The following is a 56,963-nucleotide window of genomic DNA, read 5'->3' on the forward strand; positions in this document are numbered from 1 at the left end:
ACTGCTTGGTGAATGTTGTTTGTGGACTGATTGCCTATGCTCACCAACCGAAGAAGCCATCCATTGCGATTGATTACAATTTACTCCCGCCCACTTAACCCGAACTCACGTTAATTAACTTTGCCTTGTGTAGCGTCCCATCAGTTCTACAGCCTCGAAAATATGACCTTGCTACGGATAAAGCTGTAGGGGCACAAAAGTTTGCGCCCCTACAATCGTTACGTTTTATTTGAGTTCCGCAGGAGGCAGAGCCTCAGGGATGACAAGGTGTTTTAAGTCGAGGGAACCAACCGTTTCCGCAAGGATTCGGCGCGGCGCTTGGCGGTGCCATTGTCAGGCTCGTGCTTCAGCGCTTCCTCATAGCTTTCCAACGCCTGAGCGGTTAACTTCTTCTTCTCGTAAACATGACCCAGATTATTGAGCGCCGTGACATAATTTGGAGCTATTTTCAAAGCTTCTTTGTAGTTGCGAATCGCTACGTCGTACTGCTCTTGGGAGAAGTAAGCAAAGCCTAAGGCATTGTAGATAGGCGCGAGGTTTTCCTCTTCGGCATCCTCAGCTTTGAGTGCTTTTTGAAGCAGCGAGATTGCCTGGGTGTAAAGTTTTTTATCTAAATAGATGCTGCCGAGTTCGTAAAACTCTTGGGTTGTGCATTTGTCGTTTTGCACCTTATTTTGCAGCCGAGAGAGGACACTTTCAACTTTGCGGGTTTTGAAAACCTGGCGCACAACTGCCCAACCGGCAACGGCAAGCAGTACCAGCAACAAGGAGAGATAAAAAATTGCCAGAGAGTTATCCATTGCCCTTCAAATACAGAGATTAATTTGCTTTCTCTATTCATTATGGGACGTGATTGCGGCGGAGGTGGATCGCCACAGGTGCCCTATCGGAAGTTTTCTAAAATCGGTTGGTATCGCTCTGGGGGAGTCCCCAATACTTCACCCGTTCTTGTAGCCAGCCTTCTCGTTTCCAACGCGCGATCGCATCATTTACCCGTTGCCGCAATTGATTGTACTGCAAGCCTTTGGGCATCACTACTGCTAGCGGCTCCCCTGACAAGCGTACCGGCAGCAGTCGGTACTGGGGGTATTCCTGCACCCAGCCGCTGAGAATGCTGGCATCGGCGGCGAAGGCATCGGCGTTACCCGATTCCAGGAGCGATCGCGCCTGTTCGTAGGAATCGACGCCAATTAGCTGAACTTGGGGGATAAGATAGCGCACCGTAGAAATCGTATCCGATCCTTTCAGAACGGCGACTTTTCTCTGTTGCAGATCGTTAAGCCTTTGCAAGGATGCGTCCTGAGTGACTAAAGCGGTGCCGTCTAGGTAGTAAGGAATGCTGAAGTTGACCAAGCGATCGCGCGAAGCATTTTGTGTCACCCTCGCGATCGTCAGATCGACCGTTCCATCCACCACCACCGAGAGCCGCTCTCGATTCGCCACCGGTTGCAACTTTACCGCATCGGGTTTATCTAGGAGTTCTGCTGCTAAACGCTGGGCAATGTCAATTTCCAGCCCTTGCAGTTTGCCTTCCCCATCCCGAAAAGCCAGGGGACGGACATTGTCTTTCACTGCAACCGTTAGGTAGCCGCGCTCCACAATCTCTTGTAGCTCGGCAGCAACCGCTAAGTTTGGCGTTTTTATACTGGCAAAGAGCCAAAGAAAAAACATTCCCAGGCACCGCCTGGGAACGAGGCTGGCAACAAACGAGTGGCGAGCTTCATTCATCCCACCCTCTGGGAAGGACAAAGCCCTACATCCTTCATCCTTTACCCTTGAGCCTGTGTAGCGAGTTGCAGCACTTTGTCAAAGCCAGCGGGATCGAGAACAGCCATCTGTGCCAGCATCTTGCGATTAATCTGGACATTTGCCTTTTTCAATTTGCCCATCAGCTGGCTATAGCTAATGCCGTGCTGACGTGCTGCGGCGTTGATACGGGTGATCCAGAGGCTGCGGAAATCGCGCTTGCGCTTCTTGCGATCGCGGTAGGCGTTACGCAGCGCCTTCATGACCTGTTGATTGGCTGTCCGGAACAAAGTTGAATGAGAACCTCGGAAGCCTTTGGCTAGTTTGAGAATTTTTTTGCGGCGTTTGCGAGCAACGTTACCGCGTTTTACCCGTGTCATGGCTAATTATTAGTTGTTATTGATCGGTGGTCAGCAGTCATTCGTCATTAGTCATTAGCAATTGACTAGAGACTCATCATAGAAAGCAAATTGCTTCCTTACAAATAGGGCAGCATCAAGCGTACATTTTCTTCATCGCGTTCATGCACCAGAGCCATTTTAGAAATCCGCCGTTTCCGGTCAGAACTCTTGTGCTGTAGCAAGTGACTTTTGAAGGCTTTGCGGTGGACGATTTTGCCGCTGCCGGTGGCTCTAAAACGCTTTGCCGCTGCTTTACGGGTTTTCAGTTTAGGCATGGATGGTCTTTAATTCGACACAATCTATAAAGTTAGCACTATTTAGGCTAATTAGACAAGTTATAAATTTCAAATCTAAGGCAGAATCATAGGATTGCCGTTTGAAATGCGATCGTCAGGGAGAGATGCGATGAGTTTGGAAAAGCTCACGATAGGAACAATTGTTGAACAAGCTTTGCAGGACGGATATATGATGCCATCTCTAGCACAAGAGATTGGCAGCATCTGCGAAATTTCGGAAATTTCTGTTGACGACTACATCGCTTTAGATCGCTTATTCGGGCAACTTTTAACCGATGAAGCGATCGCGATTCCCGGAAAACAGTTTATCAATGTGATGGAAGCATTGGTGCTAATAGAAGCGAGCGTGCAGGTGCTAAAAATGGAAGTAACCAACCCTTGCCTTCTGGATCTGGGAGAGATTGCTGCTTATGCGCTCAATCGACTGCCACCCCTCTATGCCACCACTGAGGAAGGCGCTAGCTTTCAGCGTCAGCGTGGCAAGGAGGAACTTCGAGAGTTAATTACCCAGAAAGTTAAAGAAGCGATCGCGCGATCGCCGATGCCAGGATGATTCGGCTGCTCGCCCTTCCCCTGAGTGTATAAAGTGTATACCGCTAGCTTCGCCTTACTGAACCAGAATCCGTCCGGTGTAACCCGATCCGTTGTAGCGTTGAAGTACGTTTTGGGCGATCGCTTCCGCCTTCCCAACCTCTACCAAAGCAACGCAAGCGCCCCCAAACCCAGCACCCGTCAATCGTGCGCCGAATACGCCACGGGTTTCTTGCAACATTCTCACCAGCGTATCCAACGCCGGTACGGAAACTTCGTAATCGTCCCGCAAACTGGCATGAGAAGCATTCATCAACTCGCCAAAGCGCTCCGGAGAGACGCCCTGTATCGCCTCCAGCACCCGGTTATCCTCTGTAACCACATGAAGAGCGCGACGCCGCAGCGGTTCGGGTAAAGATTCTACAGCTTGCGGATCGGTGATATCTCTGAGCGCCTTCACTCCCAACAACCGTGCTGCTTCCTCACAATCAGCGCGTCGTTGGTTGTAGCCACTTGCCGCCAGGGTACGAGGTACGCCGCTATCGATTACCACAACTTCTGCTCCCTTTGGGAAAGGAAGAACTTGACGTTCCAGCGTGCGCGTGTCCAGAAACAGCATCGAATCAGTGTCAGCAAGGCTGGACGCCATCTGATCCATAATTCCGCATTGCACGCCAGCATAGTGAATTTCTGCCTGTTGTGCGAGTTGGGCGATTTGCACATCATCGAGAGTAAGTGAAAGAAGCGATCTCAATCCTCTGAGAGTCGCCACTTCCAACGCCGCACTGCTAGACAAACCCGAACCAATAGGAACGGAGGATGTAACATACACGTTAACCGGCAAGATAGTGTTACCTTCCTGCTCTAAAAGTCGGATACACCCAAATACATAACTTGCGAAACTAGACGGCGTATGAGTGCTTTCTAAAACGTCTACTTTTTCGTCAAGTTCCGCAGAGTAAAAGTGGTGCTGTTCATCTTTGCTAAATCCCAATTGTACCGTCGTTTTTTGGGGGATAGCTGTTGGGAGGACAAATCCATCGTTATAGTCCGTGTGTTCGCCTAGTAGATTTACTCGTCCTGGTGCGCTGGCTTCGACTTCTGGTTCTGTACCGAATACTTGTTGAAAATTCATCATGGTTTGTTGAGAGAAAGTACCTAGCGATGTTTATAATCGCAACTTCTGCCCCCCTTCAGAAGAAGGAGGGCAGAAATTGCGAGAGCTTTTATCAAACGAAGTCTGTCTTCGCTGACTGTCGAGAGGCAAAGTTTCGAGTCTTTACAAATAGATTTCAAACCGGCTGAGAAGCCTTTCCTAACTATATAGACTCAGGATTCAGTTGAATCATCTCCCAAGTCGTATAGGTTCCAACCGGACTCCAAAGCACATAGGGGAGTAATAAAAGAGCCGATAATCCAGAAATCGGTAATACAAACAATGCTAAAAGAACCCCTAAAATAACGCCCGATCCCCCTAATAGCGTACCGACTGTAAGGCTGCGGAGTCTGAGCGTGGTAGGAATGTAAGCGACTGTGACAATTTCCAAGAGTAGGTAAAGTGCCATCAACAACCAAGTTTTGAGGCTACCTGGATCTTGTTCCCAAATTATGGTTGCTGATAAAGCTCCGCCTGCAAAAACAATCGTCCAGATAAACGGAATCAGAGGCTCAAAGACAAGCCAACTAGGTCGGGTCAAGTTTTTGACCCATTGAGTATCGCGCGGTCTAAACAAGAGACTTCCTAGCGCAACGAATAAGGTCACGCCCCCAATAATCATCATTGAATTAATCATTTTTTTACCCTCTGCGATCGCCTAGCGTGCCAAATGGTTTATCGCTATACTTGCGCTCCCGATTGAGCTGAAGCAACCTGTACAAATCGATCGTGTCAATTTCAAGAATGACTTTAATCAGTCTTTGGTGTGAGAGTGTGGGTAATTTTGACTGTTATTAGCTTCACAGCACCCTTTATCTATCAAAAGATAGATTCAAAATTTCAATCCATTCTAGATATAGAACTTACAGTTTTTTCTACTATTTCTGTGGTGGTAGATGAATCTCATAAATGAAGGGAGTTTAAATAAAGTATTGATTATGCATCTCCCTTAAGTCTGGCTTGTTTTATCTAAACCAAAACTTCATAAATTCTCAGTAGAACTACTTAAAGCCAGACCGACCGAATCATGAGGTCTTTAGGGGTTTTTTCGTTTTCTTGGCTCTTCAAAGTTTATTGTTTTGATAAAGATTCAGTATAACTACTAGCATTTTTCCTAAAAAATATGTGAAACTTTCATGACAAGCGAAAACACTCTAAAAAACCTGGCGATCGCCAGATTACCAGCCTAAGTAATTTCCGCAAATATTTATCGCTTCTGTTGAGCGCCAAAGATACACAGTTGCCCTTGGTAAGACAATTGTGGCGATCGCACTTTGGATCATTTCCAATATCAAAATTAAGCTTTACGGAGGGAGGGTTATTTTATGTCTATTTCAACTACTTGGAATAAGTTATCAATGGCTGTTGCCGGTGCAACATTGATTGTAGGAACATTTCATTCGGCTCCTGCGAACGCCATAACATTTAAATTTCAAGGGGATGCTGAAGACGCAGGCTCAGTTGAAGGCAGCTATACCGTCGCCGATGATATCCTCAAAACCTTAGTTAGCGATGTACGGATACAAGCTCCTTTCCTACAGGTAGAGAATCCTTTGGATTTTTTTTCCTTTACCGTGAATGGCAATAACATCTTTAGTGGCAAGCCATCATACTCATCTTTAACATCTTTAATTCCGGTAAATGGAGTCTTTGCTTTCAGGGAGGTTTTGAGACTAGACGTTATAGATGATCGGGGCCTATTTTTCGCCTTTAAGCTAGATGTCGCAACCGCTGATGAAGGACTGATAGAACCGGTTGACCAGTGTTTAGTTAAAGAATGTCAAGGATTTCTGGGTTTTGCCCTTGGAGGTGGAATCAACTCTCCACCAGGCGTTATCGGAGGTGGCTTTGTTCCGCATAAACCTGTGAATGATGTCGAATCCGTACCAGAACCAACGGCAGCGATCCCGCTAGGTATCATCGGCGCTTCTATGCTAATCCGCAAAAGAAAATTATCGTCCTCGCTACACGCCTAAACTAGATTTCAATTAGCAATATTTGCCAGAATTAACTGCTTTGCTACAGCTGGCAATCCCTAAGAATTTGGCAGATTCATGACGATTGCATAGGCAGTTAAAAGCACCGAGTTTATCAACATTCAACTTTACTGAGGCTCGTTTTATGTCTACTTCAACAATGTGGAAGAAATTGTCAATAGCTGTTAGTGCAGCATTTTTGGCTTTGGGAACAGTTAATTTGGCTCCTGCGAACGCCATAACATTTAACTTTCAAGGGAATCTTGATGGAGACTCAGTTGAAGGCACTTACACCGTCGCCGATGAAATTCTAGACTTATTAGTCAGCGATGTACGGATAGGAAATTATCTAGATGTCAAAAATCCTTTTGATTTTTTCTCCTTGAGCGTGAATGGCAATAATATCTTTAGTGGCAAGCCATCAGACTCATCCTTAACATCTTTAATTCCAGTAAATCAAGTCTTTGCTTTCAGAGAGGTTTTGAGGCTAAATGTTAAGGAGACAAATTTGGACTTTCAGCTAAGTGTAGCAACGGCTGATCAGGGACCAGACGAACCTGTTTCCCAGTGTTTAGTTAAAGAATGTCAAGGATTTACGGTTTTTACGGCTCCAGGCGTTAACGGATATGGATTTGTTTCCCATAAACCCGTGAATGTTGTCGAGTCCGTACCAGAACCAACGGCAGCGATCGCGCTAGGTGTCATCGGCGCTTCTATGCTAATCCGCAAAAGAAAATTATCGTCCTCGCCACAGGCCTAAACTAGCTTCCAATTAGCAATATTTGCCAGAATAAACTGTTTTACTACAGTCTGCACATTCTGGCAAATTTTTGGTAATTGCAAAACAAGTAACTCCTCTTGTCGCTAGTCACTCCATTTCAAAAGAGAAATACTATGAAATTACACTTGAGCATTCCCACAGCATTGATGGGCTTATGCCTCAGCTTTTTGGCAGCGGGAGAAGTGCAAGCTGCCAGCTTCACCTTTACGAAAATTGCGGATACAAGCGATCGCTTCAGTTCCTTTCTGTCATCTCCCGCCTTAAATAATGCTGGAACCGCCGCCTTTTTGGCTGGACTAGATACAGGGAGCATAGGTATTTTCACGGCCAATGGCTCCACAATTACCACGATTGCCAACACCAATAATTTCTTTAGTAGCTTTCGTACTCCTCTCTCCATTAATGATGGAGGAACCGTCGCCTTCAGCGCTGTCCTAGCTCAGGTAGCCACAGGTATTTTCAAGGGGAACGGAACAACAACGCCCACTCCTATCGCCCTTGCTTTCCCTCAATCCGACTCGAATGGTGTTGAGTCACCCTGGATTGATGATGACGTTATTGTAGCGAAGGACTACTTTAGCGATTTTTATTCGCCCTCAATTAATAATGCTGGAGTTGTAGCTTTCGTAGAGAGACTTTACCGGGGCGAACGTATTCTCACCAGCGAAGGAAAAGTTATCGATACTATCTTTTATGGCAGCGTCAATTCTCCCTTCATCAATGATGAAAGAACTGTAGCCTATAGAATTGAAAGTGGGAATCCTAGCACGGTAATTGTTACGAGTAACGGCACTACAAGGACTATCGTTGCCAGCATTGGAAATAATTATCCTGAGGATTCTGGCTTTGGTTCCCCTGCCCTCAATAATGTAGGAAACGTTGCCTTTTATGCTCCCCCGGCTATTGATCCAAGCAATGATTGGTATACTCCGCCAGAGCCATTTGTGGGAGGAAAAAATGCAGCTTTGTTCGCTAGCAATAGCAAAACAACAACCTTAATTGCAGACACGAGCGGCTCCTTGAACGGCTTTCTTGGCGTTCCCTCAATTAATGATGTGGGAACCATTGCCTTTTTTACTAAACTGGATGCAGGCGGGACAGGGATCTTCACTGGAGCCGATCCCCTAAAAGATAAGGTAATTAGTACTGGTGATACCCTATTTGGTTCCACCGTAACGTCCCTTAGTTTTTCGCGGGAAGGATTAAATAATGCTGGTCAGGTGGCATTTCTTGCCAGTCTTGCGGATGGCACTACGGGCATTTTCCGCGCCGATCCGGGAGTGTCTGGCAAACCGCCAAAGGATGTTCCCGAACCCACTTCAGGCTTGGGTTTACTCGCATTGGGTGCTTTGGGTGCTGGTTCAGTGATGCAGCGTCAACAGAAACAGCAGATCGACGACTAATTATAGATAGCGATCGCATTCCACTTTTACCCATTCCCACTTGCAACTTCTACAATTTTTGAGAAATAGCTTGTATGGCTACCTTCAGAAAAACACTTTCAGCCTTAGTCTTCAGCACAGCCTGCTTTTCCTTATCTGCACTGATGGCACCTAAAAGCGTGCAGGCTGCTACATTGACTACATTAACTTTTGATGAGCTGCCGACTCAACCAGCGGATGATTTGAGTTTTAAGGGTGTTACATTTGACTTTAAAGTAAATGGAGAAAACTCAACTGCTGCCACCTACAATGTTGAAAGAAAATTGAATCTCGGAGGTTTATTCGGCGTTGAAGAAGCATTTTATTTCCTTGATTTATCACCCCCCGTCTTAGAGATCGGTGCGCCGGGAATCTTAACACTTGACTTTGCCATGTCTACTTCTAATATTATGTTCGACGTGGCGAAGCTAGGGGATTTTCGCTTTCAGCCTCTACCCAAATTAACTGTCCAACTCTTTGACGAAGACTTCACTTCTCTTGGCATCACAGAGGTAATTCTGGATAAAACATTCGTAGACGACTTTCCTTCCCCACTCAGAATTAGTGTTTCCGGCACTACTTTTACTTACAGCGGCACCCCTGTAAAACGGGCAGTTGTAGATTTCACTAACAATTCAGGTTCATGGGGATTTGACAACCTTAGCTATCTAACCGCCGCTCAAACAGCTTCGGTTCCTGAACCTGGTTCTGTGTTGGGTTTACTGGCATTCGGTGCTTTGGGTGCAACTTCACGACTTAAGCGCAAACAGAAAAAGTAAACTAACTCGGCATCCTAGACAAAGCAACCACCGATTTAGGAAAGCGACTCTTTAAGGCGGGTATCACCGGACACGGTTTTTTCTCCTGTAAATTGTCTTGATTATTCCAGTTGAAGGTGTTCCAGCGGAAAGGTCCTTTTTGAGCAGCTGCCATCCAGAGTAGGCGCTTCGCTCGTGTCATCGCCACGTAGAGGAGGCGGAATTCCTCTGCGTTTTTGAGCTGTCCCGCTTGTTCCCAGGCGGCGGGTGCCGGGGGTAAGGGATATTGACCGTGGAGACTGGCGCGAATCTGTGCCCTAGCGACCTCTGCTAGGGTAAAATCGCCCAGGAATTGGGCAGCAGTAGGCACCCAAGGACTGCCGGGAATACTATCTTCGTGCAGAAACGGCATAAAGACATAATCCCAGTCCAATCCCTTGGCTTTGTGCATCGTAATGATGGTGAGTTGACCGGCGCGGACATAGCGGGCGTCTGTGTCTTCAGTTTCTACGGGTTCAAAGCGTTCCGAATTCACAATTTCGCTTAAGACTTCCAGAGTAGAACTCATGGAACTGTTGCCGTAGGTTTGCTGGGCGATGCGTTCGGTTAATTTATCCGCTGTGGCGAGTTCGGACGGGTCGTATTTTAAGGTGAGAGCGAGAAAGGTGGGCAATTGGTAATGGGGCAGTTCCAAGCGGGCGCGAAGCAAACTGCGACAGTACCGCGCCGCCTGATGCACGGGTGGCGTTTGGGGAGGATCGAGCGGGCCAGGATAGAGAAATTGCTCTGGAAAGGTGGCGAGGGCGTTGAGGTCTTGGGTGGGAATCAGCTGGCGCTGTACGAGTACCTCTAGTGCAGCTTTTATGTAGTCGGGGGAGTGGGGGCGATCGAGAAATTGCAGGAGAGCAAGGATTTCGGTGGGGACGTTAGAGTGGCGATCGCTCTGGGAAACATCGTACACCTCAATCTTGTGCTGAGCTTGCAGATAACTGAGTCTTTCAGCCACAAACCGAGCTTGTCTGTTTTCCCGCACCAAAACTGCTGCCCGACCTTTAGGATTTTTCTCAAATAATTCGATCGTCCGCTCTCCAATCAGCTGGACGGTATGGTAAATGTCGCGGGGGGTGTAGATTTCCAGCCCTCGACCCGTTGGTTCCGGGTTGGCGTCAGATTGGGGATCTCCTGCGTCAACGGGATGAATGGTTTGGGGACGAAAGGGCAGTTCAGTTGGGTTTTGGGAGGATTTTGACGAAGTTGTTCCTCTACGGTCGGGTTTGCCCCCATAGGTGTGATTCACCCACTCCAGGACGAAGTTCGCGGCGTCAACAATCGTTTGACTGCTCCGACCCGCTCGATCCATCGTTGCCAAGCGTTCCTGGGCTTGGCAGGCTTCGCAGAAGCGACGGAAGTAAATCGGATCGGCAGGGGTGAAAGTGGAGTTAATTGCCTGGTTGGGGTCCCCCACGCGCACCAAGTTGAGGGCTGGGGAATTGCTGGCGGGTTGAGCGGCGAGAATTTCTAAAAGTCGGCTTTGGAGGGGGCTAGAGTCTTGGGCTTCATCTTCAAAGACGGCAAAGACTTGGTTTTGCCAAAGTTGGCGGGCGCTTTCGTTTTGCAGCACCCGCAGGGCACCGAGAATCATTTCGTCGTAGTCAATCAAGTCGCGCGATCGCAGTAAAGCTTGATATTGCTCGTACAACCCGGCAGCGACGCTCAAAATTCCATAATCATCCGGCGTCTGTCTTGCCAGTTCCCACAAATTTTCCGGCAACAATCCAGAGCTTTTTGCTTCGTGAATTACCGTGTTTGCAAGACTGGGCAACACTTCGGTGCGTAAAACTGCCTGACGGCGCAACCGCTCGGTTTCTTCCCCATCAAATTGCAATCCCTCCAGCAGCGTGGAGTAGCGCTGAGGATTGTGAGAAATCCATCGCTCTACGCAGTCCCGAATTAAGCGGTGACTTTGGTTCGGAGAAACCAAAGTTACCGTTTCCAAATTCAAACCCGATAGCTCTGGATGACGGGTAGCAATATTCAGTGCCAAACCGTGTAACGTATGGACAACAAAGCCAGTTTGCGGTAGTCGCAAATCCTCCCGCAGGCACTGCCGAATCTTGGCTTTAATATTTGCCGCAGCCGAGCGAGTAAAGGTGACAACGACTAAATAGCGTCGAGTATGCAATTGGTAACGAGCGATCGCTAAAGCCGCCGCCACTGCCATCCCGGTAGACTTACCCGCACCGGGTACGGCAGAAACTGCTAAAGGGCCACCTCGCCAGTCAGCCATGCTTTGCTGCCCCGCTCGCAACCCATTGCGGAGTCGCTGCATTGCCTGTTCGCGCACTGCTGCTAGCGACACCTGAGCCAAATCCGGCACCATTTGGGCTGCTGTACCATCTGGGTGAATAAGATTATCGTCATTCATGGCTAATGGCTTGTGAGAGTTTTGAGTTGTAGAGTCGCGGTTTGTCGCGTCTAAGGTTTAAGTTTTGAGGTTTGAGTTGTAGAGTCGCGGTTTATCGCGTTTGAGGTTTGAGTTCCAAGAGAATTTTTTAGTTCAAAATTTAACACTTAAAACTTTTTACTAATTAGCAGCTAACAACAGAAAAACATGAATCGCCTAAAGTTCTTTCTACATTATTTAGCGCTAGCTGGGGTAATTGTCTTGGGCGCTGCTTTGCGGTTTTGGCATCTTGACCTGAAACCGCTGTGGCTAGATGAGGTGATTACAGGGTTATTTAGTTTGGGACGGACTTACAATGATGTCCCGCTCGACGTGGTTTTTCCCCTATCAACCTTAAAGCAAATTTTTACCCTGAAGCCAGATGTTAGCTGTGCTGAAATTGCTCATACACTTGCAACTCAGTCTACCCATCCTCCCCTATTTTTTTGCCTGATGCACGGCTGGCTAAAATTACTCAGCCATGAGTACGGACACGGCGCTACCGTCCCCCTACTTCTGAGCACTGACTTGCGATCGCTTCCTGCAATTTTCGGAGTCGGCGCGATCGCGGCAATTTACTGGCTGGGACGCATCGCCTTCTTCCCCGCTGTCGGTTTGATGACCGCCGCAATCATGGCGGTTTCCCCTTTTGGCGTCTACCTCTCCCAAGAAGCACGGCACTACACCCTTCCGGTGCTGTTGATTACCTTGGCACTGGTAGGATTCATTCAAATTCAGCAAGACCTGGAAAAAAATCGGCAGACGGGATGGCGCGTTTGGCTTGGCTGGGGAGTTGTCAACAGTATTGCCTTCTACGTCCACTACTTTTTTGTCTTGGCTTTCGTGGCGCAGCTGGTGACGCTCCTGACGATATTTTACTGGCGGCGGCGATCGCTTAAAATTCACACCTGGGTTGGGCTTAGTCTGACAATTTTGGGGATTGTACTCAGTTTTCTGCCTTGGTTGCCGGTGCTACTGGGACATTCTGGACGTTCGGAAACCAGTTGGCTTCCGTCTCCCCATAACGTTGCGCCCTTATACCAAACTTTGGTCGGTTGGCTGCTGATGGCGATCGCCCTACCCGTAGAAAGTCAGCCTTTATGGATTGCGATTCCATCGGGGCTGCTGATGCTTCTGTTTGGCTGTTGGCTGGGAAGGCAAATTTATAATTTTTTTAAGGGAAAGAGGCAATTAACCGCCTCTGGAGGGCACACGCAGGTAAATCCAAGTCGCTTTAAAACCCTCTATTCCTCAGCAATTTTCGCCTTGGGTAGTTTCACTTTTTGCGTGCTGCTGCAATTCTTAGCCATTGTCTACCTGCTGGACAAAGACATCACCATTGCCCCTCGCTATCACTTTGTCTATTACCCAGCTTTGTGCGCCCTTTTGGGAGCTATCCTCACCATCGGGACTGCGGCAAAAGAATTGCCCACTGAAGATGCCCAAGAAAATTTTGATGGAAATGCACGAACTCAGCACCAAAGCCAAGATCCATACTTACTCCTGAGTCCTCAGTCCTCAGATGTACTGCTAGTTTGCCTTCTCAGCAGCGTTTTTGTCGTTTTTAACCTGGCATTCTTAAAGCCCTTTAACCCCCTGCAAGTCTCCCACCACATGAACTTAGAACCGACCGTTCCTCTAATGGTTGTGGTGGGATACAACGATTCCCAGGATGTCGCTTTGGGGTTAAGCTTTGCCCTGGCAGTCGATAAAATCCGGGCACCCCGCGTCGGTGATTTTGAGTCGGAGGACGAGAAAGCCTACTTTGCTTTCTTAAACGCGAAACCTAGTTATGATGCCCTTTGGCAAAATCTCTCTGCCATCCAAACTCCTTTGAAATCGCCCCTGAACTTGTGGGTAGTTGCCCCTGGACTCAAGCGGGTTGATTATCCCCAATCGTTGGCACTTGCCGAGTCAACGGGTTGTACGATTGACTCTACTCAGCACTACCGAATCGGGGTTCCTTATCAGCTATATCGGTGTCGTTAGCCAGTTTTGAGTTTTGAGTTTAGGACTTACGCACTAGGAACGGCAAAATGAACCGCGTAAGTCTTGCGAAGCGCGATCGCAATCCTAAATGATTATGAAGTCTTGGCTCTCTCTTCTTACTCTTCCTAAGCGCTAACGCGAACGCGAGGCTAACGCCAACGCTGTTCCTAAAAAAATTTACAACTCAAATAGGACTGCTATATCTTCGCTTTAGACAAGAATAAGAGTTTGAGAGAGTTTTTGCCTGAGTCCTGGAATTAAAGAATTCTCCTGTAACTCAAAACTCAAAACTCTGATTAGCCATTGGCAACTATTCTTCAATCTGCCATAAATCCTTAGTCATGTCTTCATCGACAATTTTCTTCGGACGCAACACTAGGATAATTTGTCCCAAGATGGGCACAGTAGGAGCATCGGGGAACCAGTGAAGTTGCAGCTCTCCTGACTGGTCAACGATAAAATAGCTGCTGTCATTCCATTCTTGTCGAGATCGATCGATGAGAACTAGAATTCCTTCCGGTTTGTTGGTATGTTGGCTGGGCAGCTGGCTGCTGTTGCAGAGAATGACGACCGGGTCTTGTGCGTTCAAGACGACTTGCCAACCGGGTAGAGACACCCAAGATCCACTCCAAGAAGTTTGCACTAACCGGAACGGCTCAATCTGTTCTACTGGGGGAACCAATTGCAAGTCTGCGGGTGTCAAGGGCAAGGCACCGGCGACGGGTATCGTCCGAGGGAGTTGTTCGTCCTCATCCAGTCGGTACAGGGGCAAAGAGGGGGCACGACGAGGGGCAGCACCGGCAATTCCTTCGGTTAGCAGCTGTTCGATTTGATTTCGGGCAGTTTGGCTGTGGGCAAACATTAAGCCGCGTGCAATAAAACGCGATCGCTCTTGCAAATTACTTAATTGTTTTGCCCGTCTCCAATACTGATAAGCAACTGCGTCTCCAGGATGGTCGGTAAATCCCTGCGGTAGAGTCCGCATCCGGGACAATTCTTTCACGTCTTTGGCGACTTCACGGGCAACATCGGCGTCGAGGTTTCTGGATCGGATAAAGTCTGCTGCGGCGACCCGTTCCGGCTCAGTCAGAATCCGCAATTCGTATAAAATATCACTGCCAGTGCGAGAATAGTGCGATCGCACTTCTTCTACTGCCCCACCATTCACTAACGACGTATAGACCTGTGAGCCTACAATTACTTGATTCTGATGTATCGGCTCAAAGCCAGTTGCCTCAAAAATCGCTTGGGTACTGTAACCGGCTTTTTGCAATTTGGCACAGGCGTGTCCCCAGTCAACCCAGGTTCCTTCTTTACGTCGGAGCGAGAACAGCAAATCTTCAACATTCACGTTCGCTGACTCTGGTTGAAGGCTACGATCGGGAGTGTCTGCGGAAGGTGTTTCAGTCATAATGACCTCAAAAAGCTTTTCATCGCTATCAAGCGACCAGGAACGTTTTTAAATGTATCGCGTTCGGGTCACGAATAAATTTACATGGCAAGTTTAGTTTGATGTCCGGTCTGTTTGACGCAAACCAGGAATTCCTAGTTATGTCATTTGTCCCGAAAGCGCTACTAAACAATCGGTCTTAAGATAGATGTTTTGTGTATCTGAATTTGCCTTAACAAGTTGACCAAGAGTTTGTTGTATCGTTATGGACAATGCTATTCCAGAGCTTGATAGTATCAGCCGTCAGTTAATGAGCCTAGAACGCCCCAAGAAGCCCAAAATGTTGGTGGTAGACGATGAGCCAGATAATTTAGACTTGCTCTACCGCACTTTTCGACGAGATTTCAATGTGCTGAGAGCCGAAAGCGGTATTCACGCCCTGGAAGTGCTGGCGACAGAAGGGGAAGTAGCCGTGATTATCTCCGATCAGCGGATGCCAGAAATGAAGGGAACGGAATTTTTGAGCAGAACCGTGCCCAAGTTCCCGGATACGGTACGAATCATCCTCACGGGTTTTACCGATGTGGAAGATTTGGTAGAAGCGATTAATTCTGGACAAGTCTACAAGTACATTACCAAGCCTTGGGACCCCAACGAATTAAAGGCGGTAGTCCAGCGGGCAGCAGATACCTATGAATTGCTAAAGCAACGCACGGAGGAACTGCATCGCGCTCAAGCACAAACGGCACTGCTGGCAACGATTGTGCAAGTGGCTCAGGAGTCTCCCAATGTAGAGGCAACACTAGAACCCATCGCCAGTGCCTTTGGCAGAAATTTCGCAGCAGATGGCTGTATTTTACAGCAGGTAGATGGCAATCAGCTGGTAGCGGCAAAAGGAACTTATAGTGCTGTAGGCGACACGGAAAACTGGCTGGAAAAAGACCCTCTGGTACAGGATGCGATCGCCTCTCGAAAACTTCAGGTTTGGGTAAATACTCCGGGAACGACTCCTCCAGCAAGTATCGAACAATACCAAGCTTCCGGTCTCCAGGCGCATCTAGCGATCCCGATCATCTATCGGAGCGACGTGCTAGCGTTGCTATCCCTCCAGTGGAAACGACCCTGTAAACTACGCGAAGATGAGTTGAAATTCATTCACTTATCCGCCCAGCAGATTGCTCTGGTTCTAACCACGACCCGCACTCATCAGTAATCGTTAAGGGCTAATGGTAATTTCCTAATTAGCCATTAGCCCTTACCTGTTAGCAACTGAAACATCATGACCTCTGAGCATATTCAAGCCATCTTTGACCGCATTGCACCCGTTTACGACGAGCTTAACGATCGCTTAAGTCTGGGACAGCACCGCGTATGGAAGCTGATGACGGTGAAGTGGAGTCATGCAAGTCGGGGAGATATTTGCTTAGATGTCTGCTGTGGGAGTGGTGACATCGCCCAGCTACTGGCGCGACAGGTGGGAGAGAAGGGTCAAGTATTTGGGGTAGATTTTTCACCGGCGCAATTAGCGATCGCGAGAGAGCGATGGGAAAATAGGGGCACCCAAAAGGAGTGCCCCATCACCTGGATAGAAGGCGATGCCCTCAATCTCCCCTTCCCCGACAACCATTTCGACTGCGCCACAATGGGTTACGGACTTCGCAACGTCACCAATATTCCTCGATGTCTGGAAGAATTGCACCGCGTCCTCAAGCCGGGTGCTAAAGCCGCTATCCTAGACTTCCATCGTCCCAGCAATCGTTTAATGCGAAGCTTTCAGCAGTGGTATCTCGATACCATCGTCGTCCCAACCGCCAAAGACATGGGATTGACTGAAGAATATGCCTACATTAGCCCTAGCTTAGATAAATTTCCCACGGGCAGCGAACAAGTGGATTTAGCCGGAAAAGCGGGATTTACCGCCGCGACCCACTATCAGATTGCGGGTGGGGTCATGGGCGTATTGGTAGTAACCAAAGCCTAAGATGGTAGTAGGGGGTAGCAGATGAGTTTTGAGTAATCAGTGTTGAATTATCAGTTATGAATTGACCCTAACTCAACACTCAACATTCAACATTCATAACTTCCCTTAAAACGTAACCCCTGCCTAATTGGATCGCCGCCTTGAATTGGTCTAACCTCTGGCTTTACGTCAGCCCCCCGATTGTTGGTGCAATTATTGGCTATTTCACCAACGATATCGCCATTAAAATGTTATTCCGCCCCTATCGGACTCTTTACATCGGTGGGCGGCGCGTCCCTTTCACGCCTGGATTAATTCCCCGAAATCAGGAACGCCTAGCCAACCGGGTTTCTGACACCATCATGGGTTCTCTGCTGACGCCAGAAGAATTGCAAAATCTGGCACGACGGCTGCTGCATACAGAACGGGTGCAGGGAGCAATTCTTTGGTTACTCCGGCTAGCGCTAGAGCAGGTCAAACCCGATGCCGAGCAGAAAACCGCTAAGATTATGGCGGGAATTCTGCGGGATTTGCTGGGTGAATCGTTTCCTCGCCTGCTGAAAGTTTTAGCTCGCCGCGAGGATTTTCTGGAAGTCCAACTCAACCAAATTTTTGATAAGGTTTTGCTGGAATTTCAGCTGAGTGACGATCAGGCAAAGAAGCTTTCTGACTGGATATTGCAAGTGGTGCTACCGCCAGATATTGTGCGGCAAGCTTTGATAGATTTTTTGACTGACCGCAATATTCAAGTCATTGATGAAGGCTTTCGGGCAAAGACGAGTGGCACTTACTGGGTAGTGGCGAATTTGTTTGGTCTTCGCAACACTCTGACGCGCCTGCGGACGTTTTGCCTGGATGAAAAAGAGGAAACAAATCAGCGGATAACAGAGTTGATTCTCTCTTTGGGAATTCGAGAACGTTTGCAGGAATGGCTGCAAAATCTCTCTTTACAAAATTTGCCGGTTTCGACGGTGCGCCAGTTGCGGAAAACGATGCGCGACAGCGTCCGCAGTTATATTCAAGAGCGGGGCGCTGATTTGTTGCAGGGATTGAGTGACTCTGTGGACTGGGAAAATATTGCTAAGTTAATCCTGGGTCGGCTGCGAACATCGCCTGCTGTCAACGCTTCCTTAGAAGTGGTTAGCAAAGAATTGGCTTTAATTTTAGAGCGCTATTTGGAGCGGGATCTGGAAAAAATTGTCGCTCAAGTAATTCCGATTTTGTCGATCGATCAGGTGATTATTGACCGAGTCAAAGGAACATCGGCGGCGGAATTAGAAATGGCAATTCAAGGCATCGTCAAAAGTGAGTTGCAAGCAATTGTTAATTTAGGAGGCATCTTAGGGTTTGTCGTGGGTTTGTTACAGGGGGTTTTGCTGTTGCTGCGTTAAACTGTGCAAAAATTAACACGGTTCGTCTTGGAGTCTTTCGTAAGCTATGGCTTGGGCAGCTGGGCAGAGGTTATACGGCGATCGCTATATCATCGAAAGACCCCTGGGTCAGGGTGGTGTTGGGATTACCTATCTTGCTAAAGACAGAAAAGGCAATCAAGTTGTCATCAAGACGCTGAAGGACGATGTCCTCAACAACCCAGAACTCGCTTCTTTCCGGGATAAATTTCAGCGGGATTTCCGAGATGAGGCGCTACGCTTAGCCTTATGTCGTCACCCGCATATCGTACAGATTGACAATGCTTTTCAGGAAGGCTCGCTTCCCTGTATGGCGATGGAATATGTGGAAGGGGAAGATTTATGGAAGTGGGTGAACAGGTGGGGACTGCTGTCGGAAACAGAAGCACTACGCTACATTCAGCAGATTGGTGAAGCGCTTACCGTCGTTCACGATAAAGGGTTGCTGCATCGGGATGTAAAGCCGCACAACATCATGCTGCGTTCTGGGAAATTAGAGGCAGTTTTGATTGATTTTGGGATTGCACGGGAGTTTATCCGGGATACTACCCAAGCTCATACTCAAGCTTTAACCCACGGTTTTGCACCGATTGAGCAATATGCTGAGGAAGCGAGGCGAGGCGAGTATACGGATGTCTACGCCCTCGCTGCAACTCTGTATTATTTACTCACGGGAAAGCGCCCGACTCCGGCTTTTGCCAGGGCGGCGAAAGTTCCCTTAGAGGCACCGAGACAAATTAATTCTAGTATTAGCGATCGCGTTGAGCTGGCAATTCTCCTGGGAATGGAGTTTGAACCAGAGAATCGTCCTGCTTCAGTGCAAGCTTGGTTGGATTTATTTAATTTCAGCAGTCTGAATCAAGATGCGGCGACGTTACCCATCCGAAACGTTGAATCAGTCATTACTACGTCTGACACTACGCTTCCCACGACAATGTTTGTCTCTTCAGACGCTTCCCACAATAAGCTGAGTCCGGAGGTGGGGGAAAATTACCGTCAATTGCGGGATTTATTAGCAGCAGGGAAGTGGAGAGAAGCCGATATGGAAACGGCGGCGATTATGCTGAAGGTAGCCCGTCGGGACGAAGAATGGCTGGATTACGAACACATTGAATCGTTTCCAGGGCAAGATTTACGCACCATCGACACTCTCTGGGTAAACTACAGCAACGGACGCTTTGGCTTGAGCGTCCAGAAGCGGATTTACAACGAGTGTGGGAAAGATTTTGTCACGTTTGGCGATCGCGTGGGTTGGCGCGTCAACGAAACTTGGTTGTGGTGGAATGACCTCAATTTCACTTCCGATGCTCTCCCCGGACATCTTCCTGGGTGGCGAGTCGGGGGTTCGGGGGGTGTTTGGGGTTGTTTTGTAACGGTTGGCGAGTCGCTGCTGGCGCGTCCCGATTTGTAAGCGGATCAACTCAAGAGCGATCGCTTTGTTTTGAAGCAGCTGGTTCGCAAGATTTCTGGAAATTAATTCTTAAACAAGTTGAATTTGAAAATTTTCCATTGCTTGTTTTTTCTGGGCGTAGAGACTCCGCAACCGCTGCAATTGAGCCTCTGACAGCACAGATTTAATGACGCTCAGCAATTCCCCCCATCTATACATTTCTGCTAAGGAAGGGGCTGTGTTTAGTTTCTGCTCGTAAAATTTCACCCAAAAGCCGGGGGCTTTATATTGATGCTTTCTCCAACGCTTGCGCCATCTGAGGAAATCTTTGGTAGTGGGTGTCTTTGCGCCTAAAACGGGTGGCAGATCCGCATAGCTGACAAACGTACTCACGCCTTTGCCAACAACGTGGATGACATATTGCCAGCAATCGATCCGATATATCTGTTCGGGGTTGAGGTTAAGCAAAAGCGCGATCGCTTCTTTCGTCACAAACCGAGCCAATTGATGAACAACCCTTGCTTCAGGCTGTGAGCTTGATATCATAAGAATTAACTCCAATATCATGGAGTTTTTGTGGAATTAGCGATCGCTCTTCAGTTTCCGACGCCAAAGGGCGATCGCTTTTTACTGGATAAAATATTTTAGTCGAAATTTAAACTCTATGTCAAGAACAGAGTTAATAAAGTTGCGGATTAGGGAGTTTGCCGCCAAGGAAGGCTGGACGCTGAAGGAGGTTTCCGAACGTTCCGGAGTCTCCTACAGCACCATCAAAACTTATGCAGTGTCGCCGGGAATGGTGATGGCGGACTTAGCTGCTTTAAGAAAGTTAGCGCGAACGTTTGATGTATTGATTGAAGATTTGTTGGAAGTGGTGCAAGAATAAGCGGCGTAACATTCAATAAAGTTTAAGTGAGCGATCGCGCTGTGGGGACATTTCTTGGTACTGTGCCAAAATGAACCCAAGCGTTTCAACATTGCAATCGATGGTTTGGGGCGTTGAAATTAATTTCAGCAGTAGGAATGGACTACAGCAGACTGCAAGATTGACTAGCAGATGGAAATGGAAAGAAGCTGATAAAGAAACTGCGGCTTTTGTACTTAAAATAACCAATCGAAAAAGAAGGTTGGCTAGATATAGAAGCGATTAAAAAGATTCCCTATCCAGACTTTTGTACTATCGAAAAACTATGGTTAAGATACAGCAACGGGCATTTTGGTTATAGCGTACAAAAGAGTATCTGGCAGAGTGTCGGTGGTAAGCTGCACGCTGGCGATAAAACTTGGCAAAGTTTTGGCGATCGCTTGGGATGGTTTGAACAAGGTTGGTGCGAATATGATGAACTTACCTTCAGCTTGGATGCACCAGCAGGACATCTTCCTTGGATGCGATCGCTTAATTTCTCTTAGGGGCGACGTGGATTCTTCATTTTTAATTGTGGAAATGTCTTATCTCGCGTCGAGACTTTCAACTTGTAGCCAAAAGTAATTTATAGCGGTTTGTAAGATTTGCAAAAGACGGGTGATAATCAGCGATCGCTCTCTCTAAATCCAAGTGTTCACAAGCGATCGCTTCTGGCAAGATAAGGAGAAGCGTCACATTCACAAAGGTCATCAGTTGCTATGCGTTTGAAGCGAATCCTTGGCTTTTTGGTGTTGTGTGCGGGTGTTAGCAGCCTCTTCATCTGGCAGGAAGGGCGATCGCTATCCGTCTCCCAAGCTCAACCTCCACCCTTGCCGGAGGGGGTGCGATCGCAGACTGATGTGCCCTATGTGCCAACGCCTAACGAGGTGGTGACAGCAATGCTAAAGATGGCTGACGTTACTCAAGATGATGTCGTTTACGATTTAGGTTCTGGCGATGGAAGGTTGGTTATCGCAGCCGCGAAGGAATTTGGCGCGAAGGGTGTCGGTTTCGAGATTAACCCCCGACTCATTCAGGAAAGTAACGAAAAAGCTAGATTAGCCAGTGTGAGCGATCGCGTGAAGTTTGTCGAGCAAGATTTGTTCCAAACTGACCTCAGCGAGGCCACCGTGGTGACGCTTTACCTGCTGCCTAAAGTGAACGTCCAACTGCGACCGAAACTCCTGCGCGAACTCAAACCCGGAACGCCCGTTGTATCTCACCAGTTCGACATGAAGGAATGGAAACCCGATCGCACTGAAGTGTTGCGGGTCGGTTCTCGCATTCATAGAGTTTTCTATTGGGTGATTCCCGCACAGGTAACAGGAACCTGGCAATGGAATATGCAATCCGTTGGCAGCAAAAACCCCTACACGCTGCAATTACGTCAACAGTTCCAAGAAGTTACGGGAACGGTGAGAATGAGCAATGACGAAATACCAATTACTGAGGCGAAATTAACCGGCAACCAACTTAGCTTTAAAGTTACACAGCCGAAGCAAGGGAAGCTAGTAACCATGCAGTTTAATGGGCGCATTTCTGACAACACCATTATTGGAAGCGTGGATATATTAGGCGGTGCCAAAGTAGATAGACGCAACTGGTCAGCCCGACGCTAATACTAAATTGGTCAAACGCCATTGATGCAAGAGTTTTAACTTTTACTCTAACGCGAGCAACAAAAGAGCGATAATTGCCCGAATTAAAGGAGTTAAACAAATTGTATCAGTCTAACGAAATGATAGTTAGCCTACTTCATTTCTCAGTGGGCGCGTACCGGAACATTGTCTGTAGGGTGTCATCCTTAGACCTCCTGCATGAATAGGAAAGCAATGTGCCAGTTAGAGTCAAGGTAAAGGAGAATCGGGAAAACCTTAGGAAGAAGGACGGCAAGAGGGAGTTAAAATGCCCTATAACGAATTAGAACATCTATCCCGTAGAAACTTTTTAGCGACTTCTGGCAAGATTAGGAGTCTTGAAGAGTCATATTGAACCAGCAGTCTCCCTGGCAGCTTCTCGCAGCCGCTCCACATCACGCATCGGTGGTGCACCAAAGAGCCGCTTGTATTCCCGGTTGAAGTGCGAGGCGTCATCATAACCCACATGGTAGGCAGCACTGTTAGCGTCAAGGTTTTGCCCCAGCATCAGACGGCGAGCCTCTTGAAGCCGCAGTTGCTTCTGAAACTGCAAGGGACTCATAGCAGTGACCGACTTGAAGTGATGGTGGAAGCCTGAGACACTCATTCCTAGATCGCGTGCGATGCTTTCAATCCGAAGCGGCTGGTTAAAGTCTTTGCGAAGTCGATCGACAGCTCTAGCGATGTGGTGAGTGTAGCCACCTAAAACGGCAATCTGACGCAGCCGATTTCCTTGCGTTCCCATTAGGAGTCGGTAGATAATTTCCCGTTTAATCAGGGGTGCAAGCACATGGGTTTCGGCAGGAGAATCGAGAAGCCTGACAAGCCGCACCACAGCATCCAACAGGTCTGCATCCAACGGACTCACGTCGATCGCTTTTACACTAGCACCCCGTTGCACTGAGGGATAGCCTGCCTCAACCATAGCTGAGCCAACGAGGGTAGGGTCGAGATCGAGACGAAGGCCCAGGTACGGTTTTTCCTGAGTTGCTTCTAGAATTTGGCTGGCAATCGGCAGTTCGACCGTCCCCAGCAGATAGTGCATCGGATCGTACTGATAGCGATCGCTGCCTAGAAGGACTTCTTTACTGCCCTGAGCGATCGCACAAAAGGCAGGAATAGAGACACTATGAAAGCATTCCGAAGGAGACGAGGTGCGATAGAAGTGCAATCCTTTCAGCAGCTCGATCGCTCCATCTTGACGAATCGCTTGGGCAATTCGCTCCCTTAGTTCCTCTCGGTTGGCTTGCGCTCGGTCTGCTTCACGCTTTGCCTGAGGGTTATTCATCAACGCTCTATCGGACTTTTCACTCGTTCTTGCAGCGTTCATTTCTGATGTCCGTTCAAATCGATTTATAGACACATCAAGGTCTAGAAAGGGGTTGGCAGCTAAGCCTGTATAAGAATCTAGCGTGGCTTGAATAGAAATGGCTGTAGGTTTGCAGGATTGTACAACGATCCTAGACGATCGTCCTATTGCTTGCCTTTCAGGATTCCTAGAATGAGGTTAAAGCAATGAAATGTGATTCCGGCTGCTTGTAAGCGTCTGGATTTTTATTCAAAAGAAAACTCAGGTTTGATTGGTCAATCGCTTCTGGCGATCGCACGAGAAGCATCATCAAATCCACGGCAGGCATTGGTCGCTGTGGGAAAGCTTTGCATGACAAAGCACAAATTGGAGGAACAGAAATGAAACGGCTCACGATACCTGTCATGGCATTTTCCTTATTGGCTTTGGGGTTCGCGCAGGCAGGGCATACGCAAGTCTCATCTGGCGATCGCCCACAGAGCGTAGAAATCACGCGGAATGGTTCGCAGCCTTCCACCGAAGGAGCAGCCGAATATTTCACGGGTTCTGTGAGTATCAATCCTCTTTTTCCGGTACACGATCCATCCCGTGCATCTGGTGCAAGTGTCACCTTCAAGCCAGGTGCCCGAACCGCATGGCATACCCATCCCCTGGGGCAAACCCTGATTGTGACGGCTGGAGTTGGCTGGGTTCAGCAATGGGGCGGTCAAATTCAGGAGATTAGACCCGGTGATGTTGTCTGGATTCCACCGAACGTAAAACACTGGCACGGAGCCACAGCAACTACAGCCATGACCCATACTGCGATTCAAGAACAACTTGACGGCACCCCTGTGAACTGGATGGAACAGGTCAGCGACGAACAGTACGAAGGGAGATCCTGATGCTTTCGAGATGGCTTCCCACCAAAGTAAAAAACGGTCAGAAGCGAATGCTGATTTTGCTTCTCGCCCTGGCGATGTCCCTGAGTTCCTCAGCCTGCCGTGCCGACAATAGTATGACCAGCAATGCCCCGTCAGAGATACCAACTGAACTATCAACCGAGCAGACAAACAGGATGAAGATCAACATCCAGATCGGAAACAAGGTTGTACCAGCCATGTTGATTGACAGCAAAACCACTCAGGATTTTATTTCCCTGCTGCCATTAACACTGGCGCTAAAAGATTACGCAAACACCGAAAAAATTAGTGATTTGCCAAGACGATTATCCACAGAAGATGCACCTCCGGGCAGCGATCCTGCGGTTGGAGATATTGCTTATTACGCTCCCTGGGGGAATTTGGCGATGTATTACAACGATTTTGGATACTCAAACGGACTCATTATCCTCGGAAAAATTGACGGTGACATCGAGGCATTGAATGTGCCTGGTTCTGTAGAAGCGACGATTGAGTTGCGATCGCAGTAAAGAGGGTACGAAATGAAACTGCTTGCGACGACTATTGAGCCAAAGTGAACCCGCTAAATAAACCCACACATACGAACAAATCAATGAAACACCGCGTTCTAATACCAACCCTCTTGATGAGTGCAATCTGTGCAACGGCGGCATTTGCGCTCGACAAAACACACGTCTGGCGTAATAGCCCCCAAGCACTCGCGCAGCAGTCCCCTGTGGTCGAGGGGGCGGACAACTTCTATAGGAGCGACAAGGTGACGGTGCAGAAGGTTACATTCAAAAACCAATACAACATGCAGGTTGCTGGGACTCTCTTCATCCCCAAAGCCTTGAATCAGAACGCCAGGAATCCGGCAATCATTGTCGGGCACCCAATGGGCGCAGTCAAAGAACAGAGCGCAAATCTGTATGCCCAAAAGCTGGCTGAGCAGGGATTTGTCACCTTGTCCCTCGATTTGTCTTTCTGGGGCGAGAGTGAGGGGCAGCCTCGCAACGTTGTTTCACCGGATATTTATGCCGAGGATTTCAGTGCTGCGGTCGATTTTCTGGGCACTCGACCATTCGTTGACAGGGATCGGATTGGCGTTCTCGGGATTTGCGGCAGCGGGAGCTTCGTCATCAGCGCCGCCAAGCTCGACCCGCGCATGAAGGCTATTGCGACGGTCAGTATGTATGACATGGGTGCTGCCGCTCGCAACGGGCTTAAGCATTCTACGACCCTGGAACAAAGGAAGAAATGGATCGCAGAGGCGGCTGAGCAACGCTATGCGGAGTTCACGGGCGGCGAGACCAAATACACAAGCGGGACTGTGCATGAACTAAATGAGAACTCCAGCGCCATTGAGCGTGAGTTCTATGACTTCTACCGCACTCCCAGAGGCGAATACACCCCCAAAAGTTCGTCGCCGAAACTGACAACGCATCCGACACTTACCAGCAACGTCAAATTCATGAACTTTTACCCGTTCGATGACATTGAGACGATTTCGCCTCGTCCCATGCTGTTCATCACGGGTGACAATGCCCATTCTAAGGAGTTCAGCGAAGATGCCTATAAACGCGCAGCCGAGCCAAAGGATCTCTATATCGTTCCGAACGCGGGACACGTCGATTTGTACGACCGGGTGAACCTTATCCCGTGGGACAAGCTTGCGTCCTTTTTCAATCAGCACCTCAGTCGGTAAGCGAGAAACTGGCAGGAGAATATATGCTACTCAACTCGAATGGAAACTTCACAGATAAGGTGGCTTTTGTCACCGGAGCAGCGAACGGCATCGGTCGAGCGACAGCGCTGGCATTTGCCCGTGAGGGCATTAACGTGGTGGTCGCTGACATTTCAGAACAAGGCAATCAAGAAACAGTCCGCATAATTGAGGAACTCGACGGGCGGGCGGGAGCTTCGCTGCTGCCGAAGGCAATCGCCATCAGGTGCGACGTGACGCGAGCCGAGGACGTGAAGGCGGCTCTGGACAAGACCATTGAGATTTTCGGGCGACTGGACTTTGCCTTTAATAACGCTGGTGTGGAACAGAAGATAGCGGCGACTGCGGAACTGGATGAGGCAGATTGGGACCGCATCGTCAACATCAACCTGCGCGGCGTGTTCCTGTGCCTGAAGCACGAAATCCTGTTGATGCTTAAGCAAGGAAGCGGCGCGATCGTGAATACCTCTTCAGGTGCTGGAGTCAAAGGCTTCAAAGGTCAAGCGGCTTACGTGGCTGCAAAGCACGGCGTGGTCGGACTGACCAAGGCGGCGGCACTCGACTACGCCTCACAAAACATTCGCATCAACGCTGTGTGTCCCGGAATCATCGACACCCCGATGATGGATCGCTTCAGCGGCGGCACTCCCGAAGGACGAGAACGAGTGATCTCGCAGGAACCAATTGGCAGGATGGGCCAGCCCGAAGAGATCGCCAACGCTGTCATCTGGCTGTGTTCGGATGCGTCCTCCTTCGCTGTTGGGCACGCCCTGGTCGTCGATGGCGGTCAAACGGTTTAGTGATGTGCGTCGCCAACCAGATCGAACCCTAAACGCACGACAACAAAGCATTGTCGCCATCGTCTCCTTCACCGCCAACGGCGATGACTCATATCGCTACTCAGAAGGTACTCGACGGCAAGCCCTTAGACTGGATGGAAAAGGTCAGCGACGAACAATACCGGGACAGATTCAAGACCGAGTAGAAGTAAACCAGCTTATCTTCCAGATTGGAGCATCAATTTATGTACAACGCCAAAGCTTACTCCGCAGTCAGTGCAACATCACCGCTGGCCTCCGACACAATCGCACGGCGCGATCCTACTGAGCACGACGTTCAGATTGAAATTCTCTTCTGCGGCATCTGCCACTCCGACCTCCATTCAGTGCGGGACGAGTGGAGCGATTTCATGTCCACAACCTACCCGATCGTTCCCGGTCATGAGATCGTCGGACGGGTCACTCAAGTCGGTTCAGCAGTGACCAAGTTCAAGTCGGGCGATCTAGTAGGAGTTGGCTGCATGGTCGATTCGGATGGTCACTGTCCCAATTGCAAGGCTGGCTTTGAGCAGTTTTGCCAAAATGCGATCTTCACCTACAACTCTCCAGACAAGCACAAGACCGCTCCAGTTACCTATGGTGGCTATTCCAATAGCATTGTTGTCGATCAACGCTTCGTGCTGCGCGTTCCCCCAAACCTCGATCTAGCTGGAGTTGCACCGCTCCTGTGTGCAGGCATTACCACGTATTCGCCACTCCGTCATTGGGGAGTTACAGAGGGTAAGAAAGTAGGTGTGGTCGGTCTGGGCGGATTGGGGCACATGGGCGTGAAGCTTGCTCATGCAATGGGAGCGCACGTTGTTGTCTTTACCACGTCCCCCGACAAGAAAGAAGACGCGCTCCGCCTGGGTGCCGATGAAGTTGTTGTTTCCCGCAATGCTGACGAGATGCAAAAGCACGCTGGTAGCTTCGATTTTATCCTCGATACCGTCGCTGCCAAGCACGACATTAATGCTTATCTCAACCTGCTGGACCTCGACGGTAACATCACCCTGGTTGGTGCGCCTGAAAAGCCTCTAGATGTCGCGGCATTTAGTCTGATTATGAGTCGCCGCAGTCTTTCTGGCTCTATGATCGGCGGCATCGCCGAAACCCAAGAGATGCTCGACTTTTGCGGTGAACACAATATCACCGCCGATGTTGAAGTCATCCCCATCCAGAAGGTCAACGAAGCCTACGAGCGACTGCTCAAGTCCGATGTGAAATATCGCTTTGTAATTGATATGGCTTCTCTGAAATCTGAATAACCGAGGTGAAACTTCGCAGGAGTACCAATGCAAACGCGCTTACGAGCGCTTGGTGAACAAGGACGCGCGCTATCGCTTCGTCATCGACATAGCCCCGCTGAAGGCAGGCGCGTCGAACCGAAGCTAACCCGCTAGATAAACCCACACATACGAACAAATCAATGAAACACCGCGTTCTAATACCAACCCTCTTGATGAGTGCAATCGGCGCAACGGCGGCATTTGCACTCGACAAAACACACGTCTGGCGTAATAGCCCCCAAGCACCCGTGTAGCAGTCCCCTGTGGTCGAGGGGGCGGACAACTTCTATAGGAGCGACAAGGTGACGGTGCAGAAGGTTACATTCAAAAACCAATACAACATGCAGGTTGCTGGGACTCTCTTCATCCCCAAAGCCTTGAATCAGAACGCCAGGAATCCGGCAATCATAGTCGGGCACCCAATGGGCGCAGTCAAAGAACAGAGCGCAAATCTGTATGCCCAAAAGCTGGCTGAGCAGGGATTCGTCACCTTGTCCCTCGATTTGTCTTTCTGGGGCGAGAGCGGTCGTCGGATCGAGCGCCCGTTTGCGACCACCTTCCGTGGAAGCTCAACTCTGGAGAGCGACGTGACAACGAGTAAGCCTGACGAAATCCCCGAAGCGGTTCTTTGGCTTGATTCGGATGCGACTTCGTTTGTAATTGGACATGCGATGTCCGTCGATGGAGGATTTGTACGCTCCCAAACTGAGGAGGACGCTTCAGGGGCGAGACTGGCACTAATTTGACAACAGGATGCTTGTCTTTCGAGATCGTGACTTCTTCACCACGAAGTGCCACCTCAATTAATTTGGGCAGAGGTTGAGATGCCGCAGCGAGATCGATTTGCTGCATAAATCTAACCCTCTTTTTTATTCATCTTCCATCTTTTCTAAAAAATCCGTGTCTTGATACACTTGGTCAAGTGCCTGCTGTTGAGTCCGACGGGAAGGACGACGGTATTTTTTGGCTTCTAACCTGGGTTCGTATTGACTGTGCCCTTTACCCTTGGTTTTCATTTTCAGGGTGGCGTCGGGATCGGCTTGTTGGTTCAGATGAGTAGAAAGAGCGATCGCATCTTTCAGAAAATCTAGATAATGCTCGTAACGTTCCCAATCCCCTCGCACCGCACAATTCGGCTCATCCCGATGCAGGCAATCACTAAATTGACATCGGGCAACCGCTAAGCGCTGGCGTGCTTCTGGGAAATAATGCACTAACTCTTCCGGAGTCGCATCCAAGTCTGGTTGGTTGAATCCAGGGGTATCTGCAATGAATCCGCCTGTCGGTAATTCAAACAATTCAACGTGTCGCGTCGTATGACGCCCTCGGCTGAGTTTGCCGGAAACTTCTCCGACGCGCAGATTGACGCTGGGAATAAGATAGTTTACGATGCTCGATTTCCCGACGCCAGAAAGACCCGCAAAAATAGTAATTTTATGATTTAGTTGATGCTGGAATTCTTCTAGACCTCGACCTGTGTGGACGCTGATAAATATCGGTTGGTAGCCCCATCCTTGCAAGCGATCGCGCCATTGGTTGAGTTGGTCAGTTGTCACTAAATCGCTTTTATTTAAGCAAAGGCAGACTTCTAAGCCAGTAGACTCTCCTTTTACCAGAAAACGACTCAATTGATAGGCATCCAACGTAGGTTCTTCTAGGGCAAAAACGAGAAGAATTTGCTGAGCATTTGCCACTGGAGGACGATCTAGTTCGCTTGTGCGGGGTAAAACTTCGGCGATTGCTCCCCGTCCACCTGCCCAGTCAGCTTCCTCAATTAGAACGCGATCGCCTACCATCACCTTCTGACCTATTTTTTTCAGCCTTGCCCGACGAGTACACAGGAGAAAGGGAGTTATCGGCGGGGTGTCAGCTTCCAACTCCGGACTACTGAGGTCTAGTCGCACTTGATAGAAATTCGCCTGCACAGCCACCACCGTCCCAATTAACGGCGAAGATTCTTCCAACCGATCAACCGGATCTGGAAATTTCTCCTCCCTCTCCTCTCCTGTCGGCGGTAGCGACGGAGGTGGTACAGAACTCATAGGGAAGCTGGACGCCGCACCCTCAGGGCAAAAAAGCCTGTGCGGTCTTCAGACGCAATGAATCGCGTCTCTTCAATTGTGTAGCCCGCCATCGCTAAACTATCAGGAACCTGCTCAATTGGCTCACCCGGATCTAGCCACACTTCTAATAAGGTGCCGGGTGCCATTTGTTCCAGGCGGAGTTTAGTGCGAACGAAGTTAATCGGGCAAGGCGTCCCCCGCAAGTCCAGCTGAGCGTCCGGCACATCCGTTGCAGTCGCTGGATTGTCGATCACTTGAACAACCCTCCTAAAAATCCTTCTAAACCGCCTTTCCCAGTGCGATCGCCTTTGATTTTAGCCAGCTTCTCCAGCAGTTCCCGTTCTTCAGCCGTAATCCGATTGGGAATATCTATTCCTACATTAATCAGGTGATCTCCCCGGCTGACTGGGTTCCCTAGTTTGGGTACGCCATGATTTTCTAGCGTCAGCACCGTATTCGGTTGCGTTCCCGCCGGAATTGTTAACTCTACCGGCCCATCTACTGTATTCACTTCCAGACGGCATCCTAAGATCGCCTGCAAGTAGCTAATCTTAATCTCTGACAGGACGTTAATCCCATCCCGATGAAACTCTGCGTCTTCCTCAACAAACAAATAGACGTACAAATCTCCCGGAGGCCCACCGCGCAGACCAGCGTCTCCTTCTTTAGAAACGCGCAGCCGGGTTCCATTATCTACCCCTGGAGGGATTGTAATTTTAAGCTTTTTCGTCTCCTGTTTGCGACCGACGCCTCCGCAAGTTTCACACTTGTCCTCAATTACCTGCCCTTCACCGTTACAGGTGGGACAGACAGAGACTTGGGTAAAGCTACCAAAGGGAGTCCGTGTCGCACGACGCACTTGACCGGAACCACTGCAAGTCGGACAGGCTCGCGGTCGCGTTCCTGGCTTGGCACCTGCACCGCTACAGGTAGCACAGGTTTCTAGATGGGGAATCCGGATTTCTTTTTCGCCCCCAAAGACGGCTTCCCGAAATTCCAGCTTTAAATCTAACCGCAGGTCGTCGCCGCGAACGGGACCGCTACGTCTGCGAGCAGCCGTTTGACCCCCGGTACCCCCAAACCCACTGAAGAAGCTTTCAAAAATATCGGCAAAGTTACCAATATCGCCTAAGTCTGGGCCAGCTCCGACACCAGAAGCGACTCCGGCTTCTCCATAGCGATCGTAGCGAGTCCGGGTTTCTGGTTCCGAAAGGACTTCGTATGCTCGATTAATTTCTTTAAAGCGTTCTTCCGCCCCTGGCTCTTTATTGACATCCGGGTGATATTTCCGGGCCAGACGGCGATAGGCACGCTTAATTTCCTCTTTGTCTGAGTCACGGGAGACCCCGAGAATTTCATAGTAGTCGCGGGCCATAGAACGCTGCTTCTTTAGGGGTTAAGGGTTAGGAGAACGGAAAAATGAAAACTTTAGATATCCTTCAATTTTTCATTTTTCCTTTTTTATTTTTAATTGATTTAGTCAACTGGCTCGTAGTCAGCCTGAACGGTATTATCGTCATCAAATCTAAAGTCATCGTCATCGGGTGTGGAGTCAGGCGCTTCACGAAACTCTGGGGATATGCCACTTTCCAAGCTTTCGTAATCATCCGGTGTCTCGCGTCCGCTGGCTTGCTGGTACACGGCAGCACCAATCGCAAACAGTGTCTGCTGAAAATCGTCAATCTGTTGTTTGATCTCCTCAACACTAATTGAGGGGTTAGCCAGCGCCGATCGCACCGCTGTAGCCTTCTTATTTGCCTGCGTTTTGATATCCTCTGCAACTAGATCCCCGTTATCATTTAACGTCGATTCATAGCTGTAGAACAGGCTATCAGCCTGATTTTTCAGCTCCACTACTTGCATCCGACGCTGGTCTTCTTCGGCATAGGTTTCAGCTTCGTGCCGCATCCGTTCGACTTCGCTGGCACTCAAGCCGCCGGTATTGCTAATCCGGATACTCTGCTCTCTCCCAGTGCCTTTGTCTTGAGCCAATACTTTGAGAATTCCATCAACGCCAATTTCAAAGGACACTTCAATTTGAGGGATGCCTCTGGGAGCGGGGGGAATTCCTGCTAGGAGGAATTTGCCAAGACTTTTGTTATCTTTCGCCATCGCCCGCTCACCCTGTAAGACGTGAATTTCCACGCTGGTTTGTCCGTCGGTGGCGGTGGAAAAAACTTGGGATTTCGTCGTGGGAATTGTGGTGTTGCGCTCAATAATTTTTGTAAACACTTCTCCCAAGGTTTCAATGCCCAAGCTTAGGGGGGCAACATCCAATAGCAGCAGATCCTCGACTTCGCCGCTTAAGACGCCTCCTTGGATCGCTGCTCCCAGCGCCACTGCTTCATCCGGGTTGATCGACCGATCGGGTGCTTTGCCGCCAAAAAACTTCTTAATCGCATCTTGAACCGCAGGAATTCGAGTTGAACCTCCCACCAAGATGATCCGGTCAATCTCATTAGCTGTCAAACCGCTGTCTTTGATCGCCTGAGCTACAGGCTCAATGGTACCTTCCACCAAATGGTTGACGAGTTCTTCAAACTGGGCGCGGGAAAGTTCCATCTCTAAATGTTTTGGCCCGGTTTCATCGGCGGTGATGAATGGCAAATTGATGGAGGTGCTGCCCATGCTGGAAAGTTCGATTTTGGCTTTCTCTGCTGCCTCTCGCAACCGCTGGAGAGCCATTTTGTCGGTTCCCAGGTCGATGGAATCTTGCTGTTTGAAGTTTTCGATCATCCAGCGGACAATGCTGTTGTCAAAGTCATCTCCGCCTAGATGGTTGTTTCCAGAGGTAGCTTTGACTTCAAAAACGCCGTCACCCAATTGGAGTACGGAAACGTCGAAGGTACCGCCCCCTAAGTCAAACACCAGAATGCACTGCTCTTCATCTTGTTTATCCAAGCCGTAGGCAAGAGCAGCTGCCGTGGGTTCGTTGATAATCCGTAAAACTTCCAGTCCGGCAATGGTACCGGCATCTTTTGTTGCCTGCCTTTGGGCGTCTGTGAAGTAAGCAGGTACGGTGATGACTGCCTGGTCTACCTGTTCGCCAAGAAAGTTTTCTGCATCCTGCTTTAGCTTTTGCAGGATCATCGCTGAGATTTCTTGGGGGGTGTAGTTGCGTCCCCGAATTTGGACATCGACGGTATCATCGCGACCTTTGATACAGGTGTAGGGCACGCGCGATCGCTCTACTTCGGTGTCATCCCAGCGGCGACCGATAAAGCGTTTAATGCTGTATACCGTATTTTCGGCATTGGTGACAGCTTGCCGTTTCGCTAGCTGACCAACTAGGCGATCGCCGCCCTTGCCAAATCCCACGATACTTGGGGTCGTTCTCCCTCCTTCTGTGTTAGAGATGACGATGGGTTGACCCCCCTCTAAAACAGCCACGCAACTATTGGTCGTGCCCAAGTCGATGCCAATGACTTTTCCCATAGCTAGCTGTAGTAAAGGTTTACAGGATTTGTTAAGTAGCCGTCGAATTGCTTGTCCGAAATGGTTCGGACCCGGCACCAGATTTCCATCAATTTGATTGTAATTTCTGACGCCTTCAACCGTCGATGCAGTGCATCAAACTCCATTAACTTTCGCCAGAAAGCGGATGACCTTCCTCTGAGGTTACCACGGGCTCCATACCAGCAGCAACTTTGACTAGGGCGTGGCGCAAGACGCGATCGCCCAAGAAATAGCCGCGCACCAGCTGTTCGATCACGGCTCCTTCTGGATATTCATTCGTTGGTTCCCGCATCACGGCTTCGTGGAGATTGGGATCGAAATCTTGACCCTCCGGACGCATGGGAGATACTCCGATGCGCTTGAGAGCGTCTGCCAGCTGTTTGTAGACACTCTGGTAGCTTTTGTGGATGCTCCATTCTCCATCAGTTTGCGGCTTGATCTGCGATCGCGCCCGCTCAAAATTATCCACTACGGGCAGTAACTCAGTAATGGTGGTGCACTTGATCTGCACCTCCGAGTCTTCCTTCTCTTTGAGAGTCCGCTTACGGAAATTTTCAAAATCTGCGGCTATCCTCATGTACTGAGTTTTGAAAGAGTCACACTGTTGCGTGCGCTCTTCCACTTGCGCTTTTAAAGCCTCCACTTCCCGCGTCAATGCTTCTACAGCCGCTGCGTTGCTGGCTGCTTCTGCGTTACTTTCGTCTCCGCTGGCTCCGGAGGTTGCACTGGCATCTGATATCGCATCAGATGTTTGGCTTGTGCCATACACTGACGCCTCCCCTAATGGTTCTCCATTCAAGGTTCCCGTTTCAGATAATGGTTCATTCCCCATTTCCTGTGCCACCGCCTGGTTATCAACCATTGGAGGTGAAGTATTGTCTTGCTGATTTTCTTCCTCGTTCATTGGGCTATTATCCCAGCTAAGAGACTGCTCGCGCTCATTTTAATGGGTAGTCCTGTCGATGTCGCCACTACCACCTTCCCTTCTGTATCAGGTTGGTGTCTCACCACTCCCTGAGTTAGGGATGGAGGGAACCGGCGCATTGCCACAAAACTTTCCCCTTTCTAGAATCATAGTGTGCCCAGGCATCCTGCCAATACTCTTTAAAGCTTTTGGCTTGACTTTCTGACAAGGCTTGGGTGGGAAAACCGTATCAACACGCCAACCCTACATTGTGCCAAGCTATGCCATCTGCTGGCATTTGCACAGAATTTTCTTTATAGAAGCAATTGCCTACTTTCCGATTGTAACGTCATCTTCACGAATTTCAGGATAGCCATTGAGCGAGTGGGCGTGCCAGACATCAGAATCTAGACAGTAGACGATGTATGAATCGCAAAATAAATTAAGACAATCCTACGCCTAAGACTTGGTTAAGGCTATTATCGTGAATGTTCCCTACCACGTTCAGCTTTACAGGCTCCTTGTCATTAACCAAGTCGTGTCCGAGTCTTCCAAGGCTCCGGCAGGTCTTAAATCTTAAAACTTACAGCATCGTTGTACGGATATTACTGCTTGCGGCTAGTGAGGAGCAAATTGGCTTATCGCGTCAATTTTGCCTTTAAAATCGCCGCAACGGCTCAGCATAAGTGATGAAACGGTCTGGTGATACTGCGGGGGCGCAAGCCTAAGTCGCGATCTAGATCGTAAAAATTTAGTTTTGGGCTGACGATAGCAATTTTCCTTCATGGTTTTGGGAACAATTTGTAAAGAGGTATTCTCACGGATCTATGACTCAATCCTCACCACGAAATCGCGCCCTTGCTGTCCGCAATGAGTTTTCGCCCTTCGGCAACCAGCTGATTCAGGCAGGCTATGTTGACACCGACCAAATGCGGCAGGCTATGGTAGAAAGCCGCAAGTCTGGTAGACCCTTAACCGAGGTTCTAGAAACGATTACTGGGCGATCGCTTCCCCCAGATTTGCTACGTCAGTATAAAAAACAACAGCTTTTTGAACTCAAAATTCTTTACGGAGTTGAATCTCTAGATCCGGAAATCAGCCAAATTCCCACTTCTCAGATTGGGTCTTTGATTGAAACCCTGATTCCGATCGATATCTGTAGTCGCTATAAACTGGTACCTTTAACGAAAAATGACACCCAGCCCCCCTCGGTACTGGTGGCAATGGTCGATCCAGATAATTTAGCGGCTCAGGACGATCTCAACCGCATCTTACGACCCCAGGGCATCGCCTTGCAGCGAATGGTGATCACTCTGGAAGACTGTTTGAATCTAATTAACCAATACAAGGATGAGCAAACCAGGAAAGAGGAAGTAGCGCGAATCCAAAAGTCTGTGGATGTCTCAGACGTTCTGGATAATTTGAACGACTTAGGCGATGCACCTCCTGAAATTGAAGATGACCTGAATGTAGAGGATGCACAGGGCGCTCCCGTCATCAACTTGGTTAACAGAATCCTCCTCAAGGGTCTGCAAGAGCAGGTTTCAGACATTCACATTGAACCCCAAGAAGAATTCTTACGCATTCGCTTCCGGAAAGATGGGGTGCTACAACAAGCCTTCGAGCCGTTCCCGAAAAAAATCATCCCAGCCGTCACAGCTCGCTTCAAAATCATGGCTGAGCTAGACATTGCCGAGCGACGGATGCCCCAGGATGGTCGTATCCGGCGGGTGTTTGAAGGGCGTAAGGTTGACTTTCGGGTGAATACCTTACCCAGCCGCTACGGCGAAAAGGTGGTCTTGCGAATTCTCGATAACTCTTCCACCCAGCTAGGTTTGGATAAGTTAATTTCCGATTCAGAATCGCTAGAAATTGTCAGAGAAATGGCAAGCCGTCCCTTCGGCTTGATTTTAGTAACCGGGCCAACTGGGTCTGGTAAATCTACCACCTTGTACTCGGTTCTGGCAGAACGGAACGATCCGGGAATTAATATCAGTACCGCAGAAGACCCGATTGAGTATGCCTTGCCTGGGATTACTCAGGTACAGGTAATTCGAGAGAAGGGAATGGATTTTTCCTCGATCTTACGAGCCTTCATGCGCCAAGATCCGGATGTAATTCTGGTGGGTGAAACGCGGGACAAAGAAACGGCGAAAACCGCAATTGAAGCAGCACTAACCGGACACTTGGTGCTGACAACCCTGCACACCAACGATGCCGCCGGTGCGATCGCCCGCTTAGACGAAATGGGCATCGAGCCATTCATGGTATCGGGTTCCCTGATTGGGGTTCTAGCGCAACGCTTGATGCGGCGTGTTTGTAGCGAGTGTCGCCTTTCCTATTCACCCACTTCACAAGAACTCGGTCGATTTGGTTTATCAGCTTCTGGAGACGGGGATATTACCTTCTACAAAGCCAATACTTTACAACCCGATGAAGCGAAGGAAGCCAAAAGCAGAAATGCTCTGTGCCAAAAATGTAATGGCATTGGCTATAAGGGACGTGTGGGTGTTTATGAAGTTATGCGCGTGACCGAACGCTTGCAAAATTTAATCAGCCAAGGTGCCCCCACCGAGCGCATTAAAGAAGCAGCCGTGGAAGAAGGGATGAAGACATTGCTGGCCTACAGCTTAGACCTGGTACGCCAAGGTTATACCACTCTCGAAGAAGTAGAACGGGTGACATTTACAGATTCTGGTCTTGAGGCAGAACTCAAAGCCAAGCGTAAGAGCGGTCTAGAATGTGTCACTTGCACTGCTGAGTTAAAACCAGAGTGGCTAGATTGTCCTTACTGCATGACGCCTCGCTTTTCCGAATAAATTTCAATCGTCAATCGCTAATGGCGAATGGCAATCACCCAAGCTACGTCCTTAGTCACGGAAAATTAGCAACTGAGAAATCAAGAATCACCCCAGGAGACAGCCTCATGGAATTAATGATTGAAGACTTGATGGAGCAACTCATTGAAATGGGCGGCTCAGATATGCACATCCAGGCAGGAGCGCCGGTTTACTTCCGCATCAGTGGGAAACTCAATCCCATCGGTGACGAACCGCTTCCTCCCCAAGAGTGTCAGAAACTCATCTTCAGTATGCTGAACAACACGCAGCGTAAGGAATTAGAGCAAAACTGGGAACTTGACTGCTCTTATGGGGTTAAGGGATTGGCTCGCTTCCGCGTCAATGTGTACAAAGAGCGGGGCTACTATGCGGCGTGCTTAAGAGCGTTGTCTTCTAAAATTCCGAACTTCGATCAGTTGGGTTTACCAGATGTCGTGCGGGAATTGACTCACAGACCGAGAGGAATGGTGTTGGTGACGGGGCAAACGGGTTCTGGGAAAACCACCACCCTGGCTGCGATGCTCGACTTGATCAACCGGACGCGGGCAGAACACATTCTAACGGTGGAAGACCCGATTGAATATGTTTACCCGAACATCAAGAGCTTGTTTCACCAGCGTCAAAAAGGCGAAGATACTAAGAGCTTTGCGAATGCGCTGAGAGCCGCGCTCCGGGAAGACCCGGATATTATCCTGGTAGGGGAAATGCGCGACCTAGAAACCATTGGTCTGGCGGTGTCAGCGGCTGAAACAGGTCACTTGGTGTTCGGTACCCTGCACACCAGCTCAGCAGCAGGTACTATCGACCGGATCTTGGACGTATTTCCTCCAGAGCAACAGCCCCAAATCCGCGCTCAGTTGTCTGGTTCGTTATTGGCAGTCTTCAGCCAATGCTTAGTGCCCAAACATAATCCGAAACCCGGTGAATATGGTCGGGTAATGGCGCAGGAAATCATGCTGGTAACGCCAGCGATCGCTAACTTGATTCGAGAAGGAAAATCTGCTCAAATTTACTCTGCTATCCAGACTGGAGCAAAATTGGGAATGCAGACGATGGAACAGGCTCTAGCTGGCTATGTCAAAGCTGGTGCCATCTCCTTTGAGGCGGCAATGGGCAAATCATCTAAGCCTGAAGAATTACAGCGTATCCTGGGGACATCGCCCGCGACGGGGGCAAAAGCTGGCGCTCGGTAGGTTCGAGGCGGTGTAAAACCTATTGCACTAAGCTTGTATGATGCCAGGTAGTCCAGACCGAAATATCTTCGGTCTGGACTACCTGGCAGCCCTCAGCAGAAATTGTCAAAAACCTCCCCGGAAGACACCTTCCCATTACACAAATTTTCCTTTAAAAAGCCATTCTTCTTTCACTTAGAGGTGAGGTATGCCTACCTATATTGCTGATGTTCGGGACTCTAAAGGAGCCGCTAAGAAAGACAAAATAGTTGCCGACTCCCTGGGCAGTGCCCGCGACGCCCTGCGCGAAAAATGGGTTTCTGTTGCAAATATCAAAGAAACTCAAAGCTTTGACCTGAGCAAATTAAACCTACAAGACATTCAAACTTCTTTAGCGAAGGTTACAGTCAAGGACAAAGCCGTCTTTTCTCGTCAATTTGCTGCGATGGTCAATGCGGGTGTGGCGATTGTTCGATGCTTGGGTGTGCTTTCCGAGCAATGTACCAATCCCAAGCTCAAAAAAGCGCTTGTGGAAATTAGCTCTGAGGTTCAACAAGGTGTGAATCTCTCGGATGCGATGCGTAAACATCCGGAGTGTTTCGATAATCTCTACGTCAGTATGGTGCAAGCTGGAGAGGTCGGTGGTGTCCTCGATGAGGTACTCAACCGATTAGCCAAAGTCCTAGAGGATATGGCACGCCTGCAAAACCAAGTCAAAGGAGCAATGGCATACCCCGTGGCAGTGGGCATCTTGGCAATCATTGTCTTTATTTGTATGACGGTGTTTTTGATCCCGATCTTTGCTGGCATTTTCCAAGATTTGGGGACAGAATTGCCTGCGCTAACCTTGTTCATGCTGTGGCTCAGCGACATCCTCAGAAGTTGGAAGGTCATCATCCCTATCATTAGTGTTATCTTTGCCTCTTTTGTTTACAGGCAGTATTACAAGACGCCGGTTGGTCGTGTGACAATGGATCGCTTTTTCTTGAAAATGCCGCTATTGGGTGACTTGAATGAGAAATCATGTGTTGCTCGTTTTTGCCGCATTTTTGGAACCTTGACTCGTTCTGGAGTGCCCATTCTCACTTGCATGGATATTGTGAGAGATACGGCGGGGAACCAAGTAATTGCCAACGCAGTGGAGGCAGCCAAGCAAGACATTCAACAAGGTGGGATGATGAGCTTAGCTTTGCAAAAAGAGCAAGTTTTCCCAATCCTGGCAATTCAAATGATTAGTATTGGGGAAGAGACAGGTCAGTTAGATGCCATGATGATGAAAGTGGCAGATTTCTATGAAGATGAGGTTGAGCAAGCGGTGAAAGCACTCACCAGCGTTCTCGAACCCATCATGATGGTAGTGTTAGCGGGGATGGTCGCGGTGATTTTGCTTTCGATGTATCTCCCCATGTTTAAGGTGTTTGACGAGCTAGGCTAATCAATTTCAGGTTTTGGATTTTTCTCATTCCCAGATTTATCTGGGAATGAGATTTGGGATGGAGGGCTTATGGTACTTAACGATGACCTAATCTCCAATCTAAGATTGAAAATTTAAAATCAAAATATGTTTGTTAAGCAATCCTATTACGAAGCTAGCTTGGCAGAGTACAGTGACCTGTCGGGAGCGATCGCATTGCTCAAGCAGCACCGACCTTATCTGGAGATGATTCCTAGTATGCGCCGGTCTGAGGAGAGCGCGATCGTCATTCCTTTGCCGGTGGTGCGGATTCGCCATGCCTTATCTAAAGCAGAAAGCGCTAGCGTTGTCACATCTAGAGGGGAAGCCATTCGCTTGCCCTGTGATGTAGCAATTTTAATGTGTGACCCCGAATGGAAAATCAAAATGGGGGTGGAGATTTTTGTCTTCATCCACCGTCCCCAAGAAGACTTCTCCGACTTGTTGAGTCGCTGGCGACAGACCCAAGTGTGGCTGGACAAAGAATATGAGTGGTTGATGCCGCTTCGCCATCAACACATTTTTAGCGAGGGTGCTGACAAGCTATATCCTTTGTTTGTTGTATTTCCAGAGACGCCAGAACGAATTAAGCGAGGCTTAATGGGAGCCTGTCTCCCCTTTGTCATCCAGACACCAATGTTGGATGTTGAGGAACAGGCACAGGAATCTTTTTTGCCTGAAAGTCCAAACGTTTGACGGTTGAAGCAGGTTGAAGGGTAATCAACCTGCTAACCTACCCATTTTCAACCTGTTATACTACTTGACAAACTGCGGCATGACTTCGGCGGCGGTCAACAAACCGTAGATGCCTCGACGATGGAGTGCTACTCCGGCTTTGAGATAGCCGAAGGCAGGGCCGCAGACATTGGCTGCCATACTGGTTTCATCGCCAAGGGTGAAGGTATGAGTAGAAATCTTGCCTTCAAAGGTGCGACCTGTCACTTGGACATTCGTGCTGAGTGGTTTTTTGGGATTGCGGGTATCAACGACGCCGCCGACCGTAACGCGATCGCGCGGACAAATTCCAGCTAGCTCTAGCATCACATCATCAGCGTGTTCCATATTCTCCAGAGCCAGGATGCCGTTGGTTTGATCCAGCAATGCTTCCACTTCGGCATCACTCATGGCTCTGGCGCGCTCCACATCGTAGCCGGGTAGATGGGCAATATCTTCCCGAATTGTCGCTCGGTAGGCTTCCCAATTTGCAATCCCTACTCCAAATGTAATCTTGACGCTATGGATTTCGGCATAACTTTGGGCAGAAAGAGCCGCTGCTGCCGTTAACAACCCAGGCGTCGCCCCACAGCCAGTCAGATAAGTAATTCCTGCTGCAAGAAGTTCCTCTTGCAGATCCAGTAGCTGCTCGACAGCGCTGGTACGCTTCAGGGCGTCTACCAGAACCCCCCGCCAGCCAGATTGAATAAATTGCCGCGCGACGGACGCCATAAAGGTGTTGGGCAGATTAGGCAGTGCCAGGAAATATCCATCTACCGGCTTAGCTCGTTCGATTAAGTCCTGGATGCTCTGGCTGCTGAGGGTGCCTGTCGGCTCTAAATAGCCAAGAGAACCCCTTGTTTGGTAAATTGCAATGCTGGCATCGGGATCTAACCCTTGGGCGGCGTAGGTATAGCCTTTCTGGTCAGCAGCTGCAACCCAGATCATCTCGCGTTTTGGCGCAAGCACTCTGGCGGCAGCCTGCCCCAGTCCACCAAAGCCTAAGACGCCCACTCGAATGGGGGTTGGGGAGTTGATTGAACCTGTGACTTGCTCTGCACTCATAGCGTCTTCTTGCAATTGAACAAACTTTAATTATCCAGGCTCCTGGACGCGCCGGTTCGTTCACTTTTGAGAGCTTGAGCGATCGCTCAAGAAGTCTGTTGGCTTTTTTGCTCAATTTCGGATAATTTCTCTATCTTGACGCAGATGTAAAGTTAAGCGACACTGACAAATAATCAAAGTAAGACTCGCCTAATTAATTAAGTTTTGTTACGTTTTAACTCGTTGTGACTCAATTGCTCAACATTTGAGCAACATTAATTTATTAATATCCCAGCGAGTCAGTTCTAAGAAAGATGTCTTATCCGGCAGCATCAGCAGTATGGTTCGTGCCGCCGCCTAACTTGAGCAATCCCTAACCAATGAGCATGGAAACGCTAGAGTTTATCATTTATCCGGATGGTCGGGTGCAGGAGAAAGTCACCGGAATTACTGGGAAATCCTGTGCCGAAGTGACTGCCGCTATTGAAGCCCAATTGGGTCTGGTACTGACTCAGGAACCGACTTCTGAATTTTTTGCCTCAGTGATTCATCAGAGTGCGACGGCGACAGCCGGGGCAACTTATAGCGAGTGGTAAGGTAAGTTTTTTTTGAGTCCAACTTAATTTATTTGAAAAAATCGTCATGTCACACTTTAGCAACATCAAAACTCAAATCCGCAATCTTGTCTCGTTAGAAGCCGCTTTGACCGACTTAGGAATAGATTGGAAATCTGGCCCGCAAACAGTGCGCGGCTATCGCGGTCAAACCCTTACGGCTGATGTTGCCATTGAGCAAAAAAATGGTTATGACATCGGTTTTCGTTGGAACGGTCAGGAATACGAACTTGTTGCTGACCTACAGTATTGGCAGCAAACGGGTTCTGTAGAGCGGTTTCTCAACCGAGTGACTCAGCGTTATGCTTACCACACGGTTGTCAAAGAATCTGCAATGCAGGGCTTCCAAGTTGCCGAGCAAAAACAGAATGAAGATGGTTCAATCCGCCTAGTAGTGCAGCGCTGGAGTGCCTAATGTCTGATTACCCAACTCCTGAACAGCCAACTCCCGAACGTTCTGGCTTGGAGCCAGAGTTAGGTGGTATTTGGCGGGATGCCCCGGAACGTTCGGGTTTGGAGCCGGAGTTGGGTGGCACCCTGCGGCAAAAAGGCGTCTATGTTGATGAAATAACCTGTATTGGCTGCAAGCACTGTGCCCATGTTGCTCGCAATACTTTTTATATTGAGCCAGATTATGGGCGATCGCGTGTAGTTCGGCAGGATGGAGACTCGGAAGAAGTCATTCAAGAAGCAATTGACACCTGTCCGGTCGATTGTATCCACTGGGTCGATTACACGGAACTGAAAAAGCTTGAACAAGAGCGGCAATATCAGGTGATTCCATTGATCGGATTCCCTGCTGACCATGCGATTACGGCTGTGAAGCAGCGGCAAAAGAAGGTTAAGAGAAAGCAACAGAAATCCGTAGACTAAAGGTTCGCTGGTATAAAAAATGCCCGTCTGTACGGGCTAAATAAATAAAACCCCCAACAGATGCCTGCTATTGGGGGTTTTATTTAAAGCGTTGCACTCTCGCTTCTAACGAGAAACCCCTTGCACGACTGGACGCACACCAGAGCCAGGGAACGGTTCCGGAGTACCCAACCAGTTAAAGTCATTCAGCCGAAAACTGATGGAACCCAGCTGCAAAACAGGGTTGTAACGCAGGACAATGTTATAGGTGCGGCGGCTGTATTCCAGAAAGTAGTCGGTGCTGATGTTCTCCTTAGTATTTAAATTGACCGAGGTTTGAAAACCCAGGCGAAACGGGCCATAAATCTGTTGGGTAATGCCAGCGGAAAGGACGTTGGTATCCACGAGGCGGTCAAATAAGAAAGGTGATATACCACCACGAGCAACTTGAGAGTAGGTAACATTAAACCCGGTGTAATCTAAAAAAGGTCGGGAGAAATGACCGAATTGCCCTTGCACCCCAATGCTCCCGCTCAAGGATTCCTGGCTATCCCCACTACTGTAACCACTATAAACGCCGGTGATGCCCGTCGTTAATTGTACATAGGGAACAACTGGCACGGGTGTGTAGCGCAATCCTTCGGTGGGGGTGGCAGGCAAAGCTTTACCGCGCCAAAGTAAAAAGTTGCGGTTGAGGGAGGCACTCGCTTGATAGCGACTGAGACTGACGCGATTGTTGGTTTGCCCTGGTTCGAGCAAGTCTAAACGGTCTGTATCTGCGTTAATGAACTGGGCACCAGCTTGATAAGTGAGGTTGATGCCAGTATTCCCTAAGGGAATTACCGGAGAAGTCAGAACTGCACCTAAACTACTCTGGACGGTTTGATAGCCGAGGGAGCCGTTGAACAGGCGATCGCGGTAGCTATATTCTAAATTTAAGGTATGGGGTAGACGGGTGCCGATAATCTGGCGCAGCCGCAGGCTCGCTCTTAGCTGGTCGTCTGCGATCTCTTCCGGATCTAGACTGGTGAAAACAGCCGACCCTCTCAGGGTCGTGGTGGGGCTGAGGGTGGCATCTAGTCTAGTCCTGAGACCAAATACGGAGGGATCGATGAAGCTTCCCTCAGAAACGGCTTTTTGAAGAAAATATTGCGGGGTGACGCGCAATCGCACGCGGTTGGTAGAAATCAGTTGAAAGGTTCGTTCCGCAAACACACCGCCCCGGTCTTCAGCATCATACCCGAAGGTGACGAGACCCGGTTCGGTTTCGCTCCGGTCAATCACTCTGCGATCTTGAAAAATTGGGATCGAAAAACCCTGGTCAAAAACGACGCGGGAGCGGGTGGTGGTAATTTCATCTACCAGGGGCGAAATCCGCCTAAATCTGGCTGTATCTGCCCGTACCTCAAGTTCTGGTGGCGAAAAGGGGTCGTTGGTTAGCCGAACATTGGTGGCAAAGGCTCCTTCGGAGTCGAAATCTACCCGATCGGCTTGAAAGCGCAACCGGTTAATTGCGCCCCCTTGCTGAAACGACTGCTGGTTTTGGATGTTCTGACCAGCCCCAAAGACCAGTCCGTAGCCGCCGGGACTGGTGATATTCGAGACGGGTTGGTTGGCGGTAATGCGATCGCTTAACGGTCGTACTGAGGCAGCCGCAGCACTGGCATCATTGGGTAAAGGACTCGAAAAATCTGCCCCTGCTGAAGGCTGGTAAATCTCGCCACTGGCATTTAAGAGGAAACCGCTATCCTGGGCAAAATAATACTCAACGCGATCGCCCCGCAGCACTTGTTCGCCTCGCGTCATAGCGACATTCCCGTCCCCCACTACAACGCGATTCGGCAAGTTTATCTGTAGCCGATCCGCATCTACTACCGCACCCTGGTAGCGCAAAACAACATCGCCTTCTGCTGTAACGACTTGTCGATTTACATCGTATTCTTGCTGGTCAGAAGTTAATTCCACAACACCTCCCGTACCACCAGAAGTCGTAGGTGGCGTCGTACCAGGGGTGGATGCTGGTTGATTGTCTGGAGGGGCAGGTGCCGGTGGGGGTACTAATGTCGGTGCGGGTGCCAATTCCTCTTCAGGCCAAGGCTCACCTTCCGACACGGGCACTGGAGGAGCAGACTCTATCTGAGTTTCACTCGGTAGAGATTCCGGAGATTCCGGAGATTCCGGAGATTCCGGAGATTCTAGGGGTTCTGGAGGCTGCCAGTCAACACTCGGTAGCTGCTTCTGCAACACAGGAGTTGCCGCGCGTTCTTTTGCGATCGCAGCCTGACTTTCAGTGTTCTGTTCCCTAGGTTCTGACTCTTGATTTTCTAGCGACGAAGCACCAAATTCAGCAACGTTCGGCAAATCCTGGTCTGGGTATGCGTAAGGGCGAAGCCGTTGTGCTGATAATGCAGGGTCGTCGTCATTCTGGTCTGTCTGCACAGATGCTTCTTCCCTACCATTCCGATTCCGGACGATTGGATGACCCACTGAAATTGGGGCACCAAGGGGGGCAGCTTTTCTGGTGGGGATAGAAATTACAGAGAGCGAGGAAGAAGACTCCGGCGCAAACGTTTCCGGCTGCGTCGGGGCAGCAAGGATCTCAGGTTGCAGGGTTCGCTGGGAATCCGATGCAATTGTTTGAGCGGAGACAGCTAGAGGAGTGACATCCTCTGGCGGCAACGTGTTGATAATCGCAGGCGGTGGGGGCGGCGGAACTGGTTGGGGCATCTTCTAGCAACAGGAGTTGAGCGGACAGCACCAATGCCTATCCTCAACTGCACTCTGAGTAGGGTGCCTCGCAGTGGACTGCTGCCCCGACATCGGCCTGAGGCATAAAGCGATCGCTGTTTATTCCAGATCCCGGCGTTTTGGGTTACGGGAAGGATCGCTGGACAAAAATCCAAACACAAAGAGCAGGCTGAAGAAGGCAACGACTATATAAACGACAATTTTGAGAGTCACCATACCGATATCTACTCCAGACGGGAAAGGCTGAATGTTGCTGCCTTAAAGGCAGAACAACTTTCTCATAATACCGAAATATTGCTTCATTTTTGCCTTGAGTCTGGAGTGATTGTTGACCTCAAGCGGTCAGTCCAGCCGTCGTTTGAGCTGCTTAAACTGCTCTGACGATTGCCAGAGCGCGAAGTTTCCCTAGCGATCGCTTAGTTGTTATACCACGAGATCGCACCCGGTTCCTGGGTTTTAACTTTTCCCTGGCTCAAAATCTAGGAAATTGCAGAACCTGGGAAATACTGGAATCTTTGCTAGGGTGCGATCCCAGATAGCTAAGGTGTTTGGACGCCAGGAGGATAAACACGCGAATGCCACTAAATGCCACTAATGGTGCCCAAGGGCAGCGTTGCAAGAGACGCGATGTTCACCGCTTTTAGGCGATCGCTCCCGTGCTAGGAGCGCTTTTCTAAACAAATTTTCTCAATATTCCCTGGAAAAACTAGGATTTTAGATTGAAAGCGGCAGCTTGCTAAGGGCAGCTAGCTGGATAAAGGGATCAACATTTCCAGTCCAAAAAAAGAGTATAAAGAGCATCCAACTTGTAGCGGAAGTGAGTACACAATAGCTCTATTAAGACTTTAGAGGCTTTGTCAATGCAGCCGATTCGGACATTTAACGTTTCCCCCGCCTTGCCGTCAAGACTAGAACCCTTACGAAAACTGGCATATAACCTGCATTGGGATTGGAACTTTGAAACTAAAGAGTTATTTCGCCGCCTAGACCGCGATTTGTGGGAATCCAGCCGTCACAATCCAGTGCTAATGCTGGGAACTATTTCTCAAGCGCGGCTACAAGAAGTTGCTGAAGATGAAGGCTTTGTTGCCCACATGGAACGAGCCAGCCGCCAGCTAGACGACTACCTGCAAGAACGGACGTGGTATCGCAAACACAGGAATGAGGTGAACGGTCAGAGGACTGAGAAGAAACAAGAAAATTCTTCTGCTTCCTCGCTCAGTCCTCCGTCCTCAGGACTCAGGACTCAGGAGTGTTATGCCTATTTCTGCGCGGAATTTGGTCTAACCGACTGCCTGCCCATTTACTCTGGTGGCTTGGGCGTTCTCGCGGGAGACCATCTGAAATCAGCCAGTGACTTAGGCTTACCGCTGGTTGCCGTCGGCTTACTCTATCAGGAAGGGTATTTTGCCCAGTACCTCAATGCCGATGGTTGGCAGCAGGAACGCTATCCGGTTAACGATTTCTACAATATGCCGTTGCACCCGGAGCAAAATCCTGACGGTTCGGAACTGCGGATTTCTGTAGAGTATCCAGGGCGCACCGTCTATGCCCGTGTCTGGCGCGTGCAAGTGGGAACTGTGCCCCTATACCTGCTCGATACCAACATTGAGCCAAACAATCCCTACGACCACGACATCACCGACGAGCTGTATGGTGGTGACTTGGATATGCGGATTCATCAGGAGATGATGTTGGGCATCGGGGGCTTCCGGATGCTGAAGGCGCTGGGATATAAACCCACTGTTTACCATCTGAATGAAGGTCACTCAGCGTTTCTGATTCTGGAACGCATCCGGATGCTGATGCAGGAAGAGAAACTGGATTTTGCCGCCGCTAAACAAGTGGCGCAAGCAAGTCAAGTTTTCACGACTCACACGCCTGTCTCTGCTGGGTTCGATTTGTTCCCCCCGGATAAGGCTCTTTATTACGTGGGGCACTATGCCGATATTTACGGACTTTCCCACGAAGAGTTTCTGGGCTTAGGACGGGAGGACACTGGGGATTTGGCGTCACCGTTTAGCATGGCAGCACTGGCGATGAAGACATCGAGCTTTGTCAATGGGGTTGCTCAGCTGCACGGGTTGGTGTCGCGGAAGATGTTTCAGAGTCTCTGGAAAGATTTTCCACTCAATGAGGTGCCGATTACCGCGATTACGAATGGAGTCCACGCCCGCACTTGTGTAGCGAAGTCAACGCAGGAGCTGTATGACCGCTACCTTGGCCCTCAGTGGTCTGACGCGCCAGTAGACGATCCGTTGTGGGAGCGGGTGCAGTCGATTCCGGATGAGGAGTTGTGGCGCAATCACGAGCGTCAGCGGTCAGAACTGGTGGTGTTTGTGCGCGATCGCCTAGTGAGAAAGTTGCGCGATCGCGGTGCTTCTCCCTCTGAGATTGACCAAGCGCAGGAAGTATTAGACCCAACGGTGCTAACAATCGGCTTTGCGCGTCGTTTTGCGACTTATAAGCGGGCAACTCTGTTTTTGCGGAATATAGACCGGATCAAGAAAATCTTGTTGGGCGATCCTAATCGGCGGGTGCAGTTCGTCATTGCTGGAAAAGCGCATCCCAAGGATATGCCTGGGAAGGAACTGATCCGCGATATCATTCATTTCTCGCGGGATGAGGGAATGAATGCCAGTGTGGTATTTATCCCGGACTACGACACTTATGTTGCCCGATTAATGGTGGCGGGTTGTGACGTATGGCTGAACACCCCTAGGCGTCCGCGTGAGGCATCTGGCACCAGTGGAATGAAGGCGGCGATGAATGGTTTGCCAAATCTGAGCGTGCTGGATGGCTGGTGGGATGAAGCAGATTATGTCCGCACTGGCTGGCCCATCGGTCACGGAGAAGACTATGAAGACATCAATTATCAAGATGATGTGGAAGCGAATGCTTTGTACGACTTGCTAGAACAGGAAGTCGTGCCGCTATTCTATAACCGGGATGGTGCTGGAATTCCCCGCAAGTGGACTGCCAAAATGAAGGATTCGATTCGATTGAATTGTCCGTTCTTCAATACGTCGCGGATGGTGCGGGAGTATGCAGTGCGGGGATATTTCCCAGCGAGCGATCGCTACTCTACGATGACCGCAGACAACTACGCCCCCGCCAAGGATGTAGCCGCCTGGAAGCAACGAATCTTCGAGCAATGGTACAACATCAAAATCGAAGAAGTTGATGTCTCTGAACCGGCTGGGATTATGGTCAACCAAACCGTTAGCGTCAAAGCGCGGGTTAATCTGGGGGAACTCAGCTCCGATGATGTTCAAGTTGAACTTTATCAGGGTGCAGTTGGTGTCGATGGGGAAATTGTCAACGGCATTCCCGTAGTGATGGATTACCAAGGCAAAGATCAACAAGGATGTAGTATTTACACTGTTGATATTCTTTATACCTCCAGTGGTTTGCAGGGTTTCTCTTTACGGGTTTTGCCAAAACACGACAATCTATCAAGCCCCTACGAATTGGGGCTGATTCTTTGGGCTTAGATAGTTTTGAGTTTTGAGTTATTAATTCAAAATTTAAAACTCAAAATGATTCTTGGGGACGACAATATATCCGGTGGTGTCATCTCCCAGCACCAGATTTCTTTCTAATCCCCAGTACCACCAGTGAGCGCCTACATAGGCACAGATGAGACTATCTAGCTTATCTTCTAAGGCTTTAAAGGTGGCAAGGGTACTGGGGATTTCTAAGAGAAACGAACCGCCAAGACGCAGAGGACGCAGAGAGGAAGAGGCAGAAGAGACATCTAGTTTTGGTGTCAGGTTGGGTAGGCTATTTACAATATACTGGCGGAGTTTTATGAGTTCTATTTAACGTTCTGCTAGTTTTCCTTTTTTGTATTTAAGAATCCGCTCTAAGCTGAATAAATTTACGATGGCTGGGTGGGGAAATACTTCGATTTGATAGCGTCCCGGTTGTTGGGGTTCGATCGTTGGTGCGTGAGCAAATCCACGGGATTCGAGGCTGAGTCCAAATCCTACGGTGCGTTGGGCGAAGGGGAGTCCTAGATTAGCAGGGTAGCAACCCGCGTGATAACGACCAAAATATTTGTGGGTAAGTTTATCAGGTAGTCGCGTCCCAGTAGTGTTGGGAATCAGTGTCGGGGCATCGACGGCAATCATCGCCGGTTCTGGTGCGGGTGCCCAAGTATCAATCCAGTTGAGAATTTCTTCTATTGTTTCGAGTCTATCTAAATCCAGCAGATGCAACTGCCCATCTTCCCAAGCGAGGCAGCATAATCCACTGGGTTGCGATCGCCATCCCAAATCAATGCCTAAAAATTTTATCACGCTGAAATTTTATTATCTATCTTGGTGTTTCGTGCCGCTCATCTTATTCAAATCTGCGAATCAAATTCAAAAATGGTTCAATTCTGTTGCATAGAAACACATAGTTATGAGGTAAATGAAGCGATGCTTTATAGCTTCTGAATTCGTCTCGAAGTCAATAGATTAGCTGTTTGGAATTTACTTTGCAAAATAATTTTAATATAACTTGTTAATAGCCCAAACAAATTAAAGTATTTACAAACCGTGTTGCTGATGCAACTAATAATTCTGTTAAGGAGTCCCTTTTAAGCAGCAACTAGGCTGTTAAATATGCAAAGTATCTGAATTCACATGGCTATGATAATATAGAAATCTAGTTACTGGCATACATTATTATTTTTGACTTTCAATCAAGTAGTATTTATTACACCCAAGTAGTGATTATGAATGATTATAAAGGATGCAATTACTGTCTGCATTATCGCCCTGATGGAACCTGTGTTGCTTTTGACCCTGATTTTATTCCAATAACGATTGCTTCAGGACAAACAAAACATATCCAACCTTTACCAAATCAGGGAAATACAATTGTTTATGAGCCAGCCGGAAAATCTATATTCTCCAGGCTGGATGAGTATCGGATGAATAACAAGCTGATGCGTGAAAGAATAGAGATTATAGAAGGCGACATTACTCAGCAACAAGTGGATGCCATCGTCAATGCTGCGAATGAATCCCTAATGGCTGGTGGTGGGGTTTGTGGAGCTATCCATCGTGCTGCTGGGTTAGGGCTTGAGGAAGAATGTCTACAACTGAAGGTTTGCACGGAAGGCGATGCCAAAATAACAAAGGGCTACAACCTCCCAGCAAAGTGGGTTATTCACACGGTTGGACCAGTATGGGAAGGTGGCAGGTATGAAGAACATAAAGTGCTGGCTCAGTGCTATCGCAATTGCTTTGCTTTGGTAGAGCAATATAAAATTAAAACGGTAGCATTTCCATCTATCAGTACAGGAGCCTATGGCTTCCCGGTAGAGAAAGCAGCAAAAATCGCAGTTTCTGAAGCTAGACGTTTTCTGGAGCGAAACACCTCAGTTGAGAAGATAATGTTTGTTTGCTATGAAAAGCAGACTTATGACCACTACACTACCAATCTAGATGAAATTCTGCCAGCCAAACCCGAGTGAATTACTTCAGAAAAATATTTACAATTGCCATCTAATCGCCTATTTATTTCATAAATAATCAATTTCTTCTAGAGCGGCTACGAGGGGAAAATTATCAAGAGATAACTCGCAGGAAATTCATAGCCAAAAATCTAAACATTTAAGCTAGCTACGTTGTGCAATCAACAAAACTCCTGAAAAGCGCGATCGCATTCTGAGCATGGTTGGTTATTTTCCATCCCAGCAGAAAATTGATTATGGGTAAAATGGAGCGTTTAGGTAACGAATAATTGCAAAAGACGCGATCGCTCCTTTGCCTCTGGGCTATTAAAATAACGCCTAAAATAACGCCGCGATGATGCCAGAAAATGGCAAACTAGATAGATAAGTTTTGTTAACGCAGCTATTCCCTGCTGCGCTTCTAGATAGCTAAATTGAAATTCATGGTTAAGCAGCGCGTTCTCTCTGGGGTTCAACCAACGGGTAATCTGCATCTAGGTAACTACTTGGGAGCGATTCGCAACTGGGTAGAAGGGCAGAGTCAGTACGAAAATTACTTCTGTGTGGTGGATTTGCACGCGATTACCGCGCCGCACGATGCCAGCACCTTGGCTGAAAATACTTATAAAATTGCTGCTTTGTATTTGGCTTGTGGGATCGATTTGCAGTATTCCAGTATTTTCGTGCAATCCCACATCCCTGCACATAGCGAACTGACTTGGCTGCTGAATTGCATCACTCCCCTCAACTGGCTGGAAGATATGATCCAGTTCAAGGAAAAGGCAGTTAAGCAGGGGGAAAATGTCAATACTGGTTTGTTAGACTATCCAGTGCTGATGGCGGCAGATATTTTGCTGTATCAGGCAGACAAAGTGCCGGTGGGAGAAGACCAGAAGCAGCACTTAGAATTAACCCGCGATATTGCGAATCGGTTTAATTACCAATTTTGCTGGGAAAAGCCGGTGCTGAAACTGCCAGAGCCGCTGATTCGGGCTGAGGGTGCTAGAGTGATGAGTCTGACGGATGGCACTCGGAAGATGTCAAAATCCGATCCTTCGGACATGAGCCGAATTAACCTGCTCGATACCCCAGAGCAAATCCAAAATAAGATTAAACGCTGCAAAACTGACTCAGTGCGCGGTCTAACTTTTAATGATTCGGAACGACCCGAAGCCCGAAATTTGCTGACGCTATACATGGTGCTTTCGGGCAAACCGAAGGAAGAAGTCGCAGCAGAGTGTCAGGATATGGGCTGGGGACAATTCAAGCCATTGCTGACGGAAACCACGATTAACGCCCTGAAACCGATTCAGGAAAGGTATCAAGCGGTGATGGATGACAAAGGCTATTTGGAGTCTGTGTTGCGGGATGGCAGACAGAAAGCGGAAGCGATCGCGTCCGTTACTCTCGCCCAAGTGAAAGCTGCCCTCGGTTATTCGGTTCCCCTTTAACCAGATATAAGTTATCAAGGATGGAAGCGATTAGTGATTGATGCTTCAGAATGAGTTATTTAATTCAAAATTCAGCAGGAACGCGGGAACCCCGCCCCTACAAGACCAATTTGCGTACTGCTGTGGAATCGGGTGAATTTTTAGTGACCGCCGAGGTTGCCCCTCCCAAGGGCGGCGATCCTTCCGAGATGCTGAAAATGGCGCAAACCCTCGAAGGTCGGGTTCATGCGGTCAATATTACCGATGGCAGTCGGGCGGTGTTGCGGATGTGTTCGATGGCGGCTTCGGTGATATTGCTCCAGCATGGAATCGAGCCGATTTGTCAGATTGCTTGTCGCGATCGCAACCGCATCGGATTGCAAGCTGACTTGATGGGTGCCCATGCGTTGGGAATTCGCAATATCTTAGCTTTGACTGGCGATCCTGTAAAAGCTGGAGATCATGCCGATGCTAAGAGTGTATTTGACCTAGAATCCGTGCGGTTGCTGGGATTAATTAAAAAAATGAATCTCGGCTTCGACTGGAACGACAAACCCTTGAGTGATGGGGCGACTGACTTGTTCGTGGGTGCGGCTATCGATCCGCAATTAGCTAGCTGGTCGGGGTTGCAAAGTCGATTTGAGCGGAAATTAGCAGCAGGGGCGCAGTTTTTCCAAAGTCAGCTAATTTGCGATTTTGACCGGCTAGAAAAATTTATGGATCAAATCGCGGCTGGTTGTGGAAAGCCAATTTTGGCAGGAATTTTTCTGCTTAAATCTGCTAAGAATGCCCAATTTATCAATCGATGCGTACCTGGAGTAAATATTCCCGACCACATTATTGATAGACTCGCCGCTGCTTCAGATCCCTTGCAAGAAGGGATGTTAATTGCCGCCGAACAAGTCAAATTAGCTCGTCAACTCTGCCAAGGGGTTCATATGATGGCAGTGAAACGAGAAGATTTGATTTCGCAAATCCTCGATTTAGCCGGAATTCCACCGCTGACTCCGGTGGCGACAGCAGGAGAAAATAATGAACGCACAAACAACAAAGCAGTTGCCGATTCCGCCTCACTTTGATGCCAAAAAGGTCGGGGAAGTCTGGCGGGTGCCTTATCAGCAACGGGCAGCGGATGCGAGGGAGTGGGCGAAAAAACACCAGATTTCAGCGGCGGCTGAGGACAAAACTCGCATTTGCCTATTGTTAATCGATGTCCAGAATACGTTTTGCATCCCCGATTTTGAATTATTTGTCGGTGGTAGAACGGGTACGGGTGCGGTAGAAGATAATCGGCGGCTGTGTGAATTTATTTATCAAAATTTGGGAGTCATTAGCGCGATCGCTCCCACAATGGATACTCACACGGCAATGCAAATTTTCCACCCCATCTTCTGGATTAACAACGCCGGAGAACATCCCACCGCCGCCGTCACGATGATTACACCGGAGGATGTTCACCAAGGCGTGTGGAAGGTGAATCCAGCCGTTGCTGGAATTGCCAGTGTCGATTACGCCGAACTTTCCTCACACGCTTTGCATTATGTCAAGCATTTGAGTGAAGCAGGTAAATATCCGCTGACAGTGTGGCCTTATCATTCCATGCTGGGTGGAATCGGTCACGCTTTAGTGTCAGCGGTAGAAGAGGCACTCTTTTTCCACTGTATTGCCCGGAATAGCCAAACGCAGTTTGAAATTAAAGGCGACAATCCTTTAACTGAAAATTATTCTGTCCTCCGGGCGGAAGTTTTGGAAAGTACAAATGGACGCCCGATTGCTCAGAAAAATACCAGCTTGATTCAACAGTTACTCGCGTTTGATGCGGTGATTATTGCTGGTCAAGCGAAGAGTCACTGCGTTGCCTGGACAATTGATGATTTGTTATCAGAAATAACAGCAAAAGACGCTAATCTGGCGAAAAAGGTGTATCTGCTAGAAGATTGCACCTCACCTGTTGTCGTTCCTGGAGTGGTGGATTACACGGATGGAGCAGAAGAAGCTTTTGCTAGATTTGCCGCAGCGGGAATGCATCTGGTTCAATCCACTCAACCCCTAGAAACCTGGGCTGACTTTCCTAAAATTGGGAATGGGTAAGTGAGTTTTGAGTTTTAGAGTTTTGAGTAACAAGAGAGTTTTTTAATCTGAAAATTAACCTTAAAAATTATTACTAATTACCATTCACCAATCGCCAATCACCCCTTACCAATTACCGATGACTAGCAGCAACGATGCAATTCAGGCACTGCGCGAGGCTCTCCGATTTTCTCCGGATAATGTACCCTTGCGACAACATCTTGCAGAGACACTTTTGAGCCAGGGTCAGGCAGAGGAAGCCGAGCAAGAATACCGCCTCGCCTTAGCGCGATCGCCCGAAAATCAGCAGTTGAAATTGGGATTAGCTCGTGCCTTCTATCAACAAGGAAAGCATCCCCAAGCACTGGTTATTGTGGAAGATCAAATAAAGCGCTTGGATTGTCCAGCCGGTGCTTTTCTGCTTCATGCGCGTCTTCTTCTCAACACGGGGGCTGTGGAACAAGCTGTCCGTCAGTATCGCAGGGCAGTCGAAGCCGATCCGGCTGTCAAAGATGCTGATTTTGCCGAAAGGTTGGGAATTGGGGCACAGGAGGACGTTCAAGAGGTCGTAGACGGGAAAATTCGGGCAGGGGTGGGAGACTTTCCAAACTCAGAAGAAGATACTCCAGTCGAAAAACCCGCGATCGGATTCCGAGATGTTGGCGGTATGGAAGCGGTCAAAGACGAAATTCGGATGAAAATTATTTATCCCCTGAAACAGCCGGAACTGTACAAAGCTTACGGGAAGGCAATTGGGGGCGGAATTTTAATGTACGGCCCTCCGGGTTGCGGTAAAACTTACCTGGCTCGTGCGACAGCTGGCGAAATTAATTCTAGTTTCCTCTCTGTCGGAATTAACGATGTATTAGATATGTGGTTGGGCAACAGCGAACGCAATTTGCACGACCTTTTTGAACAAGCCAGACGCAACCAACCTTGCGTATTATTTTTTGATGAAGTTGATGCTTTAGCTGCCAGTCGTGCGGATTTGCGACAAAATTCTAGCCGCATGGTAATTAACCAATTCCTGTCAGAATTGGACGGCGTGAGGAGTTCTAATGAAGGGGTATTAATCCTAGCTGCAACGAACGCCCCTTGGCACTTAGACTCAGCCTTCCGTCGTCCGGGACGCTTTGACCGCATCTTGTTTGTACCGCCGCCTGATGCAGAAGCAAGGGCGGCGATTTTGCGCTTGCTGTGTCGGGGTAAGCCAGTGGAGGATATTGACTACAACCACTTAGCCAAGAAAACTGAGAATTATTCAGGCGCAGACTTAATGGCAGTGGTGGATGTGGCAGTAGAAAGGAAGTTAGCAGAAGCGATGAAAGTAGGTATCCCGAAGCCACTGACTACCAAAGATTTAGCCTCGGCGGCAGGAAGCGTGAAACCTTCGACAAAAGAATGGTTTTCAACGGCTCGTAATTATGCCTTGTATGCGAATGAGAGCGGTTTGTACGATGACATCCTGAAATATCTGAAACTCTGATGGGCGTACATTTGGAGCGTGCCGAAATCCTCATGGCTCAATCGCGTTATGAGATGGCGGCGCAGGAATTGCAGCAGGAATTAGCAGTCGATCCAGATAGCGCCCAGGCTTATGCGTGGCTAGGCTGGTGCTTGAGGTTTCTCAAGAAGTACGAGGAAGCAATAAAAGAAGCTGAGCAAGCAATTAAGCTGGCACCAGATTGGGAGAATGGTTATTACGTTCTGGGTTGGATTCTCTGCGATCGCAATCAGCTTCTGGAAGCTGAGAACGTAACCAAAGAGGCAATTCGCCTAAATCCTGAAAATGCCAACCATTTCATCCTACTATCAAACATTCGAGTTAAACAAAAGCGATGGCAGGAGGCACTAGAAGCAGCGACGCAGGGGCTTAACATAGAGCCAGAGAATGTTGACTGTTTGAATAACAAAGGAATTGCCCTATTCGAGTTGGGTCGAACAGAGGA

53 protein-coding genes and 2 pseudogenes (1 of these 55 running past the window's edge) are annotated in these 56,963 nt (G+C 48.9%); 34 read left to right on the forward strand and 21 right to left on the reverse strand.

What is annotated here, in order from left to right:
• Positions 1–272: 272 nt before the first annotated feature.
• From NDI44_RS23315 to rpmI, 4 genes are all read right to left on the reverse strand, one after another.
• Entirely contained in the window at positions 273–800 is a 528-nt protein-coding gene (locus NDI44_RS23315) for a tetratricopeptide repeat protein (RefSeq protein WP_190413797.1), read from the reverse strand.
• Between the two features lie 97 nt (positions 801–897).
• On the reverse strand, positions 898–1,671 hold the full coding sequence (locus NDI44_RS23320) for a transporter substrate-binding domain-containing protein (RefSeq protein WP_190413860.1): 774 nt from the start codon (positions 1,669–1,671) through the stop codon (positions 898–900).
• A gap of 98 nt (positions 1,672–1,769) precedes the next feature.
• Entirely contained in the window at positions 1,770–2,126 is a 357-nt protein-coding gene (gene rplT / locus NDI44_RS23325; protein ID WP_190413799.1) for a 50S ribosomal protein L20, read from the reverse strand.
• Positions 2,127–2,224: 98 nt separating this feature from the next.
• Positions 2,225–2,422: a 50S ribosomal protein L35 gene (gene rpmI, locus NDI44_RS23330; RefSeq protein ID WP_190413800.1), complete on the reverse strand. Its 198-nt coding sequence runs from the start codon at positions 2,420–2,422 to the stop codon at positions 2,225–2,227.
• 130 nt (positions 2,423–2,552) lie between these two features.
• Between rpmI and NDI44_RS23335 the strand changes: the two genes are divergently transcribed.
• Complete coding sequence (locus tag NDI44_RS23335; RefSeq protein WP_190413801.1) at positions 2,553–2,996, forward strand: late competence development ComFB family protein; 444 nt, start codon at positions 2,553–2,555, stop codon at positions 2,994–2,996.
• Positions 2,997–3,050: 54 nt separating this feature from the next.
• Here the strand turns inward: NDI44_RS23335 and galK are convergent, their stop codons facing one another.
• Both galK and NDI44_RS23345 read right to left on the reverse strand, forming a co-directional pair.
• On the reverse strand, positions 3,051–4,109 hold the full coding sequence (galK, locus tag NDI44_RS23340) for a galactokinase (protein ID WP_190413862.1): 1,059 nt from the start codon (positions 4,107–4,109) through the stop codon (positions 3,051–3,053).
• 184 nt (positions 4,110–4,293) lie between these two features.
• Complete coding sequence (locus tag NDI44_RS23345; RefSeq protein ID WP_190413802.1) at positions 4,294–4,767, reverse strand: tryptophan-rich sensory protein; 474 nt, start codon at positions 4,765–4,767, stop codon at positions 4,294–4,296.
• Positions 4,768–5,455: 688 nt separating this feature from the next.
• Here NDI44_RS23345 and NDI44_RS23350 point away from each other — a divergent pair.
• The 4 genes from NDI44_RS23350 (at position 5,456) to NDI44_RS23365 (ending at position 9,087) form a co-directional block, all read left to right on the forward strand.
• On the forward strand, positions 5,456–6,106 hold the full coding sequence (locus NDI44_RS23350) for a PEP-CTERM sorting domain-containing protein (RefSeq protein WP_190413803.1): 651 nt from the start codon (positions 5,456–5,458) through the stop codon (positions 6,104–6,106).
• 145 nt (positions 6,107–6,251) lie between these two features.
• Positions 6,252–6,866, forward strand: a complete 615-nt coding sequence (locus NDI44_RS23355) for a PEP-CTERM sorting domain-containing protein (protein WP_190413804.1) — start codon at positions 6,252–6,254, stop codon at positions 6,864–6,866.
• A gap of 134 nt (positions 6,867–7,000) precedes the next feature.
• Positions 7,001–8,290 (forward strand): choice-of-anchor tandem repeat NxxGxxAF-containing protein, encoded by a 1,290-nt coding sequence (locus NDI44_RS23360; RefSeq protein ID WP_199304884.1) that lies wholly within the window; start codon positions 7,001–7,003, stop codon positions 8,288–8,290.
• 74 nt (positions 8,291–8,364) lie between these two features.
• Positions 8,365–9,087, forward strand: coding sequence for a PEP-CTERM sorting domain-containing protein (locus NDI44_RS23365; RefSeq protein WP_199304885.1), 723 nt, complete (start codon positions 8,365–8,367; stop codon positions 9,085–9,087).
• Position 9,088: 1 nt separating this feature from the next.
• On the opposite strand, the gene NDI44_RS23370 is transcribed toward NDI44_RS23365, so the two are convergent.
• Positions 9,089–11,446, reverse strand: a complete 2,358-nt coding sequence (locus tag NDI44_RS23370) for an ATP-dependent helicase (protein WP_190413867.1) — start codon at positions 11,444–11,446, stop codon at positions 9,089–9,091.
• A 231-nt stretch (positions 11,447–11,677) separates the two neighbouring features.
• Here NDI44_RS23370 and NDI44_RS23375 point away from each other — a divergent pair, with 231 nt between their 5' ends.
• Positions 11,678–13,498 (forward strand): glycosyltransferase family 39 protein, encoded by a 1,821-nt coding sequence (locus NDI44_RS23375; RefSeq protein WP_190413805.1) that lies wholly within the window; start codon positions 11,678–11,680, stop codon positions 13,496–13,498.
• Positions 13,499–13,808: 310 nt separating this feature from the next.
• On the opposite strand, the gene NDI44_RS23380 is transcribed toward NDI44_RS23375, so the two are convergent.
• Positions 13,809–14,909, reverse strand: a complete 1,101-nt coding sequence (locus NDI44_RS23380; RefSeq protein WP_190413806.1) for a RuBisCO accumulation factor 1 — start codon at positions 14,907–14,909, stop codon at positions 13,809–13,811.
• 244 nt (positions 14,910–15,153) lie between these two features.
• Between NDI44_RS23380 and NDI44_RS23385 the strand changes: the two genes are divergently transcribed.
• From NDI44_RS23385 to NDI44_RS23400, 4 genes are all read left to right on the forward strand, one after another.
• Positions 15,154–16,101, forward strand: a complete 948-nt coding sequence (locus tag NDI44_RS23385; protein WP_190413807.1) for a response regulator — start codon at positions 15,154–15,156, stop codon at positions 16,099–16,101.
• Between the two features lie 66 nt (positions 16,102–16,167).
• Positions 16,168–16,869 carry a bifunctional demethylmenaquinone methyltransferase/2-methoxy-6-polyprenyl-1,4-benzoquinol methylase UbiE gene (gene ubiE, locus NDI44_RS23390; protein ID WP_190413808.1) on the forward strand — a complete coding sequence of 234 codons (702 nt, stop codon included), beginning with the start codon at positions 16,168–16,170 and terminating at the stop codon, positions 16,867–16,869.
• A gap of 140 nt (positions 16,870–17,009) precedes the next feature.
• Positions 17,010–18,239, forward strand: coding sequence for a DUF445 family protein (locus NDI44_RS23395; RefSeq protein WP_190413809.1), 1,230 nt, complete (start codon positions 17,010–17,012; stop codon positions 18,237–18,239).
• Between the two features lie 46 nt (positions 18,240–18,285).
• Complete coding sequence (locus tag NDI44_RS23400) at positions 18,286–19,668, forward strand: serine/threonine-protein kinase (RefSeq protein WP_190413810.1); 1,383 nt, start codon at positions 18,286–18,288, stop codon at positions 19,666–19,668.
• 69 nt (positions 19,669–19,737) lie between these two features.
• Here the strand turns inward: NDI44_RS23400 and NDI44_RS23405 are convergent, their stop codons facing one another.
• Complete coding sequence (locus tag NDI44_RS23405; protein WP_190413811.1) at positions 19,738–20,193, reverse strand: hypothetical protein; 456 nt, start codon at positions 20,191–20,193, stop codon at positions 19,738–19,740.
• Positions 20,194–20,311: 118 nt separating this feature from the next.
• Between NDI44_RS23405 and NDI44_RS23410 the strand changes: the two genes are divergently transcribed.
• Together NDI44_RS23410 and NDI44_RS23415 are read left to right on the forward strand one after the other, a co-directional pair.
• Complete coding sequence (locus NDI44_RS23410) at positions 20,312–20,533, forward strand: helix-turn-helix transcriptional regulator (protein WP_190413812.1); 222 nt, start codon at positions 20,312–20,314, stop codon at positions 20,531–20,533.
• A gap of 369 nt (positions 20,534–20,902) precedes the next feature.
• On the forward strand, positions 20,903–21,136 hold the full coding sequence (locus NDI44_RS23415; protein WP_348235322.1) for a hypothetical protein: 234 nt from the start codon (positions 20,903–20,905) through the stop codon (positions 21,134–21,136).
• Here the strand turns inward: NDI44_RS23415 and NDI44_RS23420 are convergent.
• The gene (locus NDI44_RS23420) at positions 21,116–21,262 is read right to left on the reverse strand and encodes a hypothetical protein (RefSeq protein ID WP_190413813.1); all 147 of its coding nucleotides are present in this window, start codon (positions 21,260–21,262) and stop codon (positions 21,116–21,118) included. The genes NDI44_RS23415 and NDI44_RS23420 overlap by 21 nt on opposite strands.
• Positions 21,263–21,270: 8 nt before the next feature.
• On the opposite strand from NDI44_RS23420, the gene NDI44_RS23425 reads away from it, so the two are divergent.
• Positions 21,271–22,170 carry a class I SAM-dependent methyltransferase gene (locus tag NDI44_RS23425; protein ID WP_190413814.1) on the forward strand — a complete coding sequence of 300 codons (900 nt, stop codon included), beginning with the start codon at positions 21,271–21,273 and terminating at the stop codon, positions 22,168–22,170.
• A 364-nt stretch (positions 22,171–22,534) separates the two neighbouring features.
• Here NDI44_RS23425 and NDI44_RS23430 read toward each other — a convergent pair whose 3' ends face one another.
• Entirely contained in the window at positions 22,535–23,518 is a 984-nt protein-coding gene (locus NDI44_RS23430) for an AraC family transcriptional regulator (RefSeq protein ID WP_190413815.1), read from the reverse strand.
• A gap of 166 nt (positions 23,519–23,684) precedes the next feature.
• Entirely contained in the window at positions 23,685–23,825 is a 141-nt protein-coding gene (locus tag NDI44_RS23435) for a hypothetical protein (protein ID WP_190413816.1), read from the reverse strand.
• Positions 23,826–23,877: 52 nt separating this feature from the next.
• Between NDI44_RS23435 and NDI44_RS23440 the strand changes: the two genes are divergently transcribed.
• From NDI44_RS23440 to NDI44_RS23470, 7 genes and pseudogenes are all read left to right on the forward strand, one after another.
• Entirely contained in the window at positions 23,878–24,381 is a 504-nt protein-coding gene (locus tag NDI44_RS23440; protein WP_190413817.1) for a cupin domain-containing protein, read from the forward strand.
• Positions 24,381–24,908, forward strand: coding sequence for a cyclophilin-like fold protein (locus NDI44_RS23445; protein WP_190413818.1), 528 nt, complete (start codon positions 24,381–24,383; stop codon positions 24,906–24,908). Before NDI44_RS23440 ends, NDI44_RS23445 begins: the two co-directional genes overlap by 1 nt.
• An 83-nt stretch (positions 24,909–24,991) precedes the next feature.
• A complete protein-coding gene (locus NDI44_RS23450; RefSeq protein ID WP_190413819.1) occupies positions 24,992–26,083 on the forward strand; it encodes an alpha/beta hydrolase in 1,092 nt (363 codons plus the stop codon).
• Positions 26,084–26,106: 23 nt separating this feature from the next.
• A complete protein-coding gene (locus tag NDI44_RS23455) occupies positions 26,107–26,901 on the forward strand; it encodes an SDR family oxidoreductase (RefSeq protein ID WP_190413820.1) in 795 nt (264 codons plus the stop codon).
• Positions 26,882–27,208 (forward strand): hypothetical protein, encoded by a 327-nt coding sequence (locus NDI44_RS23460; protein WP_190413821.1) that lies wholly within the window; start codon positions 26,882–26,884, stop codon positions 27,206–27,208. Before NDI44_RS23455 ends, NDI44_RS23460 begins: the two co-directional genes overlap by 20 nt.
• Complete coding sequence (locus NDI44_RS23465; protein ID WP_190413822.1) at positions 27,126–28,187, forward strand: NAD(P)-dependent alcohol dehydrogenase; 1,062 nt, start codon at positions 27,126–27,128, stop codon at positions 28,185–28,187. The genes NDI44_RS23460 and NDI44_RS23465 overlap by 83 nt, the downstream gene beginning before the upstream one ends.
• 293 nt (positions 28,188–28,480) lie before the next feature.
• Positions 28,481–28,732, forward strand: a pseudogene (locus tag NDI44_RS23470) (alpha/beta hydrolase); the annotation flags it as partial.
• Between the two features lie 345 nt (positions 28,733–29,077).
• Here NDI44_RS23470 and rsgA read toward each other — a convergent pair.
• The 5 genes from rsgA to grpE all read right to left on the reverse strand — a co-directional run bounded on the left by rsgA (position 29,078) and on the right by grpE (position 34,631).
• Positions 29,078–30,250, reverse strand: coding sequence for a small ribosomal subunit biogenesis GTPase RsgA (gene rsgA, locus NDI44_RS23475; RefSeq protein ID WP_190413823.1), 1,173 nt, complete (start codon positions 30,248–30,250; stop codon positions 29,078–29,080).
• Positions 30,247–30,522 (reverse strand): sulfurtransferase TusA family protein, encoded by a 276-nt coding sequence (locus NDI44_RS23480; RefSeq protein ID WP_190413870.1) that lies wholly within the window; start codon positions 30,520–30,522, stop codon positions 30,247–30,249. The genes rsgA and NDI44_RS23480 overlap by 4 nt, the downstream gene beginning before the upstream one ends.
• Positions 30,522–31,646, reverse strand: coding sequence for a molecular chaperone DnaJ (dnaJ, locus tag NDI44_RS23485; protein WP_190413824.1), 1,125 nt, complete (start codon positions 31,644–31,646; stop codon positions 30,522–30,524). The genes NDI44_RS23480 and dnaJ overlap by 1 nt, the downstream gene beginning before the upstream one ends.
• 101 nt (positions 31,647–31,747) lie before the next feature.
• Positions 31,748–33,706 carry a molecular chaperone DnaK gene (gene dnaK / locus NDI44_RS23490; RefSeq protein ID WP_190413825.1) on the reverse strand — a complete coding sequence of 653 codons (1,959 nt, stop codon included), beginning with the start codon at positions 33,704–33,706 and terminating at the stop codon, positions 31,748–31,750.
• A 145-nt stretch (positions 33,707–33,851) separates the two neighbouring features.
• Positions 33,852–34,631 (reverse strand): nucleotide exchange factor GrpE, encoded by a 780-nt coding sequence (gene grpE, locus NDI44_RS23495; protein WP_190413826.1) that lies wholly within the window; start codon positions 34,629–34,631, stop codon positions 33,852–33,854.
• An 827-nt stretch (positions 34,632–35,458) separates the two neighbouring features.
• Between grpE and NDI44_RS23500 the strand changes: the two genes are divergently transcribed.
• The 4 genes from NDI44_RS23500 (at position 35,459) to NDI44_RS23515 (ending at position 40,792) form a co-directional block, all read left to right on the forward strand.
• Positions 35,459–37,450: a GspE/PulE family protein gene (locus NDI44_RS23500; protein ID WP_190413827.1), complete on the forward strand. Its 1,992-nt coding sequence runs from the start codon at positions 35,459–35,461 to the stop codon at positions 37,448–37,450.
• Positions 37,451–37,557: 107 nt separating this feature from the next.
• Positions 37,558–38,664, forward strand: a complete 1,107-nt coding sequence (locus NDI44_RS23505) for a type IV pilus twitching motility protein PilT (protein ID WP_190413828.1) — start codon at positions 37,558–37,560, stop codon at positions 38,662–38,664.
• Between the two features lie 187 nt (positions 38,665–38,851).
• Positions 38,852–40,078, forward strand: coding sequence for a type II secretion system F family protein (locus tag NDI44_RS23510; RefSeq protein WP_190413829.1), 1,227 nt, complete (start codon positions 38,852–38,854; stop codon positions 40,076–40,078).
• 126 nt (positions 40,079–40,204) lie between these two features.
• Entirely contained in the window at positions 40,205–40,792 is a 588-nt protein-coding gene (locus NDI44_RS23515) for a hypothetical protein (RefSeq protein WP_190413830.1), read from the forward strand.
• A gap of 60 nt (positions 40,793–40,852) precedes the next feature.
• Here NDI44_RS23515 and NDI44_RS23520 read toward each other — a convergent pair whose 3' ends face one another.
• The gene (locus tag NDI44_RS23520) at positions 40,853–41,875 is read right to left on the reverse strand and encodes a saccharopine dehydrogenase-like oxidoreductase (protein ID WP_190413831.1); all 1,023 of its coding nucleotides are present in this window, start codon (positions 41,873–41,875) and stop codon (positions 40,853–40,855) included.
• Positions 41,876–42,240: 365 nt separating this feature from the next.
• Between NDI44_RS23520 and NDI44_RS23525 the strand changes: the two genes are divergently transcribed.
• The 3 genes from NDI44_RS23525 to NDI44_RS23535 are packed head-to-tail and all read left to right on the forward strand — an operon-like array spanning position 42,241 to position 43,341.
• A complete protein-coding gene (locus NDI44_RS23525) occupies positions 42,241–42,450 on the forward strand; it encodes a DUF2997 domain-containing protein (protein WP_190413832.1) in 210 nt (69 codons plus the stop codon).
• Positions 42,451–42,496: 46 nt separating this feature from the next.
• Positions 42,497–42,883 carry a DUF1257 domain-containing protein gene (locus NDI44_RS23530; RefSeq protein ID WP_190413833.1) on the forward strand — a complete coding sequence of 129 codons (387 nt, stop codon included), beginning with the start codon at positions 42,497–42,499 and terminating at the stop codon, positions 42,881–42,883.
• The gene (locus NDI44_RS23535) at positions 42,883–43,341 is read left to right on the forward strand and encodes a ferredoxin (RefSeq protein ID WP_190413834.1); all 459 of its coding nucleotides are present in this window, start codon (positions 42,883–42,885) and stop codon (positions 43,339–43,341) included. Before NDI44_RS23530 ends, NDI44_RS23535 begins: the two co-directional genes overlap by 1 nt.
• Before the next feature lie 105 nt (positions 43,342–43,446).
• On the opposite strand, the gene NDI44_RS23540 is transcribed toward NDI44_RS23535, so the two are convergent.
• Together NDI44_RS23540 and NDI44_RS23545 are read right to left on the reverse strand one after the other, a co-directional pair.
• Positions 43,447–46,047 carry a DUF3769 domain-containing protein gene (locus NDI44_RS23540; RefSeq protein WP_190413835.1) on the reverse strand — a complete coding sequence of 867 codons (2,601 nt, stop codon included), beginning with the start codon at positions 46,045–46,047 and terminating at the stop codon, positions 43,447–43,449.
• A gap of 120 nt (positions 46,048–46,167) precedes the next feature.
• Positions 46,168–46,284, reverse strand: coding sequence for a photosystem II reaction center protein I (locus NDI44_RS23545; protein WP_190413836.1), 117 nt, complete (start codon positions 46,282–46,284; stop codon positions 46,168–46,170).
• A 644-nt stretch (positions 46,285–46,928) separates the two neighbouring features.
• Between NDI44_RS23545 and glgP the strand changes: the two genes are divergently transcribed.
• Positions 46,929–49,562 (forward strand): alpha-glucan family phosphorylase, encoded by a 2,634-nt coding sequence (gene glgP, locus NDI44_RS23550; protein ID WP_190413837.1) that lies wholly within the window; start codon positions 46,929–46,931, stop codon positions 49,560–49,562.
• A gap of 33 nt (positions 49,563–49,595) precedes the next feature.
• Here glgP and NDI44_RS23555 read toward each other — a convergent pair.
• Positions 49,596–50,366, reverse strand: a pseudogene (locus NDI44_RS23555) (DUF429 domain-containing protein).
• Between the two features lie 425 nt (positions 50,367–50,791).
• On the opposite strand from NDI44_RS23555, the gene NDI44_RS23560 reads away from it, so the two are divergent.
• The 6 genes from NDI44_RS23560 to NDI44_RS23585 form a co-directional block, all read left to right on the forward strand.
• Positions 50,792–51,535 (forward strand): O-acetyl-ADP-ribose deacetylase, encoded by a 744-nt coding sequence (locus tag NDI44_RS23560; RefSeq protein ID WP_339380720.1) that lies wholly within the window; start codon positions 50,792–50,794, stop codon positions 51,533–51,535.
• A 422-nt stretch (positions 51,536–51,957) separates the two neighbouring features.
• The gene (gene trpS, locus NDI44_RS23565) at positions 51,958–52,965 is read left to right on the forward strand and encodes a tryptophan--tRNA ligase (protein ID WP_190413838.1); all 1,008 of its coding nucleotides are present in this window, start codon (positions 51,958–51,960) and stop codon (positions 52,963–52,965) included.
• A gap of 50 nt (positions 52,966–53,015) precedes the next feature.
• The gene (locus tag NDI44_RS23570; protein WP_190413839.1) at positions 53,016–54,023 is read left to right on the forward strand and encodes a methylenetetrahydrofolate reductase; all 1,008 of its coding nucleotides are present in this window, start codon (positions 53,016–53,018) and stop codon (positions 54,021–54,023) included.
• Positions 53,977–55,035, forward strand: coding sequence for a cysteine hydrolase family protein (locus NDI44_RS23575; RefSeq protein WP_190413840.1), 1,059 nt, complete (start codon positions 53,977–53,979; stop codon positions 55,033–55,035). The genes NDI44_RS23570 and NDI44_RS23575 overlap by 47 nt, the downstream gene beginning before the upstream one ends.
• Positions 55,036–55,153: 118 nt before the next feature.
• Positions 55,154–56,500: an ATP-binding protein gene (locus NDI44_RS23580; RefSeq protein WP_190413841.1), complete on the forward strand. Its 1,347-nt coding sequence runs from the start codon at positions 55,154–55,156 to the stop codon at positions 56,498–56,500.
• Positions 56,500–56,963 carry the 5' end (the start) of a tetratricopeptide repeat protein gene (locus tag NDI44_RS23585; protein WP_190413842.1) on the forward strand. 793 nt of this gene lie beyond the right edge of the window, so only the first 464 of its 1,257 coding nucleotides appear in the window; its start codon is at positions 56,500–56,502; its stop codon lies beyond the right edge, outside the window. Before NDI44_RS23580 ends, NDI44_RS23585 begins: the two co-directional genes overlap by 1 nt.

Source organism: Trichocoleus sp. DQ-A3 (assembly GCF_039961975.1).
Lineage (GTDB): Bacteria > Cyanobacteriota > Cyanobacteriia > Cyanobacteriales > FACHB-T130 > FACHB-T130.

Excerpts from the sequence above, each read along its gene's own strand:
- NDI44_RS23545 (WP_190413836.1), bottom strand. The coding sequence starts at position 46,284 with ATGGTGACTCTCAAAATTGTCGTTTATATAGTCGTTGCCTTCTTCAGC.
- NDI44_RS23435 (WP_190413816.1), bottom strand. The coding sequence starts at position 23,825 with ATGCCTGCCGTGGATTTGATGATGCTTCTCGTGCGATCGCCAGAAGCG.
- NDI44_RS23405 (WP_190413811.1), bottom strand. The coding sequence starts at position 20,193 with ATGATATCAAGCTCACAGCCTGAAGCAAGGGTTGTTCATCAATTGGCT.
- galK (WP_190413862.1), bottom strand. The coding sequence starts at position 4,109 with ATGAATTTTCAACAAGTATTCGGTACAGAACCAGAAGTCGAAGCCAGC.
- NDI44_RS23500 (WP_190413827.1), top strand. The coding sequence starts at position 35,459 with ATGACTCAATCCTCACCACGAAATCGCGCCCTTGCTGTCCGCAATGAG.
- NDI44_RS23560 (WP_339380720.1), top strand. The coding sequence starts at position 50,792 with ATGAATGATTATAAAGGATGCAATTACTGTCTGCATTATCGCCCTGAT.
- NDI44_RS23530 (WP_190413833.1), top strand. The coding sequence starts at position 42,497 with ATGTCACACTTTAGCAACATCAAAACTCAAATCCGCAATCTTGTCTCG.
- NDI44_RS23575 (WP_190413840.1), top strand. The coding sequence starts at position 53,977 with ATGAACGCACAAACAACAAAGCAGTTGCCGATTCCGCCTCACTTTGAT.
- NDI44_RS23385 (WP_190413807.1), top strand. The coding sequence starts at position 15,154 with ATGGACAATGCTATTCCAGAGCTTGATAGTATCAGCCGTCAGTTAATG.
- NDI44_RS23350 (WP_190413803.1), top strand. The coding sequence starts at position 5,456 with ATGTCTATTTCAACTACTTGGAATAAGTTATCAATGGCTGTTGCCGGT.
- NDI44_RS23450 (WP_190413819.1), top strand. The coding sequence starts at position 24,992 with ATGAAACACCGCGTTCTAATACCAACCCTCTTGATGAGTGCAATCTGT.
- glgP (WP_190413837.1), top strand. The coding sequence starts at position 46,929 with ATGCAGCCGATTCGGACATTTAACGTTTCCCCCGCCTTGCCGTCAAGA.
- rpmI (WP_190413800.1), bottom strand. The coding sequence starts at position 2,422 with ATGCCTAAACTGAAAACCCGTAAAGCAGCGGCAAAGCGTTTTAGAGCC.
- NDI44_RS23380 (WP_190413806.1), bottom strand. The coding sequence starts at position 14,909 with ATGACTGAAACACCTTCCGCAGACACTCCCGATCGTAGCCTTCAACCA.
- NDI44_RS23460 (WP_190413821.1), top strand. The coding sequence starts at position 26,882 with ATGGCGGTCAAACGGTTTAGTGATGTGCGTCGCCAACCAGATCGAACC.
- NDI44_RS23505 (WP_190413828.1), top strand. The coding sequence starts at position 37,558 with ATGGAATTAATGATTGAAGACTTGATGGAGCAACTCATTGAAATGGGC.
- NDI44_RS23440 (WP_190413817.1), top strand. The coding sequence starts at position 23,878 with ATGAAACGGCTCACGATACCTGTCATGGCATTTTCCTTATTGGCTTTG.
- NDI44_RS23510 (WP_190413829.1), top strand. The coding sequence starts at position 38,852 with ATGCCTACCTATATTGCTGATGTTCGGGACTCTAAAGGAGCCGCTAAG.
- dnaK (WP_190413825.1), bottom strand. The coding sequence starts at position 33,706 with ATGGGAAAAGTCATTGGCATCGACTTGGGCACGACCAATAGTTGCGTG.
- NDI44_RS23355 (WP_190413804.1), top strand. The coding sequence starts at position 6,252 with ATGTCTACTTCAACAATGTGGAAGAAATTGTCAATAGCTGTTAGTGCA.
- NDI44_RS23320 (WP_190413860.1), bottom strand. The coding sequence starts at position 1,671 with ATGTTTTTTCTTTGGCTCTTTGCCAGTATAAAAACGCCAAACTTAGCG.
- NDI44_RS23445 (WP_190413818.1), top strand. The coding sequence starts at position 24,381 with ATGCTTTCGAGATGGCTTCCCACCAAAGTAAAAAACGGTCAGAAGCGA.
- rplT (WP_190413799.1), bottom strand. The coding sequence starts at position 2,126 with ATGACACGGGTAAAACGCGGTAACGTTGCTCGCAAACGCCGCAAAAAA.
- ubiE (WP_190413808.1), top strand. The coding sequence starts at position 16,168 with ATGACCTCTGAGCATATTCAAGCCATCTTTGACCGCATTGCACCCGTT.
- dnaJ (WP_190413824.1), bottom strand. The coding sequence starts at position 31,646 with ATGGCCCGCGACTACTATGAAATTCTCGGGGTCTCCCGTGACTCAGAC.
- NDI44_RS23515 (WP_190413830.1), top strand. The coding sequence starts at position 40,205 with ATGTTTGTTAAGCAATCCTATTACGAAGCTAGCTTGGCAGAGTACAGT.
- NDI44_RS23360 (WP_199304884.1), top strand. The coding sequence starts at position 7,001 with ATGAAATTACACTTGAGCATTCCCACAGCATTGATGGGCTTATGCCTC.
- NDI44_RS23370 (WP_190413867.1), bottom strand. The coding sequence starts at position 11,446 with ATGGTGCCGGATTTGGCTCAGGTGTCGCTAGCAGCAGTGCGCGAACAG.
- NDI44_RS23465 (WP_190413822.1), top strand. The coding sequence starts at position 27,126 with ATGTACAACGCCAAAGCTTACTCCGCAGTCAGTGCAACATCACCGCTG.
- NDI44_RS23375 (WP_190413805.1), top strand. The coding sequence starts at position 11,678 with ATGAATCGCCTAAAGTTCTTTCTACATTATTTAGCGCTAGCTGGGGTA.
- NDI44_RS23315 (WP_190413797.1), bottom strand. The coding sequence starts at position 800 with ATGGATAACTCTCTGGCAATTTTTTATCTCTCCTTGTTGCTGGTACTG.
- NDI44_RS23345 (WP_190413802.1), bottom strand. The coding sequence starts at position 4,767 with ATGATTAATTCAATGATGATTATTGGGGGCGTGACCTTATTCGTTGCG.
- grpE (WP_190413826.1), bottom strand. The coding sequence starts at position 34,631 with ATGAACGAGGAAGAAAATCAGCAAGACAATACTTCACCTCCAATGGTT.
- NDI44_RS23520 (WP_190413831.1), bottom strand. The coding sequence starts at position 41,875 with ATGAGTGCAGAGCAAGTCACAGGTTCAATCAACTCCCCAACCCCCATT.
- NDI44_RS23525 (WP_190413832.1), top strand. The coding sequence starts at position 42,241 with ATGGAAACGCTAGAGTTTATCATTTATCCGGATGGTCGGGTGCAGGAG.
- NDI44_RS23455 (WP_190413820.1), top strand. The coding sequence starts at position 26,107 with ATGCTACTCAACTCGAATGGAAACTTCACAGATAAGGTGGCTTTTGTC.
- NDI44_RS23540 (WP_190413835.1), bottom strand. The coding sequence starts at position 46,047 with ATGCCCCAACCAGTTCCGCCGCCCCCACCGCCTGCGATTATCAACACG.
- NDI44_RS23410 (WP_190413812.1), top strand. The coding sequence starts at position 20,312 with ATGTCAAGAACAGAGTTAATAAAGTTGCGGATTAGGGAGTTTGCCGCC.
- NDI44_RS23570 (WP_190413839.1), top strand. The coding sequence starts at position 53,016 with ATGAGTTATTTAATTCAAAATTCAGCAGGAACGCGGGAACCCCGCCCC.
- NDI44_RS23425 (WP_190413814.1), top strand. The coding sequence starts at position 21,271 with ATGCGTTTGAAGCGAATCCTTGGCTTTTTGGTGTTGTGTGCGGGTGTT.
- NDI44_RS23420 (WP_190413813.1), bottom strand. The coding sequence starts at position 21,262 with ATGACCTTTGTGAATGTGACGCTTCTCCTTATCTTGCCAGAAGCGATC.
- NDI44_RS23335 (WP_190413801.1), top strand. The coding sequence starts at position 2,553 with ATGAGTTTGGAAAAGCTCACGATAGGAACAATTGTTGAACAAGCTTTG.
- NDI44_RS23400 (WP_190413810.1), top strand. The coding sequence starts at position 18,286 with ATGGCTTGGGCAGCTGGGCAGAGGTTATACGGCGATCGCTATATCATC.
- NDI44_RS23535 (WP_190413834.1), top strand. The coding sequence starts at position 42,883 with ATGTCTGATTACCCAACTCCTGAACAGCCAACTCCCGAACGTTCTGGC.
- rsgA (WP_190413823.1), bottom strand. The coding sequence starts at position 30,250 with ATGAGTTCTGTACCACCTCCGTCGCTACCGCCGACAGGAGAGGAGAGG.
- trpS (WP_190413838.1), top strand. The coding sequence starts at position 51,958 with ATGGTTAAGCAGCGCGTTCTCTCTGGGGTTCAACCAACGGGTAATCTG.
- NDI44_RS23430 (WP_190413815.1), bottom strand. The coding sequence starts at position 23,518 with ATGAACGCTGCAAGAACGAGTGAAAAGTCCGATAGAGCGTTGATGAAT.
- NDI44_RS23580 (WP_190413841.1), top strand. The coding sequence starts at position 55,154 with ATGACTAGCAGCAACGATGCAATTCAGGCACTGCGCGAGGCTCTCCGA.
- NDI44_RS23365 (WP_199304885.1), top strand. The coding sequence starts at position 8,365 with ATGGCTACCTTCAGAAAAACACTTTCAGCCTTAGTCTTCAGCACAGCC.